Origin of the sequence: Altererythrobacter sp. KTW20L (assembly GCF_023501975.1) — a bacterium.
In the GTDB taxonomy this organism is placed as follows: domain Bacteria; phylum Pseudomonadota; class Alphaproteobacteria; order Sphingomonadales; family Sphingomonadaceae; genus Alteraurantiacibacter.
The window spans coordinates 112,761-168,502 of record NZ_JAMFLH010000002.1; the positions used below are offsets into that span (position 1 = coordinate 112,761).

At 65.6% G+C, this 55,742-nt stretch carries 54 protein-coding genes and 2 tRNA genes (1 of these 56 only partly in view); 24 read left to right on the forward strand and 32 right to left on the reverse strand.

Going from position 1 to position 55,742, the window contains the following annotated elements; all coding sequences use genetic code 11:
* From M3P36_RS02075 to glpX, 4 genes are all read right to left on the reverse strand, one after another.
* A protein-coding gene (locus M3P36_RS02075; RefSeq protein WP_283773297.1) for an inositol monophosphatase family protein crosses the window boundary here: on the reverse strand, positions 1-243 show its beginning. Its footprint begins 552 nt before the window's first position; 243 of the gene's 795 nt are visible here — the first part of the coding sequence; it begins with the start codon at positions 241-243; its stop codon lies off the left edge, out of view.
* Positions 240-668, reverse strand: a complete 429-nt coding sequence (locus M3P36_RS02080; RefSeq protein WP_249699721.1) for a cupin domain-containing protein — start codon at positions 666-668, stop codon at positions 240-242. The genes M3P36_RS02075 and M3P36_RS02080 overlap by 4 nt, the downstream gene beginning before the upstream one ends.
* Entirely contained in the window at positions 668-1,603 is a 936-nt protein-coding gene (locus M3P36_RS02085; RefSeq protein WP_249699724.1) for a ribose-phosphate pyrophosphokinase, read from the reverse strand. Before M3P36_RS02085 ends, M3P36_RS02080 begins: the two co-directional genes overlap by 1 nt.
* Before the next feature lie 135 nt (positions 1,604-1,738).
* Positions 1,739-2,731, reverse strand: a complete 993-nt coding sequence (glpX, locus tag M3P36_RS02090) for a class II fructose-bisphosphatase (protein WP_249699736.1) — start codon at positions 2,729-2,731, stop codon at positions 1,739-1,741.
* 91 nt (positions 2,732-2,822) lie between these two features.
* On the opposite strand from glpX, the gene M3P36_RS02095 reads away from it, so the two are divergent.
* A complete protein-coding gene (locus M3P36_RS02095) occupies positions 2,823-3,248 on the forward strand; it encodes a hypothetical protein (RefSeq protein WP_249699739.1) in 426 nt (141 codons plus the stop codon).
* On the opposite strand, the gene M3P36_RS02100 is transcribed toward M3P36_RS02095, so the two are convergent.
* A complete protein-coding gene (locus M3P36_RS02100) occupies positions 3,245-4,543 on the reverse strand; it encodes a homoserine dehydrogenase (protein ID WP_249699741.1) in 1,299 nt (432 codons plus the stop codon). The two genes, M3P36_RS02095 and M3P36_RS02100, sit on opposite strands and share 4 nt — an antisense overlap.
* Positions 4,544-4,888: 345 nt before the next feature.
* Entirely contained in the window at positions 4,889-5,779 is an 891-nt protein-coding gene (locus M3P36_RS02105; RefSeq protein WP_249699743.1) for a hypothetical protein, read from the reverse strand.
* A 393-nt stretch (positions 5,780-6,172) separates the two neighbouring features.
* Between M3P36_RS02105 and M3P36_RS02110 the strand changes: the two genes are divergently transcribed.
* From M3P36_RS02110 to M3P36_RS02130, 5 genes are all read left to right on the forward strand, one after another.
* Complete coding sequence (locus tag M3P36_RS02110; RefSeq protein WP_249699746.1) at positions 6,173-6,820, forward strand: energy transducer TonB; 648 nt, start codon at positions 6,173-6,175, stop codon at positions 6,818-6,820.
* 42 nt (positions 6,821-6,862) lie between these two features.
* The gene (locus M3P36_RS02115; RefSeq protein WP_249699749.1) at positions 6,863-7,630 is read left to right on the forward strand and encodes a MotA/TolQ/ExbB proton channel family protein; all 768 of its coding nucleotides are present in this window, start codon (positions 6,863-6,865) and stop codon (positions 7,628-7,630) included.
* Positions 7,631-7,713: 83 nt separating this feature from the next.
* Positions 7,714-8,253, forward strand: a complete 540-nt coding sequence (locus M3P36_RS02120) for an ExbD/TolR family protein (RefSeq protein ID WP_249699752.1) — start codon at positions 7,714-7,716, stop codon at positions 8,251-8,253.
* 46 nt (positions 8,254-8,299) lie between these two features.
* On the forward strand, positions 8,300-8,731 hold the full coding sequence (locus M3P36_RS02125) for an ExbD/TolR family protein (protein WP_249699763.1): 432 nt from the start codon (positions 8,300-8,302) through the stop codon (positions 8,729-8,731).
* A 192-nt stretch (positions 8,732-8,923) separates the two neighbouring features.
* Positions 8,924-9,433, forward strand: a complete 510-nt coding sequence (locus M3P36_RS02130) for an ExbD/TolR family protein (protein ID WP_249699772.1) — start codon at positions 8,924-8,926, stop codon at positions 9,431-9,433.
* A 5-nt stretch (positions 9,434-9,438) separates the two neighbouring features.
* Here the strand turns inward: M3P36_RS02130 and M3P36_RS02135 are convergent, their stop codons facing one another.
* The 9 genes from M3P36_RS02135 to M3P36_RS02175 form a co-directional block, all read right to left on the reverse strand.
* Positions 9,439-11,877 (reverse strand): ligase-associated DNA damage response DEXH box helicase, encoded by a 2,439-nt coding sequence (locus M3P36_RS02135; protein ID WP_249699781.1) that lies wholly within the window; start codon positions 11,875-11,877, stop codon positions 9,439-9,441.
* A 44-nt stretch (positions 11,878-11,921) separates the two neighbouring features.
* Positions 11,922-13,589: a hypothetical protein gene (locus M3P36_RS02140; RefSeq protein WP_249699784.1), complete on the reverse strand. Its 1,668-nt coding sequence runs from the start codon at positions 13,587-13,589 to the stop codon at positions 11,922-11,924.
* Positions 13,586-15,292, reverse strand: coding sequence for an Hsp70 family protein (locus M3P36_RS02145; protein WP_249699793.1), 1,707 nt, complete (start codon positions 15,290-15,292; stop codon positions 13,586-13,588). The genes M3P36_RS02140 and M3P36_RS02145 overlap by 4 nt, the downstream gene beginning before the upstream one ends.
* An 84-nt stretch (positions 15,293-15,376) precedes the next feature.
* Positions 15,377-16,732: an MFS transporter gene (locus tag M3P36_RS02150; RefSeq protein ID WP_249699804.1), complete on the reverse strand. Its 1,356-nt coding sequence runs from the start codon at positions 16,730-16,732 to the stop codon at positions 15,377-15,379.
* A 51-nt stretch (positions 16,733-16,783) separates the two neighbouring features.
* Entirely contained in the window at positions 16,784-17,638 is an 855-nt protein-coding gene (locus M3P36_RS02155; RefSeq protein ID WP_249699806.1) for an arylamine N-acetyltransferase family protein, read from the reverse strand.
* A 19-nt stretch (positions 17,639-17,657) separates the two neighbouring features.
* The gene (locus tag M3P36_RS02160) at positions 17,658-18,476 is read right to left on the reverse strand and encodes a DUF2059 domain-containing protein (RefSeq protein ID WP_249699808.1); all 819 of its coding nucleotides are present in this window, start codon (positions 18,474-18,476) and stop codon (positions 17,658-17,660) included.
* A 22-nt stretch (positions 18,477-18,498) separates the two neighbouring features.
* Complete coding sequence (gene pgmG, locus M3P36_RS02165) at positions 18,499-19,914, reverse strand: phosphoglucomutase/phosphomannomutase PgmG (RefSeq protein ID WP_249699810.1); 1,416 nt, start codon at positions 19,912-19,914, stop codon at positions 18,499-18,501.
* A gap of 29 nt (positions 19,915-19,943) precedes the next feature.
* Positions 19,944-20,231 carry a J domain-containing protein gene (locus tag M3P36_RS02170; protein WP_249699812.1) on the reverse strand — a complete coding sequence of 96 codons (288 nt, stop codon included), beginning with the start codon at positions 20,229-20,231 and terminating at the stop codon, positions 19,944-19,946.
* 3 nt (positions 20,232-20,234) lie between these two features.
* Complete coding sequence (locus M3P36_RS02175) at positions 20,235-21,092, reverse strand: division plane positioning ATPase MipZ (RefSeq protein ID WP_249699814.1); 858 nt, start codon at positions 21,090-21,092, stop codon at positions 20,235-20,237.
* A gap of 76 nt (positions 21,093-21,168) precedes the next feature.
* Between M3P36_RS02175 and panC the strand changes: the two genes are divergently transcribed.
* Positions 21,169-22,041, forward strand: a complete 873-nt coding sequence (panC, locus tag M3P36_RS02180; RefSeq protein ID WP_249699822.1) for a pantoate--beta-alanine ligase — start codon at positions 21,169-21,171, stop codon at positions 22,039-22,041.
* The gene (locus M3P36_RS02185; RefSeq protein ID WP_249699825.1) at positions 22,038-22,415 is read left to right on the forward strand and encodes a nuclear transport factor 2 family protein; all 378 of its coding nucleotides are present in this window, start codon (positions 22,038-22,040) and stop codon (positions 22,413-22,415) included. Before panC ends, M3P36_RS02185 begins: the two co-directional genes overlap by 4 nt.
* 11 nt (positions 22,416-22,426) lie before the next feature.
* On the opposite strand, the gene M3P36_RS02190 is transcribed toward M3P36_RS02185, so the two are convergent.
* The 7 genes from M3P36_RS02190 to pepN form a co-directional block, all read right to left on the reverse strand.
* Positions 22,427-22,500 (reverse strand) — tRNA-Gly (locus M3P36_RS02190).
* Positions 22,501-22,546: 46 nt separating this feature from the next.
* Positions 22,547-23,080: an adenine phosphoribosyltransferase gene (locus M3P36_RS02195; RefSeq protein WP_249699838.1), complete on the reverse strand. Its 534-nt coding sequence runs from the start codon at positions 23,078-23,080 to the stop codon at positions 22,547-22,549.
* 23 nt (positions 23,081-23,103) lie between these two features.
* Entirely contained in the window at positions 23,104-23,958 is an 855-nt protein-coding gene (locus M3P36_RS02200) for a cytochrome c1 (protein ID WP_249699848.1), read from the reverse strand.
* A gap of 27 nt (positions 23,959-23,985) precedes the next feature.
* Complete coding sequence (locus M3P36_RS02205; RefSeq protein ID WP_249699857.1) at positions 23,986-25,278, reverse strand: cytochrome b; 1,293 nt, start codon at positions 25,276-25,278, stop codon at positions 23,986-23,988.
* A gap of 17 nt (positions 25,279-25,295) precedes the next feature.
* Positions 25,296-25,889: a ubiquinol-cytochrome c reductase iron-sulfur subunit gene (petA, locus tag M3P36_RS02210; protein WP_249699865.1), complete on the reverse strand. Its 594-nt coding sequence runs from the start codon at positions 25,887-25,889 to the stop codon at positions 25,296-25,298.
* A 230-nt stretch (positions 25,890-26,119) separates the two neighbouring features.
* Complete coding sequence (gene pgeF / locus M3P36_RS02215) at positions 26,120-26,797, reverse strand: peptidoglycan editing factor PgeF (RefSeq protein ID WP_249699874.1); 678 nt, start codon at positions 26,795-26,797, stop codon at positions 26,120-26,122.
* Positions 26,790-29,444, reverse strand: coding sequence for an aminopeptidase N (pepN, locus tag M3P36_RS02220; RefSeq protein ID WP_249699883.1), 2,655 nt, complete (start codon positions 29,442-29,444; stop codon positions 26,790-26,792). The genes pgeF and pepN overlap by 8 nt, the downstream gene beginning before the upstream one ends.
* A 54-nt stretch (positions 29,445-29,498) precedes the next feature.
* On the opposite strand from pepN, the gene M3P36_RS02225 reads away from it, so the two are divergent.
* On the forward strand, positions 29,499-30,293 hold the full coding sequence (locus tag M3P36_RS02225; protein WP_249699885.1) for a Rossmann-fold NAD(P)-binding domain-containing protein: 795 nt from the start codon (positions 29,499-29,501) through the stop codon (positions 30,291-30,293).
* On the opposite strand, the gene M3P36_RS02230 is transcribed toward M3P36_RS02225, so the two are convergent.
* Both M3P36_RS02230 and M3P36_RS02235 read right to left on the reverse strand, forming a co-directional pair.
* Entirely contained in the window at positions 30,268-31,185 is a 918-nt protein-coding gene (locus M3P36_RS02230) for a DMT family transporter (RefSeq protein WP_249699887.1), read from the reverse strand. The genes M3P36_RS02225 and M3P36_RS02230 overlap by 26 nt on opposite strands.
* Positions 31,182-32,189 carry a threonine aldolase family protein gene (locus M3P36_RS02235; RefSeq protein ID WP_249699903.1) on the reverse strand — a complete coding sequence of 336 codons (1,008 nt, stop codon included), beginning with the start codon at positions 32,187-32,189 and terminating at the stop codon, positions 31,182-31,184. Before M3P36_RS02235 ends, M3P36_RS02230 begins: the two co-directional genes overlap by 4 nt.
* A gap of 55 nt (positions 32,190-32,244) precedes the next feature.
* Here M3P36_RS02235 and M3P36_RS02240 point away from each other — a divergent pair, with 55 nt between their 5' ends.
* Positions 32,245-32,556, forward strand: coding sequence for a GNAT family N-acetyltransferase (locus M3P36_RS02240; protein WP_249699905.1), 312 nt, complete (start codon positions 32,245-32,247; stop codon positions 32,554-32,556).
* Between the two features lie 126 nt (positions 32,557-32,682).
* The gene (locus M3P36_RS02245; protein ID WP_249699907.1) at positions 32,683-33,114 is read left to right on the forward strand and encodes a PRC-barrel domain-containing protein; all 432 of its coding nucleotides are present in this window, start codon (positions 32,683-32,685) and stop codon (positions 33,112-33,114) included.
* A 55-nt stretch (positions 33,115-33,169) separates the two neighbouring features.
* On the opposite strand, the gene M3P36_RS02250 is transcribed toward M3P36_RS02245, so the two are convergent.
* From M3P36_RS02250 to M3P36_RS02260, 3 genes are all read right to left on the reverse strand, one after another.
* Complete coding sequence (locus M3P36_RS02250) at positions 33,170-34,705, reverse strand: PH domain-containing protein (RefSeq protein WP_249699924.1); 1,536 nt, start codon at positions 34,703-34,705, stop codon at positions 33,170-33,172.
* Positions 34,702-35,178 (reverse strand): PH domain-containing protein, encoded by a 477-nt coding sequence (locus M3P36_RS02255; RefSeq protein ID WP_249699934.1) that lies wholly within the window; start codon positions 35,176-35,178, stop codon positions 34,702-34,704. The genes M3P36_RS02250 and M3P36_RS02255 overlap by 4 nt, the downstream gene beginning before the upstream one ends.
* Before the next feature lie 174 nt (positions 35,179-35,352).
* Positions 35,353-35,427 (reverse strand) — tRNA-Thr (locus tag M3P36_RS02260).
* A 90-nt stretch (positions 35,428-35,517) separates the two neighbouring features.
* Here M3P36_RS02260 and M3P36_RS02265 point away from each other — a divergent pair.
* The 9 genes from M3P36_RS02265 (at position 35,518) to M3P36_RS02305 (ending at position 43,469) form a co-directional block, all read left to right on the forward strand.
* Positions 35,518-35,676 (forward strand): hypothetical protein, encoded by a 159-nt coding sequence (locus M3P36_RS02265; protein ID WP_249699936.1) that lies wholly within the window; start codon positions 35,518-35,520, stop codon positions 35,674-35,676.
* A 31-nt stretch (positions 35,677-35,707) separates the two neighbouring features.
* Entirely contained in the window at positions 35,708-36,394 is a 687-nt protein-coding gene (gene gpmA / locus M3P36_RS02270) for a 2,3-diphosphoglycerate-dependent phosphoglycerate mutase (RefSeq protein WP_249699946.1), read from the forward strand.
* Positions 36,395-36,399: 5 nt separating this feature from the next.
* Positions 36,400-36,885: a 5-(carboxyamino)imidazole ribonucleotide mutase gene (gene purE, locus M3P36_RS02275; RefSeq protein ID WP_249699955.1), complete on the forward strand. Its 486-nt coding sequence runs from the start codon at positions 36,400-36,402 to the stop codon at positions 36,883-36,885.
* A gap of 21 nt (positions 36,886-36,906) precedes the next feature.
* Positions 36,907-37,971 carry a 5-(carboxyamino)imidazole ribonucleotide synthase gene (locus M3P36_RS02280; RefSeq protein WP_249699958.1) on the forward strand — a complete coding sequence of 355 codons (1,065 nt, stop codon included), beginning with the start codon at positions 36,907-36,909 and terminating at the stop codon, positions 37,969-37,971.
* A 3-nt stretch (positions 37,972-37,974) separates the two neighbouring features.
* Positions 37,975-38,463: a dihydrofolate reductase gene (locus M3P36_RS02285; protein ID WP_249699960.1), complete on the forward strand. Its 489-nt coding sequence runs from the start codon at positions 37,975-37,977 to the stop codon at positions 38,461-38,463.
* A gap of 23 nt (positions 38,464-38,486) precedes the next feature.
* Positions 38,487-39,407 carry a bifunctional riboflavin kinase/FAD synthetase gene (locus M3P36_RS02290; protein WP_249700616.1) on the forward strand — a complete coding sequence of 307 codons (921 nt, stop codon included), beginning with the start codon at positions 38,487-38,489 and terminating at the stop codon, positions 39,405-39,407.
* 213 nt (positions 39,408-39,620) lie between these two features.
* Positions 39,621-42,518: an isoleucine--tRNA ligase gene (ileS, locus tag M3P36_RS02295; protein WP_249699969.1), complete on the forward strand. Its 2,898-nt coding sequence runs from the start codon at positions 39,621-39,623 to the stop codon at positions 42,516-42,518.
* Positions 42,515-43,078: a signal peptidase II gene (gene lspA, locus M3P36_RS02300; RefSeq protein WP_249699978.1), complete on the forward strand. Its 564-nt coding sequence runs from the start codon at positions 42,515-42,517 to the stop codon at positions 43,076-43,078. The genes ileS and lspA overlap by 4 nt, the downstream gene beginning before the upstream one ends.
* Positions 43,071-43,469, forward strand: coding sequence for a DUF3035 domain-containing protein (locus M3P36_RS02305; RefSeq protein ID WP_249699981.1), 399 nt, complete (start codon positions 43,071-43,073; stop codon positions 43,467-43,469). The genes lspA and M3P36_RS02305 overlap by 8 nt, the downstream gene beginning before the upstream one ends.
* A gap of 353 nt (positions 43,470-43,822) precedes the next feature.
* On the opposite strand, the gene M3P36_RS02310 is transcribed toward M3P36_RS02305, so the two are convergent.
* Positions 43,823-45,115 carry a hemolysin family protein gene (locus tag M3P36_RS02310; RefSeq protein ID WP_249699983.1) on the reverse strand — a complete coding sequence of 431 codons (1,293 nt, stop codon included), beginning with the start codon at positions 45,113-45,115 and terminating at the stop codon, positions 43,823-43,825.
* Between the two features lie 182 nt (positions 45,116-45,297).
* Here M3P36_RS02310 and M3P36_RS02315 point away from each other — a divergent pair, with 182 nt between their 5' ends.
* Complete coding sequence (locus M3P36_RS02315) at positions 45,298-45,981, forward strand: YiaD family glycine zipper/OmpA-like lipoprotein (protein WP_249699984.1); 684 nt, start codon at positions 45,298-45,300, stop codon at positions 45,979-45,981.
* Between the two features lie 138 nt (positions 45,982-46,119).
* On the opposite strand, the gene M3P36_RS02320 is transcribed toward M3P36_RS02315, so the two are convergent.
* Positions 46,120-46,917 (reverse strand): 3'(2'),5'-bisphosphate nucleotidase CysQ, encoded by a 798-nt coding sequence (locus tag M3P36_RS02320; RefSeq protein WP_249699986.1) that lies wholly within the window; start codon positions 46,915-46,917, stop codon positions 46,120-46,122.
* Between the two features lie 98 nt (positions 46,918-47,015).
* Between M3P36_RS02320 and sucC the strand changes: the two genes are divergently transcribed.
* The 3 genes from sucC to M3P36_RS02335 all read left to right on the forward strand — a co-directional run bounded on the left by sucC (position 47,016) and on the right by M3P36_RS02335 (position 49,603).
* On the forward strand, positions 47,016-48,215 hold the full coding sequence (gene sucC / locus M3P36_RS02325; RefSeq protein WP_249699996.1) for an ADP-forming succinate--CoA ligase subunit beta: 1,200 nt from the start codon (positions 47,016-47,018) through the stop codon (positions 48,213-48,215).
* 145 nt (positions 48,216-48,360) lie between these two features.
* The gene (locus tag M3P36_RS02330) at positions 48,361-48,585 is read left to right on the forward strand and encodes a hypothetical protein (protein WP_249699999.1); all 225 of its coding nucleotides are present in this window, start codon (positions 48,361-48,363) and stop codon (positions 48,583-48,585) included.
* Between the two features lie 103 nt (positions 48,586-48,688).
* Complete coding sequence (locus M3P36_RS02335; RefSeq protein WP_249700002.1) at positions 48,689-49,603, forward strand: hypothetical protein; 915 nt, start codon at positions 48,689-48,691, stop codon at positions 49,601-49,603.
* 7 nt (positions 49,604-49,610) lie between these two features.
* On the opposite strand, the gene M3P36_RS02340 is transcribed toward M3P36_RS02335, so the two are convergent.
* The 3 genes from M3P36_RS02340 to M3P36_RS02350 are packed head-to-tail and all read right to left on the reverse strand — an operon-like array spanning position 49,611 to position 55,546.
* Positions 49,611-50,864, reverse strand: coding sequence for a DUF445 domain-containing protein (locus tag M3P36_RS02340; RefSeq protein WP_249700005.1), 1,254 nt, complete (start codon positions 50,862-50,864; stop codon positions 49,611-49,613).
* A 41-nt stretch (positions 50,865-50,905) separates the two neighbouring features.
* On the reverse strand, positions 50,906-54,313 hold the full coding sequence (locus M3P36_RS02345; protein WP_249700008.1) for an efflux RND transporter permease subunit: 3,408 nt from the start codon (positions 54,311-54,313) through the stop codon (positions 50,906-50,908).
* A 9-nt stretch (positions 54,314-54,322) separates the two neighbouring features.
* Entirely contained in the window at positions 54,323-55,546 is a 1,224-nt protein-coding gene (locus M3P36_RS02350) for an efflux RND transporter periplasmic adaptor subunit (protein ID WP_249700018.1), read from the reverse strand.
* Between the last annotated feature and the right edge of the window lie 196 nt (positions 55,547-55,742).

The window sequence follows — 55,742 nt, forward strand, 5'->3', positions numbered from 1 at the left end:
GCCGGAACGGCCTTCCTCCACGCCGAATTCCTCGCCATGGACACTGTCCTGCGGCACTTCGGCCTTGAGGATGCGGCGCATGGCTTCTTCGGCGCTGCGGTCGGCGATAGTTACAGGGGTGGCATCGCCTTTGGCTTCGCTTGCCAGGCCGCTGCGGAAGTGCGGCAGGATTTCCGCCCGCGCCGCATCGGCGAGGCGGTGGGCCAGCGCGATTTCGGCGGCCAGGCTAATCGCCCGGCTCATTCGTCTGCCGGTGCCGTTGCGGGAACAGACAGGGGGTCGCCTTCGTCATGCACCCGCACAATGATCGCGCGGATGCCCTGCGGTCCCGCCTTGGGCGTGTGGGGCAGCATCCGCGGGATCACGAAGGTCTCGCCCGCCACGATCTCGCGCGCCTCCATGCCCTCGATCTCGACCAGCGCGCTGCCTTCGGTGACGTAGAGATACTCTTCCCACAGATGGTAGTGCGCTTCGCCCACCGCATTGGGCGGCAGGTGGAGATCGGCCACGATCAGCTCGTGTCCGGGCGCGGCGTGGACTTCCTCGTTGAACACCGGGTTCGAGCCGAACGGCGGGGTGTAACCCTGGGGCTGAGCGATTGCCCCCGTGGCACATCCGGCCAGCACCAGGGCGAGCGGAAGGGCGAGCTGGTGAAAGGGCGCGCGCATCAGTCGAACAGGCTCGAAACCGAGCTTTCGTCGGCGATGCGGCGCACTGCCTCGCCTACCAGCGGGGCGATAGTCAGGACGCGGATCTTCGATGATTCCACCGTCGCCTCGGTCGGGCGGATAGTGTCGGTGATGACCAGTTCCTTCATGCAGCTTCCCTCGATCCGCGCAACGGCCCCGCCCGACAGCACGCCGTGGGTAATATAGGCCGTCACGCCTTTCGCGCCAGCTGCCAGCAGTGCCTCGGCAGCATTGCACAAGGTGCCGCCCGAATCGATGATATCGTCGATCATGATGCAGTTGCGGCCCTTCACGTCGCCGATGATGTTCATCACCTCGCTCTCGCCCGGACGCTCCCGGCGCTTGTCGACGATGGCCAGCGGGGCATTGTCGAGCCGCTTGGCCAGCGAGCGGGCGCGGACCACGCCGCCCACATCGGGCGACACGACCATCAGGTCGGTATCGCCATAACGCGCCTGGATATCTGCGGCCATGACCGGGGCTGCGAACAGGTTGTCGGTCGGGATATCAAAGAAGCCTTGGATCTGCCCGGCGTGGAGGTCCACGGCCAGCACCCTGTCTGCCCCCGCCTCGGTGATCAGGTTGGCCACCAGCTTGGCCGAGATCGGCGTGCGCGGGCCGGGTTTGCGATCCTGCCGGCCATAGCCGAAATAGGGCACCACGGCGGTGATCCGCTTGGCAGACGCGCGGCGCAGCGCATCGATGCAGATCAGCAGTTCCATCAGGTTGTCATTGGCCGGGAAGCTGGTGGACTGGACGATGAAGACGTCCTCGCCGCGCACGTTCTCGTGGATTTCGACGAACACTTCCTCGTCGGCAAAGCGGCGGACGCTGGCATCGGTCAGCGGCACTTCGAGATAGCCTGCGATTGCCCGTGCCAGCGGCAGGTTGGCGTTGCCGGACATGATCTTCATGGCTCTGGCCCTCTGGTTGCGCGCCAGAATCGTCGCAAGGACTTTTCGCCGCATGGATTGGTCGCCCCGCCTCTAAACCAGCGTCACATGATTGCAACCTGTGGCGACGGGCAGGTTGGGGAAATGGACTTTGCCTTACGGCCGATGCTCGGCCCTGATCCAGCGGACAGTGCCGGTCGAGGCGCGCATCACGACCGAATGGGTGGTGAGCAGCGCCGTGCCATCCTTGCGCCTGCTGTGCCGCACGCCATCTAGCAGCGAACCGTCGGTCACGCCGGTGGCGGCGAAAATGCAGTCGCCGCGCGCCAGGTCTTCCAGCCGGTAGATCCGGTCGAGATCGGTGATGCCGCATTCGTGGGCGCGGCGGCGCTCCTCGTCGTTGCGGAACATCAGGCGGCCCTCGAACTGCCCGCCCACGCAGCGCAGCGCTGCCGCCGCCAGCACGCCTTCGGGCGCACCGCCGGAGCCCATATAGAGGTCGATCGTGCAATCGGGGTCGGCAGTCGCCATCACCCCCGCGATGTCCCCGTCGCCGAGCAACTGGATGCCGCAGCCGATGGCACGCAGCTTGCTGATAAGGTCGGCATGGCGCGGCCGGTCGAGCACGCAGACCATCAGTTCGGCAGGAGCGACGCCTTTCGCATCGGCCACGGCGGCGATATTCTCCTCCGCCGACTTGGCCAGGCTGACCACGCCATCGGGCAGGCCGGGGCCCACGGCGATCTTTTCCATGTAGATGTCGGGCGCATTGAGCAGGCAGCCCTTGCCGGCGATCGCCAGCACGGCCAGCGCATTGGTCCCGGCCTTGGCGGTGATCGTGGTGCCTTCCAGCGGATCGACAGCGATGTCGATGGCCGGGCCGGTGCCGGGTGCCGCGCCCAGCTTCTCGCCGATGTAGAGCATCGGCGCCCGGTCGCGCTCACCCTCGCCGATCACCACCGTGCCATCGACCGGCATCAGGTCGAAAGCGGCGCGCATGGCCTTTACCGCAGCATCGTCGGCGGCAGTCTCGTCGCCCCGGCCGACCAACCGCGCGGCTGCCATGGCGGCGGCCTCGGTCACGCGGACCAGCTCCATCACCAGCACCCGGTCGAGTGTTGCTGTGGCCTCAATCGCAGAGCTATTCATCGGCAATTCACTCGCTTGGCGGAAGGTGGCGCAGGCTTAGGGCGGGGTGGTGATGATGTCGAGATTATTGGCCGCGCCCCTTTTCTTCGCAATGGGTTCTGCCCCCCTGCTCGCCCAGGAGCCCGCGCCTGCGATCACCGCCGAGGAAGCGATCGCAATCGCCGAGGACCGCTGGTCGATCCTCGTCCCCGAGGTCAATCCCTGCGCCGTGGCGCGGGACAACGCCGATCCCGATGTCATCGTCGTCTGCCGCGAGTGGGAGGACGGCGAGCGTTATACCTTCGATGCCCCAACTCGGGCCGATTCACGCGTCACCGGCAGCGGTGCCCCGCGGCCGCCAGACTTCGACGAATCGTGCCTGCGCAACCGCGGGCGGGAAAACTGCATGATGTTCGGCAAGGTCCCGCCCCCTGCCATCATGGTCGATTTTGACTCCCTGCCCGAAACCCCGGCCGATTCCGAAGCCGCGCGGCTCTATGGCGGACCGACAGATGCCGACCAGCCGCCCGGGGACTAGCCCAGCAGCGGCATGACCAGCGGCGCTTCGGCCAGGCTGGGCGAACCTTCGAGCAATGCCAGTGCAGTGGTAATCGCCCGCTCCGGCCCTTCGTGGCTGACGATCGCCACCAGCACCGGATCCAGCGCCTGTTCGTCAGGGCTGCCGTGCTGGATCATGCTTTCGATCGACACCCCGGCATCGCGCATGGCGGCAGTGATCTCGGCCAGCACGCCCGGGCGGTCGGCCACGGTGAAGCGCAGGTAATGGCGGCCCAGCCGGTCGCCCGGATCGGCCTTTGCCGCGCTTTCCAGCCGCGCGACGGGCAGCGAGAAGGCCGGAACCGTGCTGCCGCGCGCGATGTCGATCAGGTCCGCCACCACGGCGCTGGCCGTCGGGCCATCGCCCGCGCCGCGCCCCTGGAACAACAGGCGGCCGACGAAATTGCCTTCGGCCACCACGGCATTGGTCGGGCCATCGACAGCGGCCAGCGGATGGTTCTTGGCCACCAGCACCGGCTGGACCCGCTGGAACAGGCCGCCCGCATGGGGTTCTGCCACCCCGACCAGCCGGATTACGTGGCCCAGCGCATCGGCCTGGGCGATGTCGGCGGCGCGGATGCGGCTGATGCCCGATACGTCCACTGCGTCGAAATCAACTGAAGTGCCGAATGCCAGGGCGGCCAGGATCGCCAGCTTGTGCGCCGCGTCCACGCCTTCCACGTCGAAAGTGGGGTCGGCCTCGGCATAGCCCAGGTCCTGGGCTTCCTTCAGCACGCCGCCGAAATCCGCGCCTGTGCTTTCCATCTGCGTCAGGATATAATTGCAGGTGCCGTTGAGGATGCCATAGATCCGCGAAATTGCGTTGGCCGCCGCGCCTTCGCCAAGGCCTTTCAGGATCGGGATGCCGCCGGCCACCGCCGCCTCGAACCGCAGGGCCAGCGCGCGTTCCTCGGCCAGGGCCGCCAGTTCCATGCCGTGGTGCGCGATCATCGCCTTGTTGGCCGTGACCAGGTGCTTGCCGCCACCCAGCGCATGGCGGGCCAGGGCCAGCGCCGGGCCATCGGACCCGCCGACCAGTTCGACCACCACGTCCACGTCATCGCGGGTGGCGAGCGCGGTCATGTCATCTTCCCAGGCGAAGGGGGCGAGGTCGATCCCGCGATCCTTGCCCCGGTTGCGCGCAGAGACCGCCACCACTTCGATCGGCCGCCCGGCCCGCGCCGCAATCAATGCGCCGTTTGTTTCCAGCAGGCGGATCACGCCTGCACCAACGGTGCCGAGGCCGGCCAGAGCGATGCGGAGCGGTTGAGTCATGGAAATTCCCGGTCAAAAAGGTTGCAGCAGCAAGGCGCCGATAGTTGGCCAGATGTCGCTTGGCTAGGGGTCGGTGCCAGCAAACCTGCCCGCAAAGGTGACACAAGTGACACCCTGTCACCTTCGATTCGGGCTATATAGTCCTTTGTTCCCAAGGGCCTGTCTTCCAGTGGACAAAGTGACAGGTGCCCGGGAGAAATTGCCCGGACAGGCGCGCGCGACAGCAGGGGTGCAGCGAAAGGGGGCACTGGCACGATACTCATGCCACGGTGCTGGCAGATCATTGGCCCTGTAGGAAAGCGCCAGCGCCAGCCCTTCTGCCAGGAGGACTGCTTGCCCGCCCTGTCAGAGCGTACTGCGCGCGCAGGCCCCCAGTTCGCGCACGACCAGGGCATAGTCTTCCCGCGCCCGCGCACGCGATGCGGGATCGGTCTGGATGAAAGCGCTCTCGGGCAGTTCCGTCGGCAGGAAGCAGGCCAGCGCATACCATTGCAGCGTTTCGGGCGCGGGGGGACGGGCCGACTGGTCCACGATATCGGTCCACGACACGCCCCAGCCCGGCTGCATGCCGGGGCGGCGCAGCACGGTGAGCGAGACCGGCGCGCCATCGGGCGTTTCAAGGAACACCTGCGTTTCCGATTCGCCCGCCAGGTTGCCCGGCACGCTCATCACTTCGCGCACGCCGCTGATGAGCGGCGGCCGGTCGGGCTGGACAAGCTGGGTCAAGACCTGGCGCACTCGCTGTTCCAGCGCCGGATCATAGGGCTGGATCGCCTGGCGCCCGACAAGCTGGATCTCGCCGGGGCGATTCGGCACCCGCGCGGCAAACAGCAGGACAACTTCCTTCTTGATATCGGGTCGCCGCCCGCGCGCGTTTAGCGGCAGGTCCACCAGGAAGGCCTGCTCGCTGCCGACCGGGCCGGAACCTGCCAGCAGGGCCTGGGTGGTGGCCCGGACATAGAGCCGCGCCTTGCCCGGTTCGAGCCCCGGCGCACGGTCGGCCGGGACGTTGGTCTGGCGCCGCACTTCGGACCGCAGCACCATGTCGGACGCCAGGCCAAGCTCGACCAGATCGACGTAGGTTGGCGCGGTAGCCGGGATCGGGCCCTGCGGGATCGCGGTCGCCGCGCCACCGGCTGATTGCGCTTGCACCGGAATCGCCGCCAGGATGGCCAGACAGCAGGCCCCGACTGTTGCCAGTACGGACAACGGAATGATTGACCGGGGATTCGCCATCGGGGGGATTCGCACCATTTTTGCCATCGCTCCATCCTGCATATTCGGATTGCTCGTGTCATATATAGGGGCATCGGCCCGCCTTAAACACCCGTATTCGCGGTGAATCGCGCCTGAACCGGCAATCCAGCTGATAAAGCGATTGCCCGCTTGGAAAGCTCCCGTTAAGACCCGCCCCATCGGACCGGATAAAAACAAATACGCATGAAGACGCATGGTTCGTGTCAGGGGATGATGGATTACGTTACCCTCAATTGCCGCTCCTGATCCGTCAGGGCGGAAAACTTCGCTGTGGCAGGCAGGCCTCCGGGCCTGCATAGTGCTGCGTAGGCCGGGATCGCCCGGTAGTTGAATATGGAGTGATGGGACTGGATGGCTTACGCTGACCAAGAAATGAGCGGTAGTCGAATTGTATCGATTATCATCGTTATCCTCATCCACGTTGCGCTGGGTTATGCGCTGGTAAGCGGCCTCGCCATGTCGGCGTTCGAAAAGGTCGTCGAGCGCGTGACCACCGTGGATATCGAAACACCTCAACCGGAACCTGAGGACGAGCCGCCGCCGCCGCCAGAACAGGAAGTGGCTCCGCCGCCTCCGGTGGCACCGCCGCCGCCGATCAGCATTGCGCCGGCTCCGCCGCCGATCCGCACGCAGCAGAACATTCCGCCGCCCGCACCGCCGGCCCGGATCGTTCCGCCGCCTGCGCCTCCGGCTCCTCCGGCTCCGCCGCCGCCGCCGTCCCAGGCGCGCCCTGTGGAACGCGATGGCATGAACCGCTGGCAGCAGCGCATCATGGATAGCTACCCGACACGCGCCGTGCGCCAGAACGTCGAAGGCAACGTGGGTGTGTCCGTCACCGTTGGCACCGATGGGCGCGTGTCTGCCTGTACGGTTACGTCAAGCAGCGGCTCCAGCATTCTCGACGATGCAGCGTGTGAAGGCATGCAACGCTATGCCCGCTACCGGGCAGCCCTCGACGATGCCGGCAACCCGACTACAGGACGCGATTCGTTGACCATCGTGTACCAGCTGGGCAACTGATTTTCCCGATATCCAGAACAGAATTAATAGAGGACTTTTCGCATGTTCATTGACATTCTCACCGTCGCCGCTGCCGAAGCGCCCCAGAACCAGTTCGGCTTCTGGGAAGCCATGGAACAGGGCGGCGCCACCGCCTGGTTCATCCTTGGCGTCCTGGTCATCCAGTCGGTTGGCTCGTTCTACATCCTGTTCACCAAGTGGTTCGAGCAGAACAAGATCATCAGCCAGTATCGTTCGGGCCACTCCAGCTTCTGGCGCGCCGGTTCGATCTCGGAAGGTGCCACCAAGTTCGAAAAGAACAGCGCCTGGCGCCAGCTGGCCGACGATGCCCTGGCCGCCGAGCACCAGCACAAGAGCATGACCGACAGCCTTGAAGCCCATGACTGGCTGCATGGCTCGCTGGCCCGCTCGGAAGCCTCGATCAACAACAAGCTGGCCGGTGGCCTGCCGTTCCTCGCCACCGTTGGTGCAACCGCACCGTTCGTCGGCCTGCTCGGCACCGTGGTCGGCATCTACCGCGCCATGATCGGTATCGCCGTCGAAGGTTCGGCCCAGATCGACAAGGTTGCAGGCCCCGTGGGTGAAGCGCTGATCATGACCGCCATCGGTCTGCTCGTCGCCGTGCCTGCCGTGTTTGCCTACAACTTCCTGCAGGTCCGCAACAAGAAGATCGCCGCGATGCTGACCGGCTTCTCGACCGAACTGCTGGCCAACATCGGCTCGAACGGTGTGGTGAAGCCTACCGTTGCTCCGGCCACCACCAAGACGGTGACCCCGGCTGCTCCGGCCAAGCCCGCTCCGAAGGCCTAAGCCGATCGCATAAGGGCGGCGCCCGGCACAGTGGTGCAGCGCCGCCCTATCGGCCCCTGAAGTACTGAGATAGGACGAAAAACATGGCCATTGCGTTGGGTGGAGAAGGCGCCGAAAAGCCCATGTCGGATATCAACACCACGCCCCTTGTGGACGTGATGCTGGTTATGCTGATCATCTTCATCATTGCCGTCCCGGTCGCCATCCAGACGGTGGAAGACCTTGAAATTCCGGTCCTGCAGTCGCTGGAAACGGAAAACAAGGTAGAGAACCTGCTGATCACCGTGACCTCCACCGATGAGGCCGGGCGCACACCTCAGATGGTGGACACCGATTTCTCCGGTGCATCGCGGAACGGCGAGTGCCGGGTGTTCATCAACAACATCACCCTGGTTTCCTCGGGCGAACTCTACGACCAGGCCTTTGCCAAGCTCGATGCCATCGTGCAGCGCGCTGGTGGAGCTGATGCGATCAGGGCCGATCCGAGCCTGATCCCGCAGGTCCACATTCGCGGTGACGTGAACGTTCCGTGGCGCTGCGTCGCTGGCACGATCTACAACGTGCAGGCCGCCGGCTATCCCACCGTGGGCTTCATTTCCAACGCGGTCTCGCCCACCAGCTAAGGGCACTCCGACCGGGTTCCTGGAAAAGATTTAGGAGTAACTTCTCATGGCAATGTCAGGCGGATCTGATGATGGCACCCCGATGATGGATATGAACATGACGCCGTTCATCGACGTCCTGCTCGTGCTCCTCATCGTGTTCATCATGTCCATCCCCGTGGCGACCCACGCCATCAATATCGACCTTCCGGCTCCGTCACCGCCGATCGACGTACCGCTGCCCGATCCGATCGTGAACAAGATCGTGATCACGCCAGTTGGCGAGATCCTGTGGAACGGCAATGCGGTCAACCTGGGCGAGCTGCGGTTCCAGCTGCAGCAGACGCTGGAATTCGCGGTCGAACCCGAACTGCAGTTCGAACCGGAAGCCAATGCCGAATACGAACAGACCGCCAACGTGCTCAACATCATCAAGAGCTCGGGCGTGACCAAGTTCGGCTTCGTGGGCAACGAACGGTACCGCGCCTTCGGCAAGTAAGCCGGATCAAGCTGGACACACAGATCGAGGGGCGGGAGAAATCCTGCCCCTTTTTCTATGGCCGCGAAGGCGCAGCACACGAACGACCCGGCCCTAATCCCCGCATCCGCCGATAGACTCTCCCCAGCCAGCCCTACCGCATCGGCGAACGATGCGTTAGACCATGCAGCAGGCCATGGGCCGGAGGGAAGGATGAGGCGCTCGCACAGCAAGTTCCGCCCCGCTCCATACGACCACGGAGCGCGGATTGCGCGGATCGACCTGACGCCGCTCGCCGCAGTCGGCTGCATTCTGAGCGCCTTGCTGATGCTGGCCCTGCCGAATCCAACCCATGCCCTGCTGTTCGATTTGCCTAGTGTGGGTCCACCGTCTGAGGAGTTTAACGTTCCGGAGCACCAACTTCGACAGCATCGCGACGGGACCTTGTATTTGAACGGCGAGCCTGTGTTGCTGGGTGATTTGCAGCCGCTGCTAACCGCGCTCGGTCAGACGCCATACGAGCCAACCCTCTGGGTCGAAATGAGCGGTGACACGCCCTACGGCGCAGCGCTTCCGGTGATGGCGGCTATATCCACCAGCGGAATCCAGCAGGTCTGGCTGTGTTTTCCAACCGATGTGCGTCCGGACCGTTATGCGCGCCGCTGGCCTTATCGCGACGCGGGCGAAGTTGAAGCTGGGTGTATTCCCTTGTCCGCAACCTGATCCCCTCAAACCCGCATCGCCGCCCCCGCCAGGCTCTCAGCCTCGAGCAGCAGCTCGTCATCGGCCGAGCCTTGCGGCAGGGCCTCGCGGCCGATCATCACCAGCACCGGCACGGCGAGCGGGCTGACCCGTTCGAGTTCGACATGCACAATGCATTCGGCCGAAGTTGCCAGCAGTTCGGCCAGCCGGGCGATGTCGGTCATCTTGCTGCGCGCATCGGCCCAGGCCGCCTCGATCAGCACGTGGCCCGGCTCGTACTTGCGCAGCACGTCGTAGATCAGGTCAGTGCTGAAAGTGACCTGCCGACCGCTCTTCCTCTGCCCCGGCTGCTGCCGCTCCACCAGTCCGCCGATCACCGCCACTTCGCGGAACGCACGGCGCAGAAGGGCCGAATCCTGCACCCAGTCCACGAACTCATCCGCCAGAATCGTTGGCGAAAGCAGCGGCGCCGGGTCCTCCACCGGCTTCAGGCCCCAGACTGCCAGGCTGTAGTCATTGGCGACAAAGCCGCCCGGCATCAGACCCAGGTCCTCCATCCGCTTGGTGATGAGCATGCCCAGGCTCTGGTTCGCGTTCCACCCGGTGAAGGTGTAGAACACCGTGTAGTGCCGCCCGCCGTGGGGAAAGCTCTCCACCAGCAGGTTGCCCGGCCCCGGCAGTTGCGAACGCCAGTCCTGCACTTCCAGCCATTCGCGCACATCATCGGGAAAGCGCCCCCAGCCCGCCCGATCGACCAGCATGGCGCGCACCCGTTCCGCCAGATGCGTGGTCAGCGGCAGCCGCAACCCGCCATAGCTGGGGATCATCGCCGCCTTGGTGCTGGCCCGCACCACCAGTTCCATGTCCTTCAGCTGTTCGACCGCAAGAGTAAGGCCGGAAAACTGGAACGTGTCTCCGGGCCGCAACGATGCGGCAAACCGCTCCTCCACCTTGCCCAGTGACCGGCCGTTGCGGAACCGCACCGTCAACATCTCCGAATCGACGATGATCCCCGCATTGAGCCGGTGCCTCGCCGCCATTTCCGGATGGGTCAGCCGCCAGCACCCGTCCTTGTCGCGCGTGATCCGCCGGAAGCGGTCATAGGCTTTCAGCGCATAGCCGCCCGTCGCCACGAATTCGAGCACGCGAGTCCACACCGCCTGATCCAGCCAGGCATAGGCGAGGCTGGACCGCACTTCGGCCAGCAGCGCGGCCTCGTCGAACGGGGCGGAACAGGCGCAGGCCATCACGTGCTGCGCCAGCACGTCGAGCGCGCCGGGGCGGAAGTCCTCGCCATCGCGCTGGCCCTGGTCCACTGCGTCCTTGGCCGCCATGGCCTCCAGGAATTCGAACCGGTTGCCCGGCACCAGCAGGGCGCGGCTGGGGCTGTCGAGCCGGTGGTTGGCCCGGCCGATACGCTGGAGCAGGCGGCTCGATCCCTTGGGCGCGCCCATCTGCACCACCAGGTCGATATCGCCCCAGTCCACGCCGAGGTCGAGGCTGGCGGTGCAGACCAGCGCCCGCAACTCGCCGCGCGCCATGGCCCCTTCCACCTTGCGCCGCCCTTCCACTGACAGCGATCCGTGGTGGATGCCAATGGGCAGGTTATCCTCGTTCGCATCCCACAGGTGCTGGAAGATATATTCGGCCAGGAACCGGGTGTTGGTGAAGATCAGCGTCGTGCGGTTCTCGCGGATATGGCGGTAGAGCTGCGGAATGGCCCAGGTCGCGGCATGGCCGCCCCACGGCACGCGGGCATCCTCAGGTAAGAGGATTTCCACTTCGGCCGGCGCGCCGGGCTCACCTTCAACCAGCGCCACTGAATCGATGTCTCCCCATGGCGCCAGCCATTCGCGGAAGGCCTCGGGATCGGCCAGCGTGGCGGACAGCCCGACCCGCTGCATATCGGGGGCAAGTGCCTGCAACCGGCTCAAGGACAAGGCCAGGAGGTCGCCGCGCTTCTGGGTGGCGAAGGCGTGGATCTCGTCCACCACCACGCGCTTCAGCCCGGCAAACATTGCCATGGAGTCGGGATAGCTGAGCAGCAGTGACAGGCTTTCGGGCGTGGTGAGCAACACATTGGGCGGGCGCATGCGCTGGCGCTTCTTGCGGTCGGACGGCGTATCGCCGCTGCGCGTCTCGATCCTGATATCGAGGCCCATCTCGGCCACCGGGGTGATCAGGTTGCGCTGCACGTCATGCGCCAGCGCCTTCAAGGGCGAGACATAGAGCGTGTGCAGGCCTTCGGGCGGAGGAGCGCCTTGCAGCACCGAAGGGCAGAAGGCCGCCAGCGTGGGCAGGAACCCGGCCAGCGTCTTGCCCGCCCCGGTATCGGCCACCAGCAACGCGTGCTGCCCTGCCAGCGAGGCGTGGAGCATTTCGGCCTGATGCCGCCGCACCCGCCAGCCGCGGCCTGCGAACCACTGGGCAATCTCGGGCGGGACGGGAGGAGCGGCAGCAGCCATGGCAAGGAGATAGGCCTCGCCCCCTTCCTTCACAATGTGGCGCGTCAGAGGATACGCAGCAGATCGGCCGAGACTGTCCCCGGGCGCGCCAGGACCACGTCGAGCATGGCGAGCTTGACCTGGCAGCGGCGCTGGTGGCCATTATCCTGCAATGCCGCATAGACCGTCTCATCGGCCAGGCCCGACCGGTCGATGATGGCGCCAACCACGTCGCCCGGAATGTCCGCCCGCAGTTCCCCGAATCTGGGATGGCTGGCCATCAGCCCTGCCTCCCGAAGCCGGCGGAACATGGCCCGCTCGCGCTCCTGCGGCTCCACGCCCAGAATCACGTCGCCCAGCCCGGCCAGCCCCGCTTTGCGCATCGGGCAGTCTTCCCCGATACGTCCTTCGCGCTGCAGGGCCTGCAGCCACAACCGCTGGACCTCGTTGATTTCCACCAGTTCGCCGAACTCGGCAAGGCGCCGGGCATCGAGCGCAAAGACTCGGGCCACTTGCAGGGCGCGCACCAGGGCTTGTTCGTGGTTCTCGCCTGAGCGACGGGAGGAAAGATAGGCCGTGGTCACACCCGCGCGGAAGGCGGAATAGTCTTCGCCCGCCTCGACCGCGCCGTCCTTGCCCATGATCTGCTCCAGCGCGAGCCGCAGGCCCAACTCCTCCTCGCGTTCGGACATCGGGGTCTCAGCCTGGTTCTCGGCTGCGCTTTCGACCTGCGTTCGCGCATTCCGCTCGTTATTGTCCCCGCGGCTCAGCGCGCCGAACACCACGGCAACCATCCATAGTATGCCGACGATCCGGATGATCCATCCGATGATCCCCGGCCCGCTGTCGGTCAGCCTGCGGTCCCACCAGCCCACGCGCTCGGGATTGAGGTAGCTTTCAACCTCGGGATAGCGCTCGCGCACACCGTTGAGCAGGATGCGCACATCGTCCTTTTTCGCACGGAAGCGATCGAGGGGATTGGGCTTTCCCGGTCGCGCCAGTTCGGTCCAGACCTTGTGCAGCACATGGCCGGGCTGCCCCACGTTTTCGACAAAGCGCATCCCCCTGATGCGCAGGTTGAGGAAGCGCAGCGCCGGGCGTTCGTCGATCGTGCCCGCTTCGCCCAGCCAGTGGAATTCCTCGTTGGCCCGCTCGACCAGCGCGGCGGAACGCGGCCAGCCTTGCGCCATCATCTCGGCCAGGTGATGATCGATCGCATTGTACACTTCCAGCCGGGCGGCATGGGCCTCTGCCACCAGCGAGTTGACCAGGGCAAGGGCCTGTTCGTAGTCGGGGAGGGTAAAGCCATCGTCGCTGTAGTTCCCGTCCGGGAAGACCAGCTGGGCAAGGGCGCGCAACTGGCGCTCTATGCGCTGGCTGTCGGTTTCCGGCGGCTCTTCGCTGCCCCAGGCGCGGGTGCGTGCGCCCGGAACAGGGGGTTCGGCGGGCGCTTGGTCTGACTCGAGGACGACCGCATCCCAGTCGTCCGGCGAACCATAGTCAGCGCCATCGTCGCGATAGTCCGGCTCTTCGGGTGCCTGCTCCTCCGCCGCCCTGGCCGCCGCCGAAGCAGCCAGCCGCAGGGCAATGTCGCGCGCCTGCCGCAGCTTGGCAAAGCCCGCCACATCATTATCGACATCGAGCGCTTTCAGCTTGTCGGCATAGGCGCGACGGATGGCCGCCTTGTCGTCGGTCGCCTTGATCCCAAGGGTGCGCCAGCACTGCGCGCTCATAGGGGCGGGTTCGCCTCGAGGTTGTCGAGCACTTCGAGCAGGCCCTTTCGCATATCGGTGATCTGGCGCGGGTCCTGCTTTTCCAGCGCGCCCTGGAACTCGGCAATCCAGCGCCCGACGAATTCGCGCGCATCGCCAAGGAAGCTTTCATAGACGCGTTCCGCCCGGGCCAGCGCGGCGGCATTCTCCGCCTCGTCACGCGGGTGGACCTTGAGCGCTTCCAGCGCCTTGCGGCTACGGGCGATTTCGGTAGCGCTGCGTCCGTCATCCTCGTCCACGATCACCATGTTGCGGTGATAGCCGGACTTCGGCACGTCGATATCCACTTCGAGCAGGCCGCTGGAATCATAGGTGAAGCGCACGTTCACCACTACTTCGCCCGCCGGCGCGCGCGGCACCGGGATCTTCATCTCGCCCAGCTTGACGTTCTGCGTCACGTCGCGCGCCTCGCCCTGGTAGATCCCCGATACGATCTCCTGCTGGTTGTCGGCGGCGGTGGAATAGGACTGCACCCGGCTGACCGGCACCGGCGTGTTGCGATCGATGATGGGCGAGAAAATGGTGCCCAGCACGCGGCCATGGCTGTCGCGGTTGTTGACCTCGATCCCCAGGGTGAAGGGCGCGACATCGGTGATGCGGATTTCCTCCAGCCCCTCCCCGCCGCTCAGCAGCCCGGCCTGGACCGCCGCGCCCAGCGCCACGGCATGGTCCGGGTGGACAGTCGAATTGGGGAAGCGGCCGAACATGCGGGTCAGCGCCTTCTTCACCACCGGCATGCGGGTGGCGCCGCCGACCAGCACGATATCGGACAGCTCCTCCACGGCGATGGTGCAATCGCGCAAGGATCGCAGCACCGGATCGCGTAGCCGCTTGACCAGCGGGGCCACGGCGTCCTCGAACTCGTCCGTCGTGATCGTGCAGGCGGCGCGCTCGTCATCCGCGACCACGGCAAATTCGGCTTCTGCAGCAGCAGTCAGCGCGCGCCGGGTGCGTTCGGCGGCGAGGCCCAGCAGCGCCTCGCGCCGATCGCCCGGCAGGCGGTCGAGCATGGCGGCGGCCCCCAGCCGGGGCTCTGCCAGGCGCACCAGCGCAGCGTTGAAATCGTCGCCGCCCAGCCGGTTGTCACCCGCCGAGGCGCGCACTTCGACGATCCCTTCGAACTTCTCCACGATCGACACGTCGAACGTGCCGCCGCCAAGATCGAACACCAGGAACGGCTCTCGGTCAGCCTGGTCCTGCAGCCCGAAGGCGAGGGCGGCCGCGGTGGGCTCGTTAATCAGGCGGCGTACTTCGAGGCCCGCGATCTCGCCCGCGCGGCGCGTGGCACGGCGCTGGCGCTCGTTGAAATAGGCCGGGACCGTAATCACCGTGCCTTCGGGCCATTGCCCGGTGGCATGTTCCACATCGGCGGCCAGTTGCGCCAGCAGCATGGCCGACAGCTCCTCGGCCGAATACTTGCGCTTGCCGAGCGTAACGGTCGCCTGGGTCCCCATCATGCGCTTGAAGCTGGTGGCGGTCTGTTCGGGATGGGTTGCCAGCCGGTCGAGCGCAGCGGCACCGATCCAGCTCTGGCCCGACCGGTCGATCGAAACAGCCGACGGGGTGAGCAGTTCGCCCAGCCCATTGGGCACCAGCCGCGCCTCGCCATCCTGCCAGATCGCTACCGCGCTGTTGGTCGTGCCAAGATCAATGCCGACAATCATGCTGCCCCCCGTGAGGCGGTTGATTTGGCGCGGAAAAGAACCGGCGGCAACTGCTGTTTTTCACTGGCTGGATAGTGTGCCGGATCAGTTCTCTATCGGGGCCGGACCTTCACCCTGGGGCAGTTTGCGGGCCACCTCATGCTCGGCCGCATTCTCGCCCGGGAAGCGCGCGAACAGGGCCACGGCGGCAGCGATTGCCCACAGCGCGGCAACCGACCAGTAGAACAGTTGCGGACTGCCCTGCCCGGCGGTCAACCCCGCCAGGCTCGCCCCGATGGGCCGGCCGAAATTGCCCACGGCCATGTAGATGGTGAACTGGGTGGCGGCGATGGCGGGCGTACACATGCGCATGGCCATGGGGATCATCGCCACGAAATAGATGATGCCGACAAACTCCATGCCGATGGAATAGCCGACCAGCACCCGCGAATCGCTCCACCACGGCTGGGCCAGGGCCATGGCCACGGTGAGGGCAATGCCCAGCACAAGTGCCGCCGCCAGCGATCGCTGGGCGCCCGCCCGATCCACCAGCGCGCCGCCGACGAACATACCGAAAATCCCCGCGACAAACCCCAGGGTGGAGATGAAATTGGTATACTCGGTAGCCTCCCAGCCGCCGGTTTGCTGGAACATCACCGGATGGAACGCCTCGAACCCGCCCGCCGGGATCGACCGGGTGATCAGCGGCAGGACCAGCAGCAGGCTGATCGGCACGAACGCGGCCCTGAAAGTTGTTTTCAGCAGCGGCAGCCAGGCACCGACATGGATATCGAGGTTGCGCGGATGGCTGCCCCCCCTGGTCCATGGCAGGCGGCGCTCCCCCTCCCGCTCGCGGATCGCGATGCCGAACAGCATGACCAGGCCCGGCACCAGCGTACCGACGAGGAGGGCCACGGTAATGCCATAGCTGGTGAGCAGGTAGCCGCCCGCTGCCGTCGTGGCTGAAATGCCCACGATCTGCGCCCCGCCCATGATCCCGCCAGCCTTGGCGCGCTCGTCCTCGGGCATTATATCCACGGCCAGGCTGTCGATGCCCACGTCCTGGAAGGTGACGGCGGCGTTGGCGCAAAAGCCGATGGTGGCAAGCAGCATCACGTTGCTGTGGGCAGGTGCCAGCACGGCTCCCACCACCAGGGCCACCACGATCAGCGATTGCGCGCCGATGATCCACACCCGCCTGCGGCCCATCGGCAGGAAGGTGTAGCGGTCGATGAAGAAGCCGTTCACGAACTTCAACGACCACGGCATCGCAGCGATCGACACCACTGTGGCGATATCCGCCGTGCCTGCTCCGTTGGCGGCCATCCAGGTGGGCACGGCATAGAAGAACAGGCCGATGGGGAAGCCTTGCGTGAAATAGAACAGCACCAGCGTGACGAGGCGCAGCGCCTTGCTCTGCGTCAGGATGAGCGCGGAACGTCGCGCCGGAATGCTGGCCATGTTGCTGATCCCCCCGGAAAGCGGCGAGTGTGAACGAAATGGCGCGCTTGTCTATCGGGGAAAAAGGGCGAGCCCGGCGACTTCGTCCTCGGACAGGCGGATTCCGAACATCTCGGCCATGGCAATACGCCATTCCTCCCCGGTGCCGAGATCGCGCCGTTCGCCCACGCCTTTCCGCCCGATTGTGAGTGTAGTGCCGGTCAGGGCGACGAAACCGGCAGGTAGCACGCGGCTGACGATCGGCCCTGCCAGGAAGCGCGATGCGGGCCAGGTGGCGGTCCAGTGGTTGGCCTGTTCGAGGTCCATCTGTTCGACATGGGCGAGATCGAAGCTGTACTGCGCCTGCCAGTCGCCATGTTCCAATGCGCGGCCATCGGTTGTTTCGCGCTGCCCCGCGCGTTCGATCAGCCATTCGCCCTGCGGTTCGCCCAGATAGCGCAGCCGGTGGCGCGCGCCATCGGGCGTGGCCTCTTCAGCCCCGTCCTCCAGCGGCAGCGGGGGCACGAAACTGCCGCCAAAGCCCGCATCGGCCAGCCATAGCCGCCCCTCCAGTTCCGCCAGCAGCAGGACATGGGTGCGCGGGCCGGTAAAGCCTTCGGGCAGGGCGAGGCGCGGGCGGGCGAGAAGCGGGCGGGTGGCAATGCCGATGTCCGCCAGCATATCGGCATAGAGCCGATTCTGCTCGAAACAGTATCCCCCGCGCCCGCGCTCCACCAGCTTGGCGAAGACTGCCTGGCTGTCGATCAGGATAGGGCGGCAAAGCAGCACGTCGATATTCTCGAACGTGATCGCCTGCCGGTGCGCCCGTTGCAGCAGGGCCAGGCCATCGGGCGTGGGCGGAGGGGGAGCGTCGAGCCCGAGGCGGGCGCAATAGGCGGCAAGGCGGGTGGGAGAACTGTCCTTCATAGCATGGCCGGACCGGGGGTTAGAACCCCGATCTGAAACCTTCGTCACGGACCTCGTCGCCCCACTCGAGCGCGAACTGCAGGTCTTCGGCCGTCATGCCCAGCATCTGCGCCAGCCCCTTGCGCTCGGCGGGCGAAAGGTCGGCATAGGTCCGCACCGGCGGAAGATCGGCGGTCAGCGCGACCATCTCGGCTTCCATCGCCGCCATCGCCTCGAACATGGCGGGCATCTGTTGCATTATCGTGGCCGCCAGCCGCGGATCGGACGTCATGGTCAGCGACTTGCGGGCATAGGATGCGCCCGATGGCGTGGCGAAGAAGGCCGAGATATCGACCAGTTCTGCATCGGTGAAATGGATCGCATAGAGCTCGGCCATGGCGGTGCGCATGGCCGGTTCCATTGCGCCCATCATGCGCCCGGTCATGGCGGGGAGGGATTCAGCCTCGCGCTGCTTGCGGGTCCGCCATGCCGGATCGAGCAGGGTTGCGGCGGTCTCCGCCTGTTCGGGCGTAAGATCGAGTTCAACACCCGCCAGGTCGAGCCGTTCAGCCAAGACTGCGGCGGCATCGGGTTCGATCGTGGAGGCCAGCGGGGTGAGGAAGGTATCGAACATCGATCCCATCACGTCCTGCAGGCTGCCGGGCGGGATGATGGCGTTTACCAGCGCCTCGGCCGCAGGCAGGCGCGCCTGTTGCTCGGCGGTGAGCGGCTCGGCGGTGAACAGTTGCGCCATGCCGGCGAAGATATCGAGCTCCGCCCCGCCCTCGTCCTGCGCGGCGACCCCGCCAGGCGCGCAGACCAGCGCCAGCGGCGCGGCCCAATTCAGCAGTTTCCTCATGCCCCGTCCCCCATTTATGGCATCAGTGCCCGGCTTGCGGCCCGCGCTCCAGCCCCGAGGCCGCCAGTTGCTCGTCGATCTGTGCCATCAGCCGGTCGAGCCCGGCCTGGCTGTCGCTTTCCGCGCGGGCGACGAGCACGTCCTGCGTGTTGGAGGCGCGCAGCAGCCACCAACCGTCCTGCGATGTCACGCGCACGCCGTCGGTGGAATTCACCTCGTCCTCGCTGCCTTCCAGCCGTGCCTTGACCTCGTCGATCGCGGCGAACTTGCGGCTTTCATCCACCTGGAAGCGCATTTCGGGTGTGTTGAGCATCTGCGGCATGTCGCTGCGCAATTGCGTGACCGATTTGCCCAGCCGCGCCGCTGCCGCGATCAGCCGGATCCCGGCATAGAGCGCATCGTCATAGCCGTAATAGGTGTCGGCAAAAAACACGTGGCCGCTCATCTCGCCGGCCAGCGGCGAAGAAACTTCCTTCATTTTGGATTTAATCAGCGAGTGGCCGGTCTTCCACATGATCGGCTGGCCGCCGCAGGCCGCGACATGGTCGAACAGGGCGCGGCTGGCCTTCACATCGGCGATAATTGTGGCTCCGGGGCGGCGATTGAGCAGGTCTTCGGCATAGATCATCAGCAGCTGGTCGCCCCAGATCACGCGGCCCTGGCCGTCGATTGCGCCGATTCTGTCGCCATCACCGTCGAATGCCACTCCGAAGTCGAGGGACTTTGCGGAGACAAGGCTTCGCAAATCCTCAAGGTTTTCCTCGACAGTAGGATCAGGATGATGATTGGGAAATTCGCCATCGACTTCGGTAAAGAGCAGGTGATGTTCGCCTGGCAGCCGCGCGGCAAGCTTTTCGAGCGCCGGGCCCGCAGCGCCGTTGCCCGCATCCCAGCCAACCTTGAGTCCGGACAGGACTTCGGGATCGATCCCGTCGAGGCCGGTGAGCAGCCGGTCGATATACTCGTCGATGATATCTACGTCCTCGACCGTCCCGGTGCCCGCATCCCACTCGCCCGCCGCCGCCATCTCGCCCAGCTTCAGGATGTCCGCACCGAAGAACGGCCGGCCCTGGAATACCATCTTGAAGCCATTGTAATTGGCGGGATTATGGCTGCCGGTTATCTGAATGCCGCCATCCACCTCTTCGGCTGACGCTTCGGCATAGTACAGCATCGGGGTGGGGCCCATGCCCACGCGGCGCACATCGACGCCGCTGGCGTTCAACCCTTCGACCAGAGCATGGCTCAGCATCGGGGAGCTCACCCGCCCGTCCCAGCCGACCGCCACCAGTTTCCTGGCTTCCGGTCCCTTGGCCCGCGCGATCAGCGTGCCGAAGCCGCGCCCGATGGCCCGGGCATCGTCCACCCCGAGCGTTTCGCCGATGATACCGCGGATGTCGTATTCGCGCAGGACGGTGGAGTGGAACTGGTGGGTCATCGTGGCTCCTGGACTAGTGGCAGGCCCGGTCAGCTTCCCAGCCGGCCGGGCAATTCGTCGATCAACAGGTCGCGCGCGGCATTGGCCTCGTGCACCTGGTCATTGGTGCCGCCGCGATCCGGGTGGACCATGGCGACAAGTCGCTTGTGTGCGGCAAGGATTTCCTCCCGGCCTGCCTGGGCTTCCACGCCCAGCAACTGCCGCGCGCGGAACACCGCCTGCTGGCGCGTGGTCAGCTTCTTCTCCCACGGCCAACGACCGGTGATGAGCTTGTATCCCACGCATATTGCACCGGCGAGTACGACCAGTTTCATCATGGCTCAGGCGGCCTTCCCGGTCTCAAGCGCCAGTTGCGCCGTTGACTTGTTTGGGGGCTTGATGGGAGGCGCGTCCTTGGCAGGCATCGGCAGGGCAAGGCTCGCCACCAGCGTGCGCAGTTCCTGCCGGGCGACGAGGTGGCTGGTGCCCAGTTCACCCAGGTGGCCCTTGTCGAGCAGGGTCAGGCCCGAAGGAAACAGTTCGCGATAGACCACCCGTTCGGACAGGCCGTGGGACACGCGGAAGCCCACCCGGCGCGAAAGTTCGCCCAGCGCCTGGTCAAGCCGCCGCTGGTTGCGGGCATCGCTGTGGCCGGTGCGGTTCCTGACCACCACCCAGTCCATCTGCCGCCGTTGCTGTTCGATGGCCGTGCGGCTGCGCTTCAGCCGGGCTTCCCAGATCAGCTCGGCATAGAAGCTGAGGCGGCGCACCTTGAAACTTTCGGCATCGACCTGGCCGATCAGGTCGAAATCGACAAAACTGTCGTTCATCGGCGTGACCAGGGTATCGGCCTCGGTCGCCACGTGGCGGGCGAAGGGATCGTCGCGGCCCGGCGTATCGAAGATCAGGAAATCCATGCCCTGCCCCAGCCGGGCGACCTGTGCCTCCAGTTCCTCCACGGTCGAACCGTCGAACACCTCGCAGAGCGGGCCGGGCAGGTCGATCTTGCGGCGCGAGGCGGTTTCGGCGCGGTTCTCGCAATAGCGGTGCATGGTCGCCTGGCGCACGTCGAGGTCGATCGCCGCCACCTTTGCCCCCTGATAGGACAGCGCCACGGCCACGTGGACCGCCGTGGTCGATTTGCCCGTCCCGCCCTTCTCGTTGGCGAAGACAATGCGGTGGGGAGCGGAGAAGGTCACGATCGGGCAGGCTTTCTATGGAGCGTGGACATCGCTAGGGCTTTGCACCGCATCTTCCTATCGGAGCCGAGCCCAAGTGCAAACCGTCAACCGCATCGAAACCCTTCGCGAAGCTGTGGATGACCTGCGACGGCAGGGAACTGTGGCGCTGGTAACGACCATGGGCGCGCTGCATGACGGGCACATGGCACTGGTCCGGGCGGCGCGCAAACAGGCGGCCAGCGTGGTCGTGTCGATCTTCGTCAATCCCACCCAGTTCGGCCCGAAGGAGGATCTCGCCGCCTATCCGCGCCCTTTGGCCGAGGACCAGGCCAAGCTGGCGGCAGAAGGCGTGGCCCTGCTGTGGGCGCCCGATGTGGATGCCATGTATCCGCCAGGCCATGCCACCACGGTCTCGGTTGCAGGGGTGAGCGAGGGGCTGTGCGGCGCTGTGCGGCCGGGGCATTTCAATGGCGTGGCCACAGTCGTGCTCAAGCTGTTCAACCAGGTGCAGCCCGACCTTGCCCTGTTCGGCGAGAAGGACTGGCAGCAGCTGGCCGTGATCCGCCGAATGGCGCGCGACCTCGACCTCACCCGTCCCCATGCGTCGCGCATCATCGGCGTGCCGACCGTGCGCGAGGCCGACGGGCTGGCGATGAGCAGCCGCAACTCCTACCTCTCACCCGACCAGCGCCGGTCTGCCGCAGGGTTGAACGAAGCGATGCGCAAGGCGATTGCGCAGATCGAAGGCGGCGCAAACGTTGGCGCGGCGCTGGGCGGGCTGGAAGCGGACCTGCTGGCGGCTGGCTTTGGATCGGTGGACTATGCCAACCTCGTCAACGCCGATAGCCTGGCCGAATTGCACGAACGCCCGCGCCATCCGGCCCGTCTGGTGGTGGCCGCGCGGATCGGCACAACCCGCCTGATCGACAATATGCCGGTCGGCCCAGAGGAAAGGGACGAGCCATGACAGAAGACGATTTCCGCAGCTATGTCGCCGCCTTCAACGGCAATGACTTTGACGGCTTCGGCCGGTTCTACGCCGATGACGTGGTGTTCGAACTGGGCAGCAGCAAGCGCATCGTCGGGCGCGAGAACATCCTGGCGTTCTATCGCGAGGTGAAGGCGCATATCACCGAGGTTGTCACTCCGCTGGGCGTGCTGATCGGCCCGCGCCACGTGGCGATGTATTGCCACACCACTTTCGATACCTTCGCCGACTGGCCCGACTTCGAACTGTGGCCGACCATGGCAGGCGATCACCGCGAGGTGGAAACCATCGCCTGGTACGAACACGACGGAGCGCGCTTCACCCACATTCGGGGCGGGCGATTCAAGCCGTAGGTGGAGGGATATGGAGCGGGTAAGGGGAATCGAACCCCTCTAGCTAGCTTGGAAGGCTAGTGCATTACCACTATGCTATACCCGCTTCAGGTGCGCCGCTTGCCATCGGCAGGGGGTTCTCGTCAAGCGTATCAGTGTCCGGCGAATTCAATCAGCGATGTCGCCGCCACGCCCGCTTCGCGCAGCAGGTCCGCGCCGCCGAGGTCCGGCAGATCGATCACGAACAGCGCGTGGTCGCATAACGCACCTGCCTGGTGCAGCAATCCGGCGGCGGCCAGCGCCGTGCCGCCGGTGGCGATCAAGTCATCTACCAGCAGCACGCGCTGTCCCGGTGCAACCAGCGTGGGGTCGATCTCTATCCGCGCTTCGGCATATTCCAGCGCATAGTCCGCGCCGATGGTGGGGACGGGCAGCTTGCCTGCCTTGCGCACCGGAATGAACCCGAGGCCGAGGCGCGCCGCCAGGGCCGCGCCGAAAATGAAGCCGCGCGCCTCGATCCCGGCCACGGCAGCCGTGCACGAAGGAGCGAGCGCGGCGAGAAGTTCGATGGTGGAGGCAAGGCCTTGCGGGTGAGCGACCAGGGTGGTCACATCGCGGAACTGGATACCACGCGCCGGAAAGTCCGGAACGGTGCGGACCAGCGCCTTGAGCTCCTCTCGGGTCAAGGCGCCGGTATGTTCCGTCAATTTCAGTCTTCGCGCCGGGGCTTGACCGAGGCCCAGACGTTCTTCTTGGCGAGCCATGCCAGGATGGTCACGAAGAGCAGGAAGCCCATCACGATCCAGCCCATGCTCACGCGGTCCACCAGCGAAGGCTCGGCAGTCCAGGTCAGGAAGGCGGCCACGTCCTGCGACATCTGCCGCACGGTCGCTTCAGTGCCATCGGCATAGGTCACCTGGCCGGTGGTGGTCAGTGGCGGGGCCATCGCCAGGTTGAGGTTGGCGAAATAGGGGTTGTGATAGAGGCCCGGGCCGGGGACCGAATCGGGGAAGCGCTCGGCCAGTTCGGCGGAAGGCTCCTGATAGCCGGTCAGCAGCGAGTACAGATAGGCCGAGCCGTGGTGGCGCGCCTTGGCCATCAGCGACAGGTCCGGCGGAATGGCGTTGTTGTTTGCAGCTGCCGCCATCACTTCGTTGGCATAGGGATCGGGGAAGCGATCGGTCGGCAGGCCCGGACGGGTGCTCGCCTCACCGGTGTTGGGATCGATGCCCGGCACCAACCAGCTTGCCGCTTCGGCCTTAACCTCTTCCTCGGTATAACCGAGGTCGGCAAGATTGCGGAACGATACCTGGTTCAGCGAGTGGCAGGCCGCGCAGACTTCCTTGTAGACCTGATAGCCGCGCTGCAGCTGCGCCACGTCCCACCGCGGGGCGAGGCCATCGAAGCTGAAGCCGCCGCGCGGATTGTGCGCAGGCTCGTGGAAGGCATATTCGGCCGTTTCGGCAGCGGGCTCGGTAGCCTGGTTATAGGCGCCCACGACGAAGGCCAGCAGCGACACGAAGGCGAAGCCCAGACCAACAAGAATTCCAACAAGGCGGATCATCGTATCTTTCCTTTTAACCCGCGCGCTTCAGACCGCCGGCGAGGCGTTTTCGCCCTGCACGGCCTTCTTGTCCGACTTCAGCACCGCCTCGGTGATCGAGAACGGCAGCGGCTCGGGCCGTTCGATCGAGGAGATGATCGGCAGGATCACCAGGAAGTGCAGGAAGTAGTAGGCGGTGAAGAGCTGGCTGAGCATCACATAGGGCTCGGCCGCCGGAGCGCCGCCCAGGTAGAACAGGGCCGCCATGGTGGGGATAAGGCCGAACCAGAAGAACTTGCGGAACAGCGGGCGGTAATGGCCCGAACGCACCGGCGACTTGTCCAGCCACGGCAGGAAGAACCACACCAGGATCGAGGCGAACATGGCCAGTACGCCCCACAGCTGGGCAGGCAGGATGAAATCGACCGTGAAGGCGCGCAGGATCGCGTAGAACGGATAGAAGTACCATTCGGGCACGATGTGCGCGGGCGTGCTCAGCGGGTTGGCCGGGATGTAGTTGTCCGGGTGGCCCAGCGCGTTCGGCATGAAGAACACGAAGGCGCAATAGATCAGCAGGAACACGCCCAGGCCGAAGCCGTCCTTGGCGGTGTAATAGGGGTGGAACGGCAGCGTGTCGCTCTCGCTCTTCACTTCAACGCCGGTCGGGTTGGACGAACCGGGGATGTGCAGTGCCCAGATGTGCAGGATCACGCATCCCGCAATCACGAAGGGCAGCAGGAAGTGCAGCGAGAAGAAACGGTTGAGCGCGGCGTTGTCGGGGGCATAGCCGCCCAGCAGCCACACCTGCAGGCTCTCGCCGATCAGCGGGATCGCACCGAACAGGCCGGTGATGACCTTGGCGCCCCAGAAGCTCATCTGGCCCCACGGCAGCACATAGCCCATGAAGGCGGTTGCCATCATCAAGAGGAAGATGACCACGCCGATCAGCCAGATCATCTCGCGCGGGGCCTTGTAGCTCGAATAGAACAGGCCGCGGAAGATGTGCAGGTAGATCACCACGAAAAAGGCGCTGGCGCCGTTGGCGTGCGCATAGCGCATGGCCCAGCCCCAGTTGACGTTGCGCATGATGTGTTCGACCGAATCGAAGGCAACAGCCGAGTTGGCGGCATAGTGCATCGCCAGGACCACGCCGGTAACGATCTGCAGCACCAGGCAAAAACCGGCGAGCACGCCGAAGTTCCACATGTACGACAGGTTGCGCGGCACGGGATAACCCGCGCCCACCGCGTTATAGACGAACCGCGGCAGGGGAAGTTTCTCGTCGAGATACTTCATCAGCGGGTTGGTGGGTTCGTACTGCTTGGCCCAGGGAAAACTCATGGCTTGTGTCTCTCGCCTCAGCCGATCACGAGGGTGGTGTCGGTGATGGTAAATTCGGGAACTTGGAGGTTGGTCGGCGCCGGACCCTTGCGAATACGCGCCGCCGTATCATAGTGCGAACCGTGGCACGGGCAGAAATAACCGCCGTACTCACCCTTCACTTCACCCTCCGCCGCACCCAGCGGCACGCAGCCGAGGTGGGTGCAGACACCCATCACGACCAGAATATTCTCGAAACCGACCTGGGTACGGTCGGCGAGCGATTCCGCATCGCGCAGGTCGTCCAGCGACACAGCGTCGGCCGCGGCCATTTCTTCCGGCGTCAGGTTGCGCACGAAGACCGGCTGCTTGCGGAACACAGCCTTGATCGCCTGGCCCGGTTCGAGAGCGGAAATGTCGAGTTCGGTCGTGCTTTCGGCCAGCACGTCGGCCGAGGGGGCCATCTGGCTGATCAGCGGGATCAGCGTGAAAATGCCCGCGACCCCGGCCGAAGCCACGGCGGCGATCTCGATGAAGTCGCGGCGGCGAACGCCGTCCTCATGCGCGACTTCCCCGTTCGCGCCTGTTGGGGCCACGTGGTCTGAAGTGGCGGTATCAGTGGTGGTTGCCATTACCTTGCCTTGACTGCCGGATTGCGCGCGGGTGGCCCGCCATCATCCGATTAGAAACCCGTCCTGCCGCACACCGAAAGCTGCCCCTGTTCCGACGGTTTGGGCGGCGGCTTGGCGCGGCTGATAGACGAGCAAATCGCCCCTGCCAACCCGCCTTTTGTCACCTATGTCAGGTCCACCGGCATGACCAGCGGCCGGGAAGGGTTTTCCGCCGCCATTCTGCAGCGATTCTAAAGCGCGATGAGCGAAAACTGGCGGCCATAGGTCGGCTCGCCGCGATGGGTGGCGCGGCGATAGGAATGGAAGCGCGCCTTATCGGCATAGGTATCGAGCGCCGTCTCCTCTATCCGGCCAATCCCTGCCGCCATCAGTCGCTGCACGACATAAGCCGGCAGGTCGAACTGCGCATGGCCCGCCCGGGCGGGTGCGAACAGGGCGGCATTGGCCGGATCGTCGGCCAGCAGGCGCTCTTGGAAAGCGTCATCGACTTCATAGCTCGCTGCCGCAATCGTGGGACCGACAGCCGCCGCGATTCTGCCGCGCCTTGCGCCAAGTCCCTCCATCGCCGCCACGGTCGCCTCGATCACTCCGCCGAAGGCTCCGCGCCAGCCGGCATGGGCCGCGCCGATCACGCCCGCTTCGGTGTCGGCCAGCAGGACAGGCGCGCAATCCGCCGTGCGGATGCCTAGAACCAGGCCGGGCGTGGCCGTGACCAGTGCATCCACTTCGGGCGGCTCGCCCGCAAAGGGTGCGGCAACGACCAGCGCCCGCGCCGAATGGACCTGTCTGGCGAAGACCGGCGCCCCCGCAGCTACGAGATGAAAGCTCTCCGCACCGCTCTGCGCCGCATCGAGGAAGCCGTGGGCGACGCCGCCGAGCACGCTCGCGCGGATTACTTCCTCAGCCAAGCGAGCGCGCCACTTGTTCGTGCGTATCGCGCGACAGCCTGTCGGCCCCGGCGATCCGTTCCAGCTCGGCCCGCATCAGCCCGGCCCGGCCCGGCTCGATCCGCTTCCAGCGGCCCAGCGGCGGCACGAAGCGCGCGGCGGTCTGCGGATTGAGCGGATCGAGCTCGAGGATCAGGTCGGCGATCATCCGGTAGCCTTCGCCATCCGCCGCATGGAATGCCGCCGGGTTGACGGCAAAAGCCATGTAGAGCGCGCGCACGCGGTTGGGGTTCTTCAGGGTAAACTGCGGGTGCTGCGCCAGCGCCTTCACATGGTCCAGCGCATGGGGATGGAGCGATCCTGCCTGGAGCGAGAACCACTTGTCGATCACCAGCGGGTTGGCCTTGTAGCGGTTGTAGAAGTCGAGCAGCGCATGGGTGCGTTCAGGGCTGTCGAGCCCCGCCAGCACCATCAGTGCACCTTGCCGGTCGGTCATGTTGTCGGCAGCGCGGTATTGCGCGGCGGCCATCTCGGCGGCGAGCTGCGGGTTGCCTTCTGCGAGGTAGATCAGGGCCTGGGTCTTGACCTTGCGCGCGCCCCGCGCCTCTGCGGACAGGCTGTAGGGCACGGCGCTGGCCCCTTGGTGGAGTGCCACGAACTCGCTCTCCAGCGCTTGCGCCAGCGCGGCGCGCAGCTCCTGGCGCTCGGCATGGATCGCACCGGGATCGGCCACCAGCATCTGTTCGGCCAGATAGGCCTGGCTCGGCAGGATCAGCAGTTCGCCGCGCATCAGGTCATCCAGCGCAGGATCGGCCAGCACTGCCCCGAGCGCTTTGGCAATGGCCCTGCCCCCGGCTTCGCGCGCCTCTGCCGACAGAGTGCCCGCCACGGCATCCTTCAGGTGGGTGACGACCAGCTCCTGCATCGCCTCGTACCGGGCGAAGGGATCGTCATCCTGCGCCGCGAGGAACACCAGATCGTCGGCTGTCACCTGGCTGTCGATGCTGACCGGCGCGGTGAAGCCGCGGTTGATCGACAGGACCGGCGGCCGGGCATATCCACGAAAGCTGAAGCTATCTTGAGCCTTGTCGAGCACCAGCAGATGCTCGCCCTGGTGCGTGGCCGTTTCGCGGTCGAACAGGGCGACCTTGAGCGGGATCGGCACCGGCTGCTTGTCGGGCTGGCCGGGGGTCGGCGGGACCACCTGCGACAGGTGCAGCGTGGCCGTGTCGCCCTGGTGCTCCACGCGGACCGTGACGCGCGGCGTACCGGCCTGCGAATACCACAGGCGGAACTGCGTCAGGTCCAGCCCCGCGCCATCCTCGATCGCCTTGATGAAGTCCTCGCAAGTCGCCGCCTCGCCGTCGTGGCGCTCGAAATAGAGATCGCAGCCTTTGCGGAAAGCTTCCGGCCCCGCCATCACCCGCATCATGCGGATCACCTCGGCACCCTTGTTGTAAACGGTGGAGGTGTAGAAGTTGGAGATCTCGCGGTAGGCATCGGGCCGGATCGGGTGGGCCAGCGGGCCGGAATCCTCGGGGAACTGCACCCCGCGCAATACCCGCACATCCTCGATCCGCTTGACCGGCGCGCTGCCCATGTCCTGGCTGAACAACTGGTCGCGCAGGACGGTAAAGCCTTCCTTCAAGGAGAGCTGGAACCAGTCGCGGCAGGTCACGCGGTTGCCCGACCAGTTGTGGAAGTATTCGTGCGCGATCACGCCTTCCACCCCGTCGAAATCGCCATCGGTGGCGGTTTCCGGATCGGCCAGGACATAGCGTGTGTTGAACACGTTGAGGCCCTTGTTTTCCATCGCCCCCATGTTGAAATCGGAAACGGCGACAATGTTGAACAGGTCGAGATCGTATTCGCGGCCGAACACCTCCTCGTCCCACTTCATCGAAGCCTTGAGCGATTCCATCGCGTGGCCGGTGCGATCCTCGTCGCCCGCCCGGACATAGATGCCGAGTTCCACCTCGCGGCCGCTGCAAGTCATAAAGCTGTCCTTGCGCACCACCAGGTCGCCCGCGACCAGGGCGAACAGGTAGGCCGGCTTGGGCCAGGGGTCGTGCCATTCGGCCCAGTGGGTGCCGCCCGCGCCTTCGCCCTGCGCCGTGCAATTGCCATTCGACAGCAGGACGGGGAACATCGCCTTGTCGCCGCTCATCCTGACTCGATAGGTGGACAGGACATCGGGCCGGTCGGGGAAGAAGGCGATGCGGCGGAAACCCTCGGCCTCGCACTGGGTGCAAAGCATGCCGTTCGAGGCATAGAGGCCCATCAGCTGTGTATTGGCCGAAGGATCGATGCGGGTCGCCACTTCGACCCTGTGCCTGTCGCCCGGCAGGGTGATGACCAGATCGTCACCGTCCATCGTCCACGAATTGACTTCCTCGCCATCCACCTTGACCGACAACGGGACGAGGCCATCGCCGTTGAGGTGGAGGACATGGGTCGGCTCGGCGGCGGGATTGCGTTCTACCTCCAGCGTGGCGACCACTTCCGTCCGCTCCACCCCAAGCGCGAAGTCGAGCGAGACCTGCGGCACCAGCCAGCCGAATGGGCGGTAATCCTCGCGCCGTATCTCGACCGGCGAAGTCACTTCGTGGGCGGCGTCGGCCATTTCGGGGTTGCCATCGGGCGTCGAGGGGGTGCGCGCTATATCCATGGGGTTCGATTTAGGTCCTTTCGCGCCCGCGTCCAGTGACTAGAAGGCAGGAGCATGGAACATTTGCTGATCTTCGGCCTCGGCTACACGGCTTCGCACATCGCAGCGCGCCTGCGCGATCTTGGCTGGACGGTCGAGGCGACGGGCAGCGCGGGGACTGTCGCGTTCGACGATGCAGCGGCAGTTTCGGCAGCGCTTGTCCGGGCAAGCCATGTGCTCTCCAGCGTGCCGCCCGCCGATGGCGCGGACCCGGTGCTGGCGCGATATGGGGCCGGGATCGCCGGAAAGCACCTCGCCTACCTGTCCTCGACCGGGGTCTATGGCGACACACAGGGGGCCTGGGTCGATGAAAGCGCGCCCATCGGGGGCGGACGGCGCAGCGCGCGGGCAGAGGCCGATGCGGCCTGGCTGAACCTTGGCGCACAGGTATTCCGCCTGCCGGGCATCTATGGTCCGGGCCGCTCCGCGTTCGATCGGGTGAGCAGCGGCAAGGCCCACCGGATCGACCTTCCCGGTCAGGTGTTCAGCCGGGTCCATGTGGACGATATCGCCAGCGGGGTTGTCGCGGCCCTCACCCGCAATGCGCCCGCCGGGGCCTACAACCTCGCCGATGACCTGCCGTGCAGCCAGAATGCGGTGATCGAACATGCCTGCCGCCTGATGGGCTTGGCCCCGCCTCCGATACAGTCGCTGGACGAAGCGGGACTGTCTGCCATGGCGCGGGGGTTTTATCTGGAAAACCGGCGTGTGGCGAACGGCAAGGCCAAGCGCCTGCTGGGCTGGGTGCCGCAATATCCGACCTACCGCGAAGGGCTGGCGGCCATTATGCCTGCACCTGCCGCGCCCTGAGCGCCACCACCAGCCCTGCCGTCGCCAGCACGGCACCCGCCACGGCCACCGGGGTCCACTTGTAGCCTTCCAGCAAGGTGGAGATAACCATCGCCACCACAACCACCAGCACGCCATTATAGGCAGCCCGCCCTGCTCCCAACTGGCGCACCAGCTTGTAGTAGAGCGGGAATGTCACCACCGATCCGGCCAGGGCCAGCCATGCCGTGCCCAGCCAGTAGGCCGCATCGCGCGGGATCACCGGCGGACCGTCGATGCCCCAGGCCAGCGCCACGTCCACCACGGTGCCATAGAGCATGGCCCAGGCCAGCAGCGTGACCAGGTGCACGTCCTTGCCTGCAGGCCCCGCCTGGATCACGTTGGCGATGGAGGCCGCCAGCATGGCCACCAGCGCCAGCCCCGCGCCCAGCGCGACATTGCCCGCCAGCGGCGCGGCTTGCCCTTCGTTCACCAGCAGCAGGGCGATCCCGGCAATGGCAATGGCGCTGCCCAGCACAAAGCGCGGGGTGATCGGCTGGCCCAGCATGATCCGCCCGAGCACCGCATTGGGCACCAGCATCAGCCCGATCAGCAGGGCAACGATGCCCGAGGTCAGGTGCAGTTCGGCCAGATAGACAAAGGTATAGTTGCCGCAGAACTGGAACAGCCCCATCGCCAGGGCCAGCCGGTGCGCCCGCCCCGGCATGGTGAGCGGCAGCCGCATCACCATGGCCAGCACGAACATTCCCGGCGTCGCCAGGGCAAAGCGCCAGGCGACCGACCAGTGGGCCGAGGTATCGCCGATCTGCCCGGTGATGACGAACCAGGTCGATCCCCAGATCAGCGCGACCAGCAGGAACGGCAAGGCGATGTGCGGCCGCAGCAGGGCATGCGGCGGAGGAGACTCGCTCATATAGCGGCGATGGCGCGGGCCAGCGCCAGCGCGTCTTCCTGCCGCGTATCCCACGAACAGACGAACCGCGCCGTGCCATCGTCCCAGTCGTAGAAGGCGAAACCCTGTCCGCGCAGCGTCGCCCGTTCGGCAGGGGTCAGGCGCACGAAGAGCTCGTTCGATTGCGGGGCGAACAGCAGGCGCCCGCCCGCCCCGCCGGCAATCTCTGCAGCGGCGGCATTGGCCTGTCCCGCCAGCTCCAGCCACAGGCCATGTTCGACCAGCGCCAGGATCTGCGCCGCCACGAACCGCCCCTTGGAATGGAGGTGCCCGGCGCGCTTCCTGCGCCACCGGGCAAGGTCGGCCTTGCCCTCGTCGAAGAATAGCAGCGCTTCGGCGTCCATCGCGCCGTTCTTGGTGCAGCCGAAGCTCAGCGCATCGACCGGCCCCGCCGCCTCTGCCGCGCTGCACCCCAGCCACGCCGCCGCATTGGCAAACCGCGCACCGTCCATATGCAGGCCAAGGCCGTGCGCCCGCGCCAATGCGCCGATGGCGACGAGTTCGTCCGGCGCATAGGCGAGGCCATATTCGCTCGCCTGGGTGATGGACACGGCATGGGCCTGGACCTGGTGGATCCCGCGGGTGATTCCCGCCAGCACGGCCTCGATCCCGCCCACATCCAGCTTGGCCCCCGAGCCATCGGCCAGCAGCAGCTTGGCGCCGTGAAGGTAGAACCCCGGAGCTCCGCACTCGTCGCTCTCGATATGCGATTCGCGGTGGCACACCACACCGCCGTGCGGTTCGACCATGGTGGCCAGCGCCAGGCAGTTGGCAGCTGTCCCGGTGCTGGCCCAGATCACCGCGCAAGGCCTGCCGAACAGATCGCTGAACACCACGTCAAGCCGCTTGCTCAGGGCATCGCCATCATAGGGCAGGTCCGGCCCGTCGGCATCGCGCATCGCCTGCCACACCCGGGGGTGGACGCGCGCCGCATTGTCGGAGAGGAACTGCCGGGAAGAAGCCATGCGGAACGCCATGCCGCCAGTGGCCGTTCCTGACAAGTAAGGAGGCCTTTAGCCCATGTCCGATCCAGCAAATCCGCCAATCACCCGCGAAACGACCGAACACGGCGGCGTCTATTACGCCAAAGTGGCCGGAGCCTCGCGCCAAGCCGAACTCACTTGGCAGGACCGAGGCGGCGTGCGGCTGGTCGATCATACATTCGTCCCGCCCGAAGCCCGCGGGCAGGGTCTGGCGCTCAAGCTGGTCCAGGCGATCGTGGCCGATGCGCGCAGCGAAGACTTCAGGATCGCGCCGGTCTGCCCTTATGTCGTGACCGCATTCGGCAGGAACCCGGACTGGGCCGACGTGCGGGCAGACATCCCGCGCTAGACTCGCGCCGGGGCGTGGCTTCGGCGGGGCGAACAACGGAACGCCGTCATGGTCCACCCGTTGGTTGGTTATGAGGCCGCAACGCAGCGACGTATGCGGCCAGCAACACCAACAGGAGACGCAACCATGGCCCAGGCCTTTGACCAGCAGAACCGCTACAGCGATGACGAACTCACCCGCCGCCGCGATTTCGACCGCTCGCGCCCGCTCGACCGCGACGAGAGCACCAATCTCATCAGCTCCGACAAGGTTGATGGCACCACTGTCTATGCCACCGATGGCGAGAAGATCGGCCACATCAGCTACCTGATGATCGGCAAGCGTTCGGGCCGCGTGGAATATGCGGTGATGAGCTTCGGCGGCTTCTTGGGGATCGGCGAAAGCTATCACCCGCTGCCGTGGGACGTGCTCGACTACGACACGTCGAAGGGCGGCTATGTCGTAAACATCGACAAGGACCGCCTGAAAGACGCGCCCCGCTATGAACAGAGCAGCCAGCCGAGTTGGGACCGTCAGTATGGCGAGAATGTCTACAGCTACTACGGCTTCATGTACTGATTGCCGCATCAAGAGAGGACAAAGGGCCTCGGCGCAAGCCGGGGCCCTTTTCGTGTCAGCGCGGAAGGGCGGAGAAATCCACGCTGGCGATTGAAGTGAGCACAGCTTCGCGCATGGCTTCCGCTTCTTCCAGCAGCAGGCCCTCGAATGCCAAGGCGCCGCCCGCCAGCCCGAACCGCAGGTCCGCATAGCCGCGCCAGCGCCCCAGCGGGCCTTGCGCAATCTCGACCGAATGGAGCTTGATCCGGCTCGCCGCGACCAGCCTGGGTGACAGCCAGCCGCGCCGCGAAAGGATTTGCCGCCTGTCGACCGCGTGGCGCTCGAAGCGCCAGAGGAAATGTTGCCGCAAGGCAAGCAGCACGGCGAGAACCCAGACCAGCGGCGCGGCCCAGGCAACCTGCTCGATAAACAGCAGCACGATCCCCACCATAACCAGCGGCAAGGCAGTAAACAGCGCCCGGTCAAAGCGATAGGCCCGGCTTGGCCGGTGCCAGTCCACGCTGTCATCCGGCAGTGTAAACCCGGCTACCTCGACAATCGGCGCGATTTCGGACTCCTGTGCAAAGGGCGCGACATCGTGGTTGGCCGATCCGGCATCCTGCGCCAGGCTGACGAAGGACAGCCCCCGCCAGCCCCACAGCCGCCGCACGAACCCGGTGGACACGATGATCGCCTGCACGCGGGCGGCGGGCATCACCACGTCGGTTTTCGTCAGCAGCCCACGGCGGCGGCGGAACCCGCGCGAGGTCAGGTCGAGCCGGAACTGCCAGTCGCGCAGCACGGTGCGCGCCACGCCTGTCACCAGCCCCAGCACGACCAGGCTGGCCAGCGCGATCAACACGCCCACCAACTGCGCCGCCATGCCCAGCCCGGTCAACCAGGCCTCCCACCCGGTGCCGGACAGGCGGCCTTCCCACTGGTCCACGTCCCACAGATCGAACGGCAGGAGGAATTCCAGCTGCTGCGTTGCGCCCGCCAGAACGGCAAAGACGATCAGCGAGAATTCGAACAGGCCGAACAACAGCAGCCTGCCCGGACCCATGGCGAACAGCAGGCGGCCTTCGGCCTCCGGCTGGGCCTCCGATTCGCTGGCAGCGGCGGCCACAGGCGCAAGCGTGCGCTGTTCACGCACCACGTCGCGCAGGCGCTCGCCTTCATCCATCGACACATAGGCGAGCTTCAATTCGTCCTTGCCGCCCGCGCCGGTCTCGAACCGCACTTCGACCAGCCCCAACAGGCGCGGCAGCAGGCCCTGTTCAAGGCTGACATCCTGGATCCGTTCATAGGGGACCGAGCGGGCCGAGCGGCTGATGAGACCCTGCTCCACCCGGATATCCTCCGGCCCCACCAAATAGCGTAGCCGCCGCCAAGACAGCCACGCGCCCAGCGTGACCAGCACCAGCACGGCAGCGGCGATAACGCCCACCACCAGCACCGTATTGTCGAGCGAGCGGGCGCCAAACAGCGCGGCAACCGCGGGCAGGACCGCCTGCCGCATGCCCTGTACCGCGCTGACAAGGATCGCCAGCGGGTTGACCCGCTGCCAGCCCTGCGCGACCTCCTGCTCCAGTATTGTCTCGGGGACGGTCACCCGATCTCGCGCTTTACATGTTGGCGGATCGCCTCGCGCATTTCGACGGCGCGGGCATGGGCAAGGCCGGGCAGCACGACCGAGGCATTGTGCGTTCCTGCCGTATGCAGCACCAGCCGGGCAATGCCGAACGCGCGTTCGAGCGGGCCCTGCTCTACATCCAGGTGCTGCACCCGCCCGAACGGCACCACCGTATCACGCCGGAACAACAGCCCGCGCACCACGCGCAACCGGTCCTCGCCCATGTCATATCCCCGCGCATGGTAACGCCGCAGCGGCACCATCAGCGCCAGGACCAGCGCGACCAGCACGACCGGCACGAGGAAGGCGCCTGCAAACAACCTGCCCGAAACCTCCCCCACCAGCGCGGCGATCACGAAAGGCAACGCCATCAGCAGCGCTTGCACGCGCATAACCGTGACATAGGCCGGATCGAGCGGGGTCAGCCCCTCGTCATGTAGTGATCTGCTCATGGGTGCCCTATTGGCACAATACACCAAGCTTGCACAAGTCGGACTCGGGCGAACGGACCCGCAGGGTCCGCAAGGCCGAACGGCCGCCCGCAGCGCAGGGAGGCGAAGTCGACCGGTAGCGAGGAAAGCCAAGGCGGCGGATGCCGCCGCCGGCGCCTGAGGCGCCTGGCGAAATGGTGCTGCTGGGGAGGATTGAACTCCCGACCTCACCCTTACCAAGGGTGCGCTCTACCACTGAGCTACAGCAGCCTTTTTCGACAGGCGCGCGCTATTGTCTTAGGGGCCTTGAAAGTCAAGCCAAGCTTGAGTGGACCCAAGAAAATCGCCAAGGATGCCGCCATGGCGGGACAAGACAGCAAGATGACGCGCGAGGAACGGCTGGCCGCGCAACTGCGCGAGAACTTGAGGCGGCGCAAGGCCCAGGCCAGGGCCCAGTCACGCGCCCAGGCTTCGGCCAAACCCGCCGCGCCCCTTCACAACGACGAATCGAGCGGCTAACGGCTGCGCTCCCCGTTATAAGGAGCGCGACGTGACCAGCCTTATCCTTGTCCGCCACGGCCAGAGCCAGTGGAACCTGGAAAACCGCTTCACCGGCTGGTGGGACGTGGACCTGACCGACAAGGGCGTGGCCGAGGCGATCGCTGCAGGCGAACTGCTGGTGGCCAAGAACCTGCTGCCCACCCTCGCCTTCACCTCGCTGCAGAAACGCGCGATCAAGACGCTGCACCTGGCGCTGGAGGCCTGCGAGCGGCTGTGGATCCCCGAAATCAAGGACTGGCGGCTGAACGAGCGGCACTATGGCGGGCTGACCGGGCTCGACAAGGCCGAGACCGCGGCCAAGCATGGCGAGGACCAGGTGAAAGTCTGGCGCCGCAGCTTCGATGTCCCGCCGCCGCCGATGGATGCGGGCGGGCCGTTCGACCTCGCCGCCGATGCGCGTTACGCCGGGATCGCCATTCCCGATACCGAAAGCCTGAAACTGACCATCGAGCGCGTGCTGCCCTATTGGGAAGGCACGATCCTGCCGCAACTGGAGAAGGGCGAAACGGTGATCGTGGCGGCCCACGGCAACAGCCTGCGCGCACTGGTCAAGCACCTGTCGCAAATCTCGGATGAGGACATCACCGGCCTCGAGATTCCCACCGGGCAACCGATCGTCTATGACTTCGACGACAAGATGCAGCCGGGTGAGCGGCATTACCTGAAGGATCGGTAGAGGATATGGCCCCGCAAGTCGCAATCATCATGGGCAGCCAGTCCGACTGGCCGACCATGAAGCGTGCCGCCGACGTGCTCGACCAGCTCGGCATTGCCCACGATGACCGGATCGTTTCGGCCCACCGCACCCCTGACCGGCTGCACGCGTTCGGCAAGGGCGCGGCGGATGAAGGCTTCAAGGTGATCATCGCAGGCGCGGGCGGCGCGGCGCACCTGCCGGGCATGGTGGCGGCGCTCACCCACCTGCCGGTGCTGGGCGTGCCGGTGCAGTCGAAAGCCCTGAGCGGGCAGGACAGCCTGCTGTCGATCGTGCAGATGCCCGCCGGAATCCCGGTCGGCACCCTGGCCATCGGCGAGGCAGGCGCGACCAATGCCGCCATCCTCGCAGCATCAATCCTGGCGCTATCGGACGAGGCACTGGCCGCCCGGCTGAAGGCTTTCCGCGCGGCGCAGACTGATGCCGTGGCCGAAAAGCCCGCCAAGCAGTAAGTGCCCGAGGCCCATGAACCCATGACACTCCCCTCGTTACCGCCGGGCGCAACCATCGGCATCCTTGGCGGTGGACAGCTTGGCCGGATGATCGCCATGGCGGCGGCGCAGCTCGGCTATCGCTGCCACATCTATGCGCCGGAAAAGGACAGCGTGGCAGCCGACGTGGCGGCGAAGTTCACCTGCGCATCGTGGCATGACCGCGAGGCGATGCAGGCTTTCGCGCAAGACTGCGCGGCGGTGACCTATGAATTCGAGAACGTGCCGGTGGCACCGCTGTCGGTCTTCTCCGGCGGCCAGCTGGCCCCCGGTGTGGCCGCGCTGGAAGTGGCGCAGGACCGTTTCCGCGAGAAGCGCTTTGTCGAACAACTGGGCGGCAAGCCCGCGCCCTATGCCGCGATCGACCACGATTCCGAAGTGGCCGACGCCGTGCACAAGGTCGGCGCGCCCGGCATCATGAAGACCCGGCGCGACGGCTATGACGGCAAGGGCCAGTGGCGCATCGCCAGCGAAGGCGATGCTGCCGGACTGCGCGTGCCCGAAAGCGGCCTGGTCTATGAAGGGCTGGTCCATTTCGAGGCCGAATTCTCGGTCATCCTGGTGCGCAGCCGCACTGGCGAGGTGCGGTTCTGGGAATCTCCCCATAACACCCATGTCGGCGGTATCCTGTCGCGCAGCGAACTGCCTGCTCCGGCCATGGTGACGGGCCAGGTGGACGAGGCGCGCGCACTGGCAAGGCAGGTGGCCGATGCGCTGGACTATGTCGGCGTGATGACCTGCGAATTCTTCGCCACCACCGGCGGCCCGGTGTTCAACGAAATGGCCCCCCGGGTGCATAATTCGGGCCACTGGACCATCGAGGGCGCGATAACCAGCCAGTTTGAGAACCACGTGCGCGCCGTGGCAGGCCTGCCGCTGGGCGATACGGCGAGCCTGGCCAAGCGCGTGACGATGGACAACCTGATCGGGGCCGAAGCTTTCGACCTGCCGCGCCACCTCTCTGATCCTGCCGCCCACCTCCACCTTTATGGCAAGGCCGAGGCGCGCGATGGGCGCAAGATGGGCCACATTACGAGGGTTGGATAAACAATGACGCGTGAGGTCAACTTCGTCGTCGCCCGAGCCACCAACGGCTGCATCGCGGCCAATGACGATGTGCCGTGGAAAATCCGCGCCGACCTGCAGCGCTTCAAGCGCCTGACGATGGGAATGCCCATGGTCATGGGCCGCAAGACCTTCGACAGCCTGCCCGGCCTTCTGCCCGGCCGCCGCCACATCGTGCTCACCCGCTCGACCACCTGGCAGGCCGAGGGGGCGGAAGTGGCCAACACCATCGAGCAGGCGCTGGTCCTTGTGGGAGACGGCGATTACTCGGTGATCGGCGGCGCGGAGATCTTCGCCCTGCTGGAGCCTTACGCCACCCGGTGGGACATTACCGAGGTCCATGAGGATACCGTCGGCGACGTCTTCATGCCCGCGCCCGATCCCGCGCAATGGGTGGAAACCGGCCGCGACCCCCAGCCCGCCGCCGATGGCTGGCCCGCCTATGATTTCGTCACCTACGAGCGGGTGCGGTGACGCAAGCTACGCTCGGCGGAGCGATGCTCGACCACCGCCAGCCGGTCCCCGAAGAGCTTCGAGGCGCGATTGTCGCCTTGGGCAATTTCGATGGCTTCCATCTCGGCCACCAGGCCGTGGTGGCGGAAGCGGTCGACTGGGCGAGGGCCGAAGGTCGCCCGGCGATTGTCGCCACCTTCGATCCACACCCGGTGCGCCACTTTGCCCCGCATGTTCCGCCCTTCCGCCTGACCACACTTGACCAGCGGCACGAGCTGTTCCGCGAGGCAGGCGCAGCGGCCATGCTGGTGTTCCATTTCGATGAGGCGCTGGCATCGACGGAGGCGCGCGCCTTTGTAGCGGACCTCCTCGCCGGACACGTGGGCGCGGCAGGCGTGGTGACGGGGGAGGACTTCACCTTCGGCAAGGCGCGCGGCGGCAATGTACAGGTATTGCGCGATGTCGGCGCGACTTGCGGGATCACCACCCGGCAGGTGGGGCCGGTCAAGATCGACGAACAGGTGGTCTCCTCCAGCCGCATTCGCGATGCGCTGAAGGCAGGTGACTGCGCCCTGGCCGAGCGCCTGCTTACCCGACCCTTTGCCATCCGCGGCGAGGTGATCCACGGCGACAAGCGCGGCCGCACCATCGGCTATCCCACGGCCAACATGGACATGGGTACATATCTGCGCCCGCGCTTCGGCATCTATGCCGTCAGCGGCCGGGTGCTGGCGACCGGACAGCCGCTGAAGGGCGCGGCGAACCTCGGCGTGCGGCCCACCTTCGATCCGCCCAAGGAACTGCTGGAGCCCTATTTCTTCGACTTTTCAGGTGATCTCTACGGGCAGGAGATCGAAGTCGAACTGCGCCACTTCCTGCGGCCCGAGGCAAAGTTCGACGGGCTGGAGCCGCTGATGGCGCAGATGGAACGGGACTGCGCCGAGGCGCGGGCATTGCTGGGCTGAGTTATAGTGGTCTCACACCAAGACCACTAAGGCACTAAGGTGCCGCGCTGCGCCGCAGGCCCGGTTCGCCATTCCCGCCATTCGAATTTGAAGGGCTTCGCCCGTGGCCGTCCTCTCTTGGTGTCTTAGTGACCTAATGTGAGGCCCCCTTCCCCCTTGCCACTACGCGAACAAATTGCGCCCCGCGCGCCATCCGGCTAAGGCCCGCGCGACATGACTGAACCGCGCGATTATCGAGACACCGTCTTCCTGCCGAAGACCGATTTCCCCATGAAGGCCGGCCTTCCTGCCAAGGAGCCGGGGATTCTCGCGCGCTGGCAGGACGAGCAGGTCTATGCCCGCCTCCGCCAGAGCCGCGAGGGCCGCGAGAAATTCGTGCTCCACGATGGCCCGCCCTATGCCAATGGCGACATCCACATCGGCCACGCGCTCAACAAGGTGCTGAAGGATGCGGTCGTCCGCACCCAGACCCTGCTGGGCAAGGACGCGCCCTATATCCCCGGCTGGGATTGCCACGGCCTGCCGATCGAGTGGAAGGTGGAAGAAGCCTACCGCAAGAAGAAGCTCAACAAGGACGAGGTTCCGGCGGAGGAATTCCGCGCCGAATGCCGCGCCTATGCCGCGCATTGGGTGGAAGTGCAGAAGGCGCAGTTCCAGCGTCTGGGCATCACCGGCGACTGGGCCCGCCCCTACCTGACCATGGCGCCCGAGGCCGAGGCGCTGATCGTGGCCGAACTGCTCAAGTTTGCCGAAACCGGCCAGCTCTATCGCGGCGCCAAGCCGGTGATGTGGTCCCCCGTTGAGAAGACCGCGCTGGCCGAAGCCGAGGTTGAATACGAGGACATCACCTCGACCCAGATCGACGTGGCGTTCGAGATTGTGGAATCGCCAATTGAAGCGCTCAAAGGCGCCTATGCGGTGATCTGGACGACGACGCCGTGGACGATCCCGGTGAACCAGGCTTTGGCTTATGGGCCTGATGTTGAGTACGTTCTCGTCAATTGCGGCGGCGATGCAGCAATGTATCTCGTCGCGCGCGAGCTCGCTGATAGCTTTATCGCGCGCACGTCGAAGGAGATTCCGGGCGACTATTTCTACCGCAGCGAGAAAGAAGCCCTCATCAAAGGCGCCGACCTCGCCGGCACCATCGCCCGTCACCCGATGCACCACCTCGGCGGGTTCTTTGCCGCGCCGCGTCCGCTTCTCCCCGGTGATTTCGTCACCACCGAGAGCGGCACCGGCCTCGTCCACATGGCGCCCGATCATGGCGAGGACGATTTCGACCTGTGCAAGGCGCACGGCATCAATCCGGTGTTCTCCGTGCAGGGCGATGGCAAGTATCGCGAGGACTGGCTGTGGCTGGGCGGCCAGGGATCGGTCATCAATCCCAAGTTCAACGCCCCCGATGGGCCGATCTGTTCGGACTTGCGCGAGGCGGGCGCACTGCTGGCCGCATCCACAGACTATCAACACTCTTATCCACACAGCTGGCGCAGCAAGGCCAAGGTGATCTTCCGCTGCACGCCGCAGTGGTTCGTGCCGATGGACAGGCCGGTCGCGCCGTTCGACTATCCGGTGGCTGACCTTGGCGGGATCGGTGCTGCCATTGCGCTGGGCGTGCAGGCGGATCACACCGCGACTTTGCGCGAAACCGCGATGAAGGCCATCGGCGACACCGCGTTCTATCCCGACAAGGGCCGTAACCGCATCGGCTCCATGGTGGAAGGACGCCCCGACTGGGTGCTCAGCCGCCAGCGCGCCTGGGGCGTGCCGATCACGCTGTTCGTGGACCGCAAGACCGGCGAATACCTGGTCGATCCGCTGGTCAACCAGCGGATCGTGGCTGCGATCCGCGAAAAGGGCGTCGATGGCTGGTCCGACGAGGCCGCACCCGCGCTGCTCGGCCCGGATTACAACCCGGACGACTACGAACGCATCGTCGATATCCTCGACGTGTGGTTCGATTCAGGCTCCACCCATGCCTTCGTGCTGGAAAGCGGCACCTGGCCGGAACTGCAATCACCTGCCGACCTCTATCTGGAGGGTTCCGACCAGCATCGCGGCTGGTTCCAGTCCTCGCTGCTCGAATCCTGCGCCACCCGTGGCCGCGCGCCCTACAAGGCGGTGCTGACCCACGGTTTCACGATGGACGCCAAGGGCATGAAGATGTCCAAGAGCCTCGGCAACACCATCAGCCCGTTGACGGTGATGGAGGAATACGGCGCGGACATCATCCGGCTGTGGGCGCTCAGCGTCGATTACACCGCCGACCACCGCATCGGGCCGGAAATCCTCAAAGGCGTGGCCGACCAGTACCGCAAGCTGCGCAACACCTTCCGCTACCTGCTCGGCGCGCTGGATGGCTACACCGATGCCGAAGCGGTTGCGGTCGAGGAAATGCCCGAGCTGGAACGCTATATGCTGGCGCTGCTGGGTGATCTGGACACGCGGATGAAGGCGGCGGTCGAGGCCTACGACTTCAACACCTACACCCGCGCTCTGGTCGATTTCTGCAACGAGGATTTGAGCGCCTTCTTCTTCGATATCCGCAAGGATGCGCTCTACTGCGACCATCCGGAAGACCTGCGCCGACGGGCCTATCGCACCACGCTCGACACCATGTTCCAGGCGCTGATCCGCTATGCCGCCCCGGTGCTGGTGTTCACGGCCGAGGAAGTGTGGCGCACCCGCTATCCCGACGGCGAGTCTGTGCATTTGCTGGAGTGGCCGGTGGTGCCGGTTGCCGAGAGCGACACCGCGCGCTGGTCCGCTATCAGGAGCTTGCGGGACCAGGTCTCCGAAGCGATTGAGCCGTTGCGGCGCGACAAGGTTGTCCGGTCGAGCCTTGAAGCAGAGGTCGCGATCTCGGACATGGAAAGCCTGCTTCGCGAGTATCGCGACTTGAGCGAAGACTTCCTCGCCGAACTGTTCATCTCCGGTCCGGTCACCTTCGTGCCTTCCACCGAGGCTCCGGCGATCACCCGCACCACCCACCACAAATGCGGTCGCTGCTGGCGGCACCTGCCGGAAGTGACCGAGGACGGTGCCTTGTGCGAACGGTGCGACGATGTCGTTACCCGGCTCGATGCCGAAGCGGGCGCGCCGGCATGATCGGCCGCATGACCGCCCTGTTCACCCGTGCCCGCCTCATCGGCCTGACCGCCGCGCTGGTCATTTTCGCTGCCGACCAGTGGTTGAAGAACTATGTGGTCGAGGTGCTGGGCCTGCGCCGGATCGGCGATCACTATCCGCTGCTGCCGTTCTTCGACCTGACCCGCACCAACAATTATGGCGTCTCGCTCGGCATGTTCCAGGCGACCTCCATGGAAATGCGCTGGGGGCTTGTGCTGCTGACGGCGGGAATCGCGGCGGGCGTGTTCGTGTGGATCATGCGCGAGACGCAGAAATGGGACATTGCCGGGCTCAGCCTGATCCTGGGCGGGGCGCTGGGCAATATCGTCGATCGCTACAGCCTGGGCTTTGTGATCGACTATGCCGACTTCCATATCGGCAGCGTTCGCCCCTTCATGATCTTCAACCTGGCCGATGCCGCGATCACCGTGGGCGTGGTGATTCTGTTATACCGTGCCTTGTTCATCGGCGAGAAACACGCCACAGAGCAGGACGAACCCACAGCGGACACCACCCGCGGAGAGAACCAAGATGCGTAATGTTACCCGGATCACCCTTGCACTCGGCGCCTCCGCCATGCTGTCGGCCTGCGGCGGCGGGCTGATCGCAGCGCGTGACCGGCCGGATGAATTCGCCGTGCAGCGCCAGGCGCCGCTGGTGATCCCGCCCGATTTCTCGCTCGCCCCGCCCGCCCCCGGCGCCCCGCGCCCGGCGGAAGGCACTGCCGCGCAGCAGGCACTGGAAGCCCTGTTCCCCGCCGCCACGCGCAGCGCGGTGGAAACCAGCGCGCTCGACCGTGCAGGCACGCCCGAAGCAGCCATCCGCTCCACCGTGGGCGATCCGTCCACCTATACGGTGAACAAGGGCGTCACCACCCGCACCATCATCGCCGCACCCGAGGGTGACGGCCAGGCGGCGCGGGCTATCTAGTCTTTCGAAGGCGCATCCGCGCCTTCGTCCTCGGCGCTGATCCCTTCGGCTTCGCCTGCGGGGCACCTGCGGGCGGCCGCTTGGCCTTTGGTTCGCTGCGCGAACATCCAACGCATCTTTGAGAGGCTAGTTCGGGCCGCAGGCTCGCAAGGCCGAACGGCCGCCCGCAGCGAAGGGAGGCGAAGCCGACCGGCAGCGAGGATAGCCAAGGGGCCGGATGGACCCGCCGGCGCTTGAGGCGAATCAAGATTCCCGCCCGAAGGGTGGTGGAGGGGGCTGGCGCAACGCCGGACTTACCCCTCCGTCAGCGCTGCGCGCTGCCACCTCCCCATCGCTACGCGACAGGGAGGAACCTAAATCCGCACAACCAACAATTTGTCTATCCGTCGCCCGTCCATATCGACCACTTCGATCCGCCAGCCCTGCTCCTCGAAGTATTCGCCCACCACCGGCAGCTTTTTCAGCTGGAACAGCACAAAACCTGCCGCCGTGGCGAATTCGCGGTGTTCGGGCAGGTCGAGGCCCAGCCTGTTTGCCAGCATTTCGGCAGGCATGGTGCCCGACACCAGCAGCGATCCGTCCTCGCGCTCAACCACCATCGGCTCGTCATCGTCATCCTGGTGGCTGGCGAAGGTTCCGGCCATTGCCGACAGGAGATCGGCCGTGGTCACCACGCCGTCGAGGTGGCCGTATTCATCGTGCACCATGGCCATGCGGGTATCGGAATGCTGTAGCACGCGCAGCGCGTCCATCGCATCGAGCTGGTCGGGCACCACTTCCGCCTTGTAGAGAAGATCGCCCAGCACGATTGGCTGGCCCGCCACCTGCAGGGCCAGGATCTCGCGCACCTTGACCACGCCCAGCACCCGGTCTGGCGAGCCATCGCCTACAGGCAGCAGCGAATGGGGGCTTTCGGCCACCATCGAGAGGATCTCCTCCTCGCCGCCGGTCGCATCGATCCAGTCGAGTTCGGTCCTTGGCGTCATTAGTTCACGCACCGGCCGGTCGGCCAGCTTCATGATGCCCGACAGGATCGCCCGCTCCTGCTCCTCGATCACGCCGCTGCGGGTGGCATCGGCCAGGATCATCTGCAATTCCTCGCCGGTCAGCCCGTGCTCGCCCTTGTTGCGCACGCCCAGCAGGCGCAGGATCAGGGCCGACGAAGTGTCCAGCAGCCAGACGAACGGCGCGGTCACGCGGGCCAGCAACGCCATCGGTAATGCCATGACCTGGGCGATCGGCACGGCGGCGCGCAAGGCCAGTTGCTTGGGCACCAGTTCGCCCACCACCAGGCTGAGGAAGGTGGTGAGCACAATCACCAGCGCAAAGCCCGCATTGTCCGCCAGGTCTGCCGGGAAACCCAGCCATGCCAGCCGCTCGCCCACCGGCCCGCCCAGCGTGGCGCCCGAGACGGCGCCCGAAATCACCCCGATCAGGGTAATGCCGATCTGCACGGTGGAGAGGAACTTGCCGGGCTCTGAGGCGAGCTTGAGGGCGATGGCCGCGCTCTTGCTGCCGCCTTGGGCCTTGACCCGCAACTGCGCCGGCCGGGCCGAGACAATCGCCAGTTCCGACATGGCGAATACGCCGTTGAGCAGGATGAGCCCGACAAGGGCGGCGAAGTAATGCCAGGGAAAGGCTGTCATGGGAGACTTGTGGCTAGCAGATTTGGCGGCCAAGTCTAAGACTTATGGTTCCGGCCTAAGGCAGGGGGAGAGGCCGAGTGGAACCATGCAGACGACCGGCCGTTTCTCCCTCACACGATTTCAGGCCATCACATGTTAATGTGACCGGACCTAGCCAAGCCGGATAACAAGAGGAGCAGTCCATGACAAAATCCCGTTTTCTCGTTTCGAGTGTCGCAGCACTTTCAATGGTCGCACTGGTCGGCTGCGTCACCGATCCCAACACCGGTGAACGCACCGTATCGCGCACCGCCATTGGCGGTGTGGGCGGTGCCGGCCTTGGCTATCTGCTGGGCAGCGTGATTGGCGGCGGAAAGACCACCCGCATCATCGGCGCCGGTATCGGCGCGGCCGCTGGCGGCTATGTCGGCTACCGGATGGACGAACAGATCCGCGAGCTCGACGAAGTCACCGCCGGAACCGGCGTGGACGTGACCGAGACGCCCGATGGCAGCGGCATCCTGGTCAACCTACCCGATGTGACCTTCGCGGTCGATTCGGCCACGGTCAGCCCGGCCATGCGTGCCGTGCTCGACAACGTGGCGCAGTCCATGATCACCTATCCCAATTCGCTGGTCGACGTAATGGGCCACACCGATTCGACTGGCAGCGCGACCTACAACCTCGACCTGTCGCGCCGCCGTGCCGAATCGGTTGCCAACTACCTGGTGTCACGCGGAGTCAGCCGCGCGCGGATCGAGACCATCGGCTATGGCGAAGAGTATCCGGTGGCGGACAACACCACGGCAGCTGGCCGCTCGGTCAACCGCCGCGTGGAGATCCGCATCACGCCGGTGACCGAAGCCGACGTTCGCGCAGCATATTGAGTTTCGCTGGCCCATCCGGGCCAGCGTCCTCGGTGCTGTTCCCTTCGGGGCACCTGCGGGCGGGCTTTGCCCTTTGGGGCCTGCAGCCCAAGCGAATGGAAGCTGGAATTGGAAAGGGCGGCCCGCTGGTCGCCCTTTTCATTTGAGCGCGGGGATTTCTACCGAATATTTCTCCGCTCGTCCGGCCAGCCGCTCCACCGCCGCGCCGTGAATGGCGGGAGCGCTTACCAGCAGGCCGAAGGCGCGCGGGTCGCGCTTGTTGTAGGCCAGTGCCTGGCCGAAGGCGTCCGATACCCGGGCCCCTGCCTCGCGCGCGATCAGGGTGGCGGCGGCGACATCCCATTCGAAGCCCCAGCGCAGCGTTGCCAGCAGGTCCGCCCGGTCATCGGCCACCATGGCGATCCTGAGCGCGATGGAATTGGGCTTGTCGACCAGCACCAGGTCCGCATCCTCGCGCATCAGCGAATCGGCCGGAACGCGCGACCCGGGGAAGTCGCGGCGCTTGCTCGCGCCGATATCCACCCCGTTGAGCCGCGCCCCCGTGCCCGCCGTGGCGGCCCAGACCTCGCCACGCGCCGGAGCCACCAGCAGTCCGAGCAATGGCCGCCCCGCGCTCACCAGCGCGACCGAGACCGCCCAACCTGTCCGTCCGCGCAGGAAATCGCGCGTCCCGTCGATCGGATCGACCACCCAGATGAGGTCGCGCTCCAAACGGGACGGGTCGTCGGCGGTTTCCTCGGATAGCCACCCGGCCGAGGGCAGCAATTTGCCCAGCTCCTGCTTCAGGAAGCCATCCACCTCGATATCGGCGGCGCAGACCGGGCTGTCGCCGCCCTTGTCCCAGCTTTCGACCGCATGGCCCGCGCCGGGCCACTGGCCGATGGCGATGGCTCCCGCCTCCACGCAAATGTCCCTCAGGCGAAAACGGTCTATCATCGCTGGCAGAATTGGTATGGGCTCGAACGCATTGCAAGCGCCGCGCGATGGTGCTTTAGCAGTTGCAGCATTCTCATCCGAAAAAAGGCCTCCCGCGCATGAATATCCACGAATACCAGGGCAAGGAACTGCTGGCGAAGTTCGGCATCGGCATTCCGGCAGGCGTTGCGGCGCTGACCGTGGACGAAGCGGTCGCGGCGGCCAAGAGCCTGCCCGGCCCGCTCTATGTGGTGAAGGCGCAGATCCATGCCGGCGGACGCGGCAAGGGCAAGTTCAAGGAACTCGCCCCCGATGCCAAGGGCGGCGTGCGGCTGGCCAAGTCGGTCGAGGAAGTCGAGGCCAATGCGGTCGAGATGCTGGGGAACACGCTGGTCACCATCCAGACCGGCGATGCCGGCAAGCAGGTCAACCGCCTCTATGTGACCGATGGCGTTGATATCGCCTCGGAATATTACCTGTCGATGCTGGTCGATCGGGCCACCGGGCGAGTCGCCATGATCGTTTCGACCGAAGGCGGCATGGATATAGAGACCGTGGCGCACGATACGCCCGAGCTGATCACCACCATCACCATCGATCCGGCCACCGGATTCATGCCGCACCACGGCCGCGCCGTGGCCTTTGCGCTGAAGCTGACGGGCGACCTCAACAAGCAGGCGCAGAAGCTGGCAAAGCAGCTCTACACCGCCTTCACCACGCTCGATTGCGACATGCTGGAAATCAACCCGCTCGTCGAAACCGTCGATGGCAACCTCCTGGTGCTCGACACCAAGATGAGCTTCGATTCCAACGCGCTCTACCGCCACAAGGATGTCGAAGCCCTGCGCGACGAGACCGAGGAAGACCCGATGGAGGTCGAAGCCTCCAAGTATGACCTGGCCTATATCAAGCTGGATGGCGACATCGGCTGCATGGTCAACGGCGCGGGCCTGGCCATGGCGACGATGGATATCATCAAGCTCAATGGCTCGTTCCCGGCCAACTTCCTCGATGTGGGCGGCGGCGCCAACAAGGAGAAGGTGACCGCGGCCTTCAAGATCATCCTCAGCGATCCCGCCGTAAAGGGTATCCTGGTCAACATCTTTGGCGGCATCATGCGGTGTGACACCATTGCCGAAGGCATCGTGGCCGCCGCACGCGAGGTGGACCTTTCGGTGCCGCTGGTGGTCCGGCTGGAAGGTACCAACGTGGACCTTGGCAAGGACATCCTCAACAAGTCCGGCCTGCCGATCGTGGCGGCGGACGACCTGGGCGATGCTGCCCGCAAGATTGTGGCCGAGGTCAAGCAGGCCGCCTGATTCGCTCGCCATTCCCTCACTTGGGCCCGTTCGCCTTGCAATAGTCAGGCGGACGGGCCAGAGGGACCTATCGACGCATTCCATGCAGTAGGCCTCGTCGGCTGAGAGACCACCCGTGCTCCCGCTTACCAACGGGAGCTTTTGTATGAGCCGCGCGATCGACCTCACCCTCGCCGAAGACGATGTCCGCACCTGGTGCACCAAGCACAAGATCCCCGTCAGCGTGATCGAGCCCCTGCCATCGGGCGGCACGCACCTGGTCTGCATCACCGGGGCCGGGGCCGACGAAGTGCGGCTGCGGCTGGGCAAGCAGATCATGCCCGAAGTGGAAAAGCGCTTCCGGTTTTACCGCGCTCGCGCTCCGTTCTGAGCTTGCCGCCGGGCCTCGCCCGGCCTGCCTGTTACAATTTGCAATCATTCTGTGCTTGACCCCGGCATGGTGCGAATTAGCTTCGCACGCCGGAGGGATGTCTATGAGGAAGCACACCAAGCGCTTGGCTTTAGGCATGCTGGCATGCGCCAGCATGTTTGCCGTCACCACACCGCAGGCCACGGCACAAGACGGGACCCGCGTGTTCACTCGCACGGGCCAGTGGCAACTAGACGCGGCGGAAGAGGAATGCCGCATCGCGCGCGCCTTCACCAACGGCACCGATCAGGTGGCCCTGGCTTTGGAACGCAATCGAGCCGATCCGGTAGTGCGATTAGTTCTGGTCAGCAATGCCATGACAACCTTCCGTACAGCCGAGGAGCTGGGATATCGTTTGCTACCATCGGGTGAGCAGCGTTCGGCGCGCTACATCCACGCCGAGATGGATGACGGGCAGCGATACTTCAACCTGGGGAATGTGCGGCTTGGCAATCCATCGCCGCCCACCGCAGAAGGCTCCGCCGCGCTCTATGATCGCGCTGCCGAGTTGGATCATGCGGAGGCGATCACAGCCATCGAGATCAATTCAGGGCTGACTTCGCCGGTACGTCTGGAAACCGGATCGTTGCGCGACGCGATGCAAGCGATGCAGGTTTGCACCGACGATCTCCTGCTCTCGTGGGGCCTCGACTGGGAGAAACACCAGACGATGACGCGGCGCGTTGCTCCTGCCGGCCCTGCTTTCGAATGGGTCCCCACCGGAGTGGTCGGCTTCCAGGACTTTGCGGCCTTTGCCGGCGCGCGCAATCCATTTCGGGTAATGGTGGGTGCCGATGGCAAGCCGACCGCCTGTCACGCCCACTGGGTCTCACTCGACGCGCGCAAGAACGACCAGATCTGCAACGGCATCATGCAGAACGGCAATTTCCTCCCGGCGCTCGACGCGGCGGGCGAGCCGATGGCAAGCTACTGGATGGTTGATTACATGGCCGGACTCAGCCGGCCCTTCGGGAGGTAGGTTGCACCTAGAACAGCTGGATCAGGGCGTGGATGGTAATTCCGGCCAGCCCGCCCACCAGCGTTCCGTTGATGCGGATGAACTGGAGATCGCGGCCAACTGCGTTCTCGATCCTGTCAGTGATGGTCTGCGGATCCCACCGCTTGACCGTTTCGGACACCAGCCGCACGATCTGTTCGCCATGGCGCTGGGCAATGCCCACGGCCGTGCGTCGCGCCAGCCGGTTGACCTGCAATTGCAGCACCGGATCGCTCTGCAGCTTTTCGCCCAGTTCGCGCAGCGCGCTGCCGAGCTGGCCTTCCATCGCCTTGTCGGGGTTGCGCGCCAGTTCGATAAGTCCGCGCCGCATCCGCTCCCACACGCCAATCCACCATTCGCCCAGCGCCGGGTTGGCGATGAGATCGGCCTTGGCGCGCTCTACCTTGGCGCGCAGGGCCGGATCCGATTGCAGGTCTGATGCGAACTTCGCCAGCCCCTCCTCCACCTTGCCGCGCAGGGGGTGGTCCGGGTTGACGAGGATTTCGGCCAGCAGGCGGTAAAGCCCGTCAAGCACGGAAGTGGACAGCTTCTCGTCCAGCCCGGTCCAGCGCAGCACGGCATTGGCGCGCTGGCGGATCATCTCGCGCACCATGTCCTCGTTGTCTTCCAGCGTCAGGCCCGCCCAGCGGATCATCCCGTCCATCAGCGGCAGGTGTTTGCGATCGGCAATGGCCGTATCGAGCATCTTGCCAAGCAGGGGCGAGACTTCCAGCTTGTCCACCTGCCGCGCCAGGCCTGCCTTCACCTGGCTGCCCAGCCGTTCGGGGTCGAGCGATTCCAATAGATCCACGAACAGCTGGACGATCCCGCTGCGGATGCGGCTCATCTCGCCTTCCCGCCTGGTGGCGAGGAAATCCCCCGCGGCGCGCGCCAGGTTCATATCGCGCAGCCGCCGGGCGACCACGTGGGGGGTGAGGAAATTGCGTCGCAGGAAGCCCGCCATGGTCTCGGCGATGCGATCCTTGTTCTGCGGGATGATCGCGGTGTGCGGGATCGGAATGCCGAGCGGGTGACGGAACAGCGCGGTCACGGCGAACCAGTCGGCCAGGCCGCCGATCATCCCCGCTTCGGCAAAGGCCCGGACATAGCCCCAGACCGGATGGACCTCGCGCTGGGTATGGGCGAGGATGAACAGCAGGGCCATCGCCACTAGCAGCAGCGTGGCCGCAGTGCGCATGCGGCGGGCGCGATCGGGCAGCATGTCGGCCCGGCTGGCTGACATCGGGGGCCGGGAGGAGCCGGGTTTCGCCAAACGCCTGCCCGCTACTCGGCGGGAGCAGCCCGGGGTTCGAGCGTATCTCCGTCACCCGGCTTGTAAGTCAGTAATTTATCGCGCAGCCACGGGCCAAGCCGCTTTTCGAGGCCATCCGCCAGGCTGAAGCCAGCGGGGACGATCAGCAGGGTGAGCATGGTGGACAGGATCAGGCCACCGATCACCACCGTGCCCATCGGTGCGCGCCAGCCGCCATCCGTGCCGAAATAGCCGGACAGCGCAGTCGGCACCATGCCCGCAGTCATCGCCATCGTGGTCATCACGATCGGCTGGGCGCGCTTGTGGCCGGCCTCGACGATGGCGTCGCGGCGCGTGGCTCCGTTGTCCATTTCCTCCAGCGCGAAGTCGATCAGCAGGATCGAGTTCTTGGCGACAATGCCGAACAGCATCAGCACGCCGATAAACACCGGCAGGGACAGGGGCTGGCCAATTGCCCACAGCAGCAGCAAGCCGCCCAGCGGTGCCAGGAACAGCGAACCCATGTTGACCAGCGGCGAAACCAGGCGGCGGTAAAGCAGCACCAGCACCGAGAATACCAGCAGGACGGCCGTGGACAGGGCAACCACGAAACTGTCCATCAACTGGCCCTGCCACTCGTCCTCGCCCACGGGCGTATTGGAAACACCGGTTGGCAGGTTACGCATGATCGGCAGGTTCTGGATGGCCGACATCACCGTGCCGCGCGCGGCATCGGGAGCAAGGTCCGCACTCACGAAAACGCGGCGGTTCTGGTTGTAGCGTTCGATCGTGGTCGGCCCCATGCCCAGGCTGATCCCCGCGACACGCTCCAGCGGTACGGAGCCGCCGGTGGAGGTCGGCACCGGCAGGTTGCGGATGACCGACAGGTTGCGCCGGTCGGTCTCGGCCAGCCGGACACGGATCGGGATCTGCCGGTCCGACAGCGAGAACTTGGCCGCGTTCTGGTCAATATCGCCCAGCGTGGCGATGCGGATCGCCTGGCTCAGCGCCTGAGTCGTCACGCCAAGGCTGGCGGCGAGATCCTCGCGCGGGGTGATGATGAGTTCGGGCCGCTGCAGATCGACTTCGACCCGCGGACCGACGGCGCCTGCGACACCCTGCATCTGTTCGGCAAGGGTATTTGCAGCCTCTTCCAGGGCAACGGGATTGGAGCCGGACAGCATGATCGAGATCGCCCGGCCCGTGCCACCGCCGCCGGGGCCCTGGTCCTGGAAATTGACCCGGGCATCGGGCACATCGGCCAGCACGGGACCAAGCTCGCGGGTGAATTCCAGGCTGGTGCGTTCGCGATCGGGCTTGAATACCAGACGGACCATGCCGCTGCCTTCGTTGGCAATGCCCAGCGCCAGCGCGACTTCCTGTTCCTCGCTCATGCGGGCAGCCACGCGGCTGACCACTTCGTCGGTCTGCTCCAGCGTGGTACCCGGCACCAGGTTGATGCGTACCATCGCGAAGTCACTGTCGGAATTGGGGAAGAACTGTGACGGGATGCTGGACGCGACAAAAGCGGTCAGGCCGAGCGCGCCGATCCCCACGCCCATCATCCACACCCGGTGATCGAGGAATCGTGCGCCGAGGTAGCGGGCCCGGGCAGTGAAACGGGTGCTGTCATAACCCATGAAGAAACCGGCAATCAGGCCAATCAGGAAGTTGACGAACCCGCCAACCACATAGGCCGCGAGCACGATGGCAGCGATCAGCCAGCCGGACATGCCGCCTTCCTGCCCGCCGCCGTCCGCTTCGCCACTGCTCATCAACCAACGGGCAACAATCAGAACAACCAGGCCGGTCACGACTGCCGCCAGGTGGAACCACGGGCTCGACCCGATCTTGCCGATGCGCGCCCGCATTTTGCGAAAGCCGCTGTCATCCAGTGACCAGTTGAGTAGCCGCATGTAGCGGTCCATCATACGGCCCTCGCCGTGCGATGCCTCGCCCTTGGACTTAAGGAAATAGGCCGCCACCATTGGCGTGATCGTACGCGCCACGGCCAGGCTCATCAGCACCGAGATGACCACGGTAAAGCCGAAGTTCTTGAAGAACTGGCCCGACACGCCCGGCATCAGCGCCACCGGCAGGAACACCGCCACGATCGAGAAGGTCGTGGCCACCACCGCCAGTCCGATCTCGTCGGCGGCGTCGATGCTCGCCTGATAAGCGCTCTTGCCCATGCGCATGTGGCGCACGATGTTCTCGATCTCCACGATCGCATCGTCCACCAGCACACCTGCGACCAGCCCCAGGGCAAGCAGTGACATGGTGTTGAGCGTAAAACCCATCAGATCCATGAAATAGAACGTCGGCACGGCCGACAGCGGGATCGCCAAGGCGGCAATGATGGTGGCGCGCCAGTCGCGCAGGAACAGGAAAACCACGATCACGGCGAGGATCGCCCCTTCGACCATGGCCGCCATCGAACTTTCGTACTGGGCGCGGGTATAGTCCACTTCGGTGAACAGGCGGGTGAAGCGGATGCCCGGATTGGCTTCCTCGAGTTGCTGCAGGACCTCGATCGAATCGTCATAGACCGAAACGTCGCTTTCGCCGCGGGCGCGGGTGATCGAGAAGGTCACCACCTGGCGCCCGTCGATCTTGGCGAGCGACCTGATCTCGCCATAGGCATCGCGCACTTCGGCAATGTCGGACAGCTTGACCGTGCGCCCGCCGCCCAGCGCGATCAGCGTCTGGGACAACTGGTAGGCGGTATCGGCATTGCCGAGGACGCGGACCGACTGGCGCGAACCGGCGATTTCGGCCTGGCCGCCGGCGGCATTAAGATTGGTCTGTCGCAGGGTCGAATTGACCGCCGCCGCCGAGACGCCGAGCGACTGCATACGCGCCGGATCGAGGATCACCAGGATTTCGCGATCGACGCCGCCGTTGCGGCTCACTTCGGCCAGGCCCGGAACGGTGAGCAGGGCCTTGGTGATGGTATCGTCGATGAACCAGCTCAGCTGCTCCAGCGTCATGTCATCGGCGGTGACGCCGAAATAGACAATGGGCGAGGAGCTGGTCTGCTGCTTGGACACGCGCGGTTCGAGGATGCCATCGGGCAGTTCGCCGCGGATCTGGTCCACCGCCGCCTTCACCTCGTTGACCGCCTCGGCGATGTCTGTCCCCAGGGCGAATTCAACCTGGGTGGTGGAGCTGCCTTCAGATGCGGTGGAACGGATATTCTCGATCCCGTCCAGCGTCTGGACCGCCGCTTCGACCCGCTGGGTGATCTGGTTCTCGATCTCGCTCGGCGCTGCGCCGGGCTGCGAGATATTGACGATCACCACCGGGAATTCGATATCCGGCTGGTCCTGCACGTCCATCTGGTTGAACGCCATGATGCCGGCCAGCATCAGTCCGAAGAAGGCAAGCAGCGGGACGATCGGGTTGCGGATCGACCATGCCGAGATATTGCGGAAGTCCATTGGGGATCCCTATTGCGTGGCTTGCGCGGCAGCAGCGGCGCTGGCGGCGGTTTCCACCACCGGCCGCACTGTCTCGCCCACCGTCAGGAAGCCGCCCGCGCGGGCCACGATCCGTTCGTTGCCGGTCAGGCCGCCGGCGATGAGGATGCCCTCGTCGCTGATCGCACCCAGCTGGATTTCGCGGCGTTCGACCACGTTCTCGGCATTGACCACCAGGACATAGCTGCCGTCGTCATCGGTCAGCACGGCGCTTTCTGGCAGGCGCGGTGCGACCACTGCGCCGCTGTCGATCTGGATCGAGGCGAAGCCACCCGGCCGCAGGGCAGCGTTATAAGGCATGGCGCAGCGCGCGGTGCCCTGGCGGGTCTGCTGGTCGATCACCGGGGCCTTCTGCCAGATCTGGCAAGTGAAAGTCTGGTCAGTGCCAACCGGGATCACCGTGGCAGTCGCGCCAAGCGGAACATTGCCGAGCTCGGTTTCGCCGATCTGGGCCAGCAGTTCCATCTCGCCGCCGCGGGCGATAGAGAACAATACGCCCGATCCGCCACCCACAACCTGGCCCGGCTCCACATTGCGTTCGAGCAGCAGGCCGGCGGCAGGCGCTACGATGTTGAGCTGGGCATTGCGCGCCTGGCGTTCGCCCAACTGGGCTTCGGCTACCAGCACGCGGGCATCTGCCGCATCGCGGGTGGCGGTCAGGCGGTCCACATCGGCCTGGCTGATGAAGCCGCGGTCCACCAGTTGCAGCGCGCGGTCGAGATTGGCCTGGGCAAGGCTGGCGTCGGCGCGGGCGACGGCGATCTGGGCCGAAGCGCTGGCGGTCTGCTGCGACTGGACCGAACGGTCGATCACGGCCAGCACCTGTCCTGCACTGACCCACTGGCCTGCTTCGACCGGGACGGACACCACCCGCCCGCCTTCGCCGACCACGCCCACGGGCATTTCGCGACGTGCTGCCAGCGTTCCGGTGGCGTTGATGATTCCGGCATTGGTCGTCTGGCCCGGGCTGATGACAGTGACGGCGGGAATCGCCGCTTCGCCGCTGCCGCCGGTAAAGGCCTGCGGCTCGTCGCCTCCGCTAAGGAGCACGGCGGCGCCAACCACAGCGATGATGGCGACGGCCAGGGCGATGATTACGTTGCGCTTCTTGCGGGCGCGCTGTTCTTCGCCGTCCTCCAGCAGGGTGCCGGATTCCGAAAGCTCGTTGACGTCCATCCGGGTCTCGTAATTCATGCGCGCGTTCCGCCTCGATCTTCCGGCATGACGCGCCTTAGCAGGGCGGTTCCGGGCAGGCGACATGGCCTGTCTGCCGTGTATCACGGGGCCATAGACGCTTGTTTACCTTGCTGCAACGCAACCATCGGCCAATTGCCAACGCGAAACGACGGGGGTCTGGCCGCAAGCCAAGGAAAAGGGCCGGAAACCCGCG

Bases quoted from the DNA above. Each gene is read 5' to 3' on its own strand.
- M3P36_RS02080 (WP_249699721.1), bottom strand. From the start codon at position 668: ATGCGCGCGCCCTTTCACCAGCTCGCCCTTCCGCTCGCCCTGGTGCTG.
- M3P36_RS02085 (WP_249699724.1), bottom strand. From the start codon at position 1,603: ATGAAGATCATGTCCGGCAACGCCAACCTGCCGCTGGCACGGGCAATC.
- glpX (WP_249699736.1), bottom strand. From the start codon at position 2,731: ATGAATAGCTCTGCGATTGAGGCCACAGCAACACTCGACCGGGTGCTG.
- M3P36_RS02095 (WP_249699739.1), top strand. From the start codon at position 2,823: ATGGGTTCTGCCCCCCTGCTCGCCCAGGAGCCCGCGCCTGCGATCACC.
- M3P36_RS02100 (WP_249699741.1), bottom strand. From the start codon at position 4,543: ATGACTCAACCGCTCCGCATCGCTCTGGCCGGCCTCGGCACCGTTGGT.
- M3P36_RS02105 (WP_249699743.1), bottom strand. From the start codon at position 5,779: ATGGCGAATCCCCGGTCAATCATTCCGTTGTCCGTACTGGCAACAGTC.
- M3P36_RS02110 (WP_249699746.1), top strand. From the start codon at position 6,173: ATGAGCGGTAGTCGAATTGTATCGATTATCATCGTTATCCTCATCCAC.
- M3P36_RS02115 (WP_249699749.1), top strand. From the start codon at position 6,863: ATGTTCATTGACATTCTCACCGTCGCCGCTGCCGAAGCGCCCCAGAAC.
- M3P36_RS02120 (WP_249699752.1), top strand. From the start codon at position 7,714: ATGGCCATTGCGTTGGGTGGAGAAGGCGCCGAAAAGCCCATGTCGGAT.
- M3P36_RS02125 (WP_249699763.1), top strand. From the start codon at position 8,300: ATGGCAATGTCAGGCGGATCTGATGATGGCACCCCGATGATGGATATG.
- M3P36_RS02130 (WP_249699772.1), top strand. From the start codon at position 8,924: ATGAGGCGCTCGCACAGCAAGTTCCGCCCCGCTCCATACGACCACGGA.
- M3P36_RS02135 (WP_249699781.1), bottom strand. From the start codon at position 11,877: ATGGCTGCTGCCGCTCCTCCCGTCCCGCCCGAGATTGCCCAGTGGTTC.
- M3P36_RS02140 (WP_249699784.1), bottom strand. From the start codon at position 13,589: ATGAGCGCGCAGTGCTGGCGCACCCTTGGGATCAAGGCGACCGACGAC.
- M3P36_RS02145 (WP_249699793.1), bottom strand. From the start codon at position 15,292: ATGATTGTCGGCATTGATCTTGGCACGACCAACAGCGCGGTAGCGATC.
- M3P36_RS02150 (WP_249699804.1), bottom strand. From the start codon at position 16,732: ATGGCCAGCATTCCGGCGCGACGTTCCGCGCTCATCCTGACGCAGAGC.
- M3P36_RS02155 (WP_249699806.1), bottom strand. From the start codon at position 17,638: ATGAAGGACAGTTCTCCCACCCGCCTTGCCGCCTATTGCGCCCGCCTC.
- M3P36_RS02160 (WP_249699808.1), bottom strand. From the start codon at position 18,476: ATGAGGAAACTGCTGAATTGGGCCGCGCCGCTGGCGCTGGTCTGCGCG.
- pgmG (WP_249699810.1), bottom strand. From the start codon at position 19,914: ATGACCCACCAGTTCCACTCCACCGTCCTGCGCGAATACGACATCCGC.
- M3P36_RS02170 (WP_249699812.1), bottom strand. From the start codon at position 20,231: ATGATGAAACTGGTCGTACTCGCCGGTGCAATATGCGTGGGATACAAG.
- M3P36_RS02185 (WP_249699825.1), top strand. From the start codon at position 22,038: ATGACAGAAGACGATTTCCGCAGCTATGTCGCCGCCTTCAACGGCAAT.
- M3P36_RS02200 (WP_249699848.1), bottom strand. From the start codon at position 23,958: ATGATCCGCCTTGTTGGAATTCTTGTTGGTCTGGGCTTCGCCTTCGTG.
- M3P36_RS02205 (WP_249699857.1), bottom strand. From the start codon at position 25,278: ATGAGTTTTCCCTGGGCCAAGCAGTACGAACCCACCAACCCGCTGATG.
- petA (WP_249699865.1), bottom strand. From the start codon at position 25,889: ATGGCAACCACCACTGATACCGCCACTTCAGACCACGTGGCCCCAACA.
- pepN (WP_249699883.1), bottom strand. From the start codon at position 29,444: ATGGATATAGCGCGCACCCCCTCGACGCCCGATGGCAACCCCGAAATG.
- M3P36_RS02225 (WP_249699885.1), top strand. From the start codon at position 29,499: ATGGAACATTTGCTGATCTTCGGCCTCGGCTACACGGCTTCGCACATC.
- M3P36_RS02230 (WP_249699887.1), bottom strand. From the start codon at position 31,185: ATGAGCGAGTCTCCTCCGCCGCATGCCCTGCTGCGGCCGCACATCGCC.
- M3P36_RS02235 (WP_249699903.1), bottom strand. From the start codon at position 32,189: ATGGCTTCTTCCCGGCAGTTCCTCTCCGACAATGCGGCGCGCGTCCAC.
- M3P36_RS02240 (WP_249699905.1), top strand. From the start codon at position 32,245: ATGTCCGATCCAGCAAATCCGCCAATCACCCGCGAAACGACCGAACAC.
- M3P36_RS02245 (WP_249699907.1), top strand. From the start codon at position 32,683: ATGGCCCAGGCCTTTGACCAGCAGAACCGCTACAGCGATGACGAACTC.
- M3P36_RS02255 (WP_249699934.1), bottom strand. From the start codon at position 35,178: ATGAGCAGATCACTACATGACGAGGGGCTGACCCCGCTCGATCCGGCC.
- M3P36_RS02265 (WP_249699936.1), top strand. From the start codon at position 35,518: ATGGCGGGACAAGACAGCAAGATGACGCGCGAGGAACGGCTGGCCGCG.
- purE (WP_249699955.1), top strand. From the start codon at position 36,400: ATGGCCCCGCAAGTCGCAATCATCATGGGCAGCCAGTCCGACTGGCCG.
- M3P36_RS02280 (WP_249699958.1), top strand. From the start codon at position 36,907: ATGACACTCCCCTCGTTACCGCCGGGCGCAACCATCGGCATCCTTGGC.
- M3P36_RS02285 (WP_249699960.1), top strand. From the start codon at position 37,975: ATGACGCGTGAGGTCAACTTCGTCGTCGCCCGAGCCACCAACGGCTGC.
- M3P36_RS02290 (WP_249700616.1), top strand. From the start codon at position 38,487: ATGCTCGACCACCGCCAGCCGGTCCCCGAAGAGCTTCGAGGCGCGATT.
- ileS (WP_249699969.1), top strand. From the start codon at position 39,621: ATGACTGAACCGCGCGATTATCGAGACACCGTCTTCCTGCCGAAGACC.
- lspA (WP_249699978.1), top strand. From the start codon at position 42,515: ATGATCGGCCGCATGACCGCCCTGTTCACCCGTGCCCGCCTCATCGGC.
- M3P36_RS02305 (WP_249699981.1), top strand. From the start codon at position 43,071: ATGCGTAATGTTACCCGGATCACCCTTGCACTCGGCGCCTCCGCCATG.
- M3P36_RS02310 (WP_249699983.1), bottom strand. From the start codon at position 45,115: ATGACAGCCTTTCCCTGGCATTACTTCGCCGCCCTTGTCGGGCTCATC.
- M3P36_RS02315 (WP_249699984.1), top strand. From the start codon at position 45,298: ATGACAAAATCCCGTTTTCTCGTTTCGAGTGTCGCAGCACTTTCAATG.
- M3P36_RS02320 (WP_249699986.1), bottom strand. From the start codon at position 46,917: ATGATAGACCGTTTTCGCCTGAGGGACATTTGCGTGGAGGCGGGAGCC.
- sucC (WP_249699996.1), top strand. From the start codon at position 47,016: ATGAATATCCACGAATACCAGGGCAAGGAACTGCTGGCGAAGTTCGGC.
- M3P36_RS02330 (WP_249699999.1), top strand. From the start codon at position 48,361: ATGAGCCGCGCGATCGACCTCACCCTCGCCGAAGACGATGTCCGCACC.
- M3P36_RS02335 (WP_249700002.1), top strand. From the start codon at position 48,689: ATGAGGAAGCACACCAAGCGCTTGGCTTTAGGCATGCTGGCATGCGCC.
- M3P36_RS02340 (WP_249700005.1), bottom strand. From the start codon at position 50,864: ATGTCAGCCAGCCGGGCCGACATGCTGCCCGATCGCGCCCGCCGCATG.
- M3P36_RS02345 (WP_249700008.1), bottom strand. From the start codon at position 54,313: ATGGACTTCCGCAATATCTCGGCATGGTCGATCCGCAACCCGATCGTC.
- M3P36_RS02350 (WP_249700018.1), bottom strand. From the start codon at position 55,546: ATGAATTACGAGACCCGGATGGACGTCAACGAGCTTTCGGAATCCGGC.